The sequence below is a fragment of the Pseudoclavibacter sp. 13-3 genome, from assembly GCF_021168475.1.
Lineage (GTDB): Bacteria > Actinomycetota > Actinomycetes > Actinomycetales > Microbacteriaceae > Pseudoclavibacter_A.
Window position 1 is genome coordinate 1 of sequence record NZ_JAJOZT010000003.1, and the last position, 57,671, is coordinate 57,671.

Annotated in this window: 43 protein-coding genes and 3 tRNA genes (1 of these 46 running past the window's edge); 32 read left to right on the top strand and 14 right to left on the bottom strand. The window is 68.2% G+C overall.

Going from position 1 to position 57,671, the window contains the following annotated elements; translation table 11 throughout:
- Positions 1-607: 607 nt before the first annotated feature.
- The 4 genes from LRX77_RS06050 to serS form a co-directional block, all read right to left on the bottom strand.
- Positions 608-1,612 carry a glycosyltransferase gene (locus tag LRX77_RS06050; protein WP_231832026.1) on the bottom strand — a complete coding sequence of 335 codons (1,005 nt, stop codon included), beginning with the start codon at positions 1,610-1,612 and terminating at the stop codon, positions 608-610.
- Positions 1,613-1,639: 27 nt separating this feature from the next.
- A tRNA-Ser gene (locus LRX77_RS06055) sits at positions 1,640-1,727 on the bottom strand.
- 184 nt (positions 1,728-1,911) lie between these two features.
- Positions 1,912-2,802: an HAD family hydrolase gene (locus LRX77_RS06060; protein WP_231832027.1), complete on the bottom strand. Its 891-nt coding sequence runs from the start codon at positions 2,800-2,802 to the stop codon at positions 1,912-1,914.
- Positions 2,803-2,894: 92 nt separating this feature from the next.
- Positions 2,895-4,163, bottom strand: coding sequence for a serine--tRNA ligase (serS, locus tag LRX77_RS06065; RefSeq protein WP_231832028.1), 1,269 nt, complete (start codon positions 4,161-4,163; stop codon positions 2,895-2,897).
- A gap of 80 nt (positions 4,164-4,243) precedes the next feature.
- On the opposite strand from serS, the gene LRX77_RS06070 reads away from it, so the two are divergent.
- Complete coding sequence (locus tag LRX77_RS06070) at positions 4,244-5,239, top strand: diacylglycerol/lipid kinase family protein (RefSeq protein WP_231832029.1); 996 nt, start codon at positions 4,244-4,246, stop codon at positions 5,237-5,239.
- 31 nt (positions 5,240-5,270) lie between these two features.
- Here the strand turns inward: LRX77_RS06070 and LRX77_RS10515 are convergent, their stop codons facing one another.
- Together LRX77_RS10515 and pheA are read right to left on the bottom strand one after the other, a co-directional pair.
- Entirely contained in the window at positions 5,271-6,167 is an 897-nt protein-coding gene (locus tag LRX77_RS10515; RefSeq protein ID WP_231832030.1) for a M15 family metallopeptidase, read from the bottom strand.
- On the bottom strand, positions 6,164-7,096 hold the full coding sequence (gene pheA / locus LRX77_RS06080; RefSeq protein WP_231832031.1) for a prephenate dehydratase: 933 nt from the start codon (positions 7,094-7,096) through the stop codon (positions 6,164-6,166). The genes LRX77_RS10515 and pheA overlap by 4 nt, the downstream gene beginning before the upstream one ends.
- Before the next feature lie 138 nt (positions 7,097-7,234).
- Between pheA and LRX77_RS06085 the strand changes: the two genes are divergently transcribed.
- The gene (locus LRX77_RS06085) at positions 7,235-8,308 is read left to right on the top strand and encodes a substrate-binding domain-containing protein (protein ID WP_231832032.1); all 1,074 of its coding nucleotides are present in this window, start codon (positions 7,235-7,237) and stop codon (positions 8,306-8,308) included.
- Here the strand turns inward: LRX77_RS06085 and LRX77_RS06090 are convergent, their stop codons facing one another.
- Positions 8,309-9,220, bottom strand: coding sequence for a DNA-methyltransferase (locus tag LRX77_RS06090; protein WP_231832286.1), 912 nt, complete (start codon positions 9,218-9,220; stop codon positions 8,309-8,311).
- A 71-nt stretch (positions 9,221-9,291) separates the two neighbouring features.
- Positions 9,292-10,233 (bottom strand): alpha/beta hydrolase, encoded by a 942-nt coding sequence (locus LRX77_RS06095; RefSeq protein ID WP_231832033.1) that lies wholly within the window; start codon positions 10,231-10,233, stop codon positions 9,292-9,294.
- A 61-nt stretch (positions 10,234-10,294) separates the two neighbouring features.
- On the opposite strand from LRX77_RS06095, the gene trhO reads away from it, so the two are divergent.
- The 5 genes from trhO to LRX77_RS06120 all read left to right on the top strand — a co-directional run bounded on the left by trhO (position 10,295) and on the right by LRX77_RS06120 (position 16,331).
- Positions 10,295-11,188, top strand: a complete 894-nt coding sequence (gene trhO / locus LRX77_RS06100) for an oxygen-dependent tRNA uridine(34) hydroxylase TrhO (protein WP_231832034.1) — start codon at positions 10,295-10,297, stop codon at positions 11,186-11,188.
- A 3-nt stretch (positions 11,189-11,191) separates the two neighbouring features.
- Positions 11,192-12,541, top strand: coding sequence for an alpha/beta hydrolase (locus LRX77_RS06105; RefSeq protein ID WP_231832287.1), 1,350 nt, complete (start codon positions 11,192-11,194; stop codon positions 12,539-12,541).
- Between the two features lie 8 nt (positions 12,542-12,549).
- Positions 12,550-15,069: a bifunctional lysylphosphatidylglycerol flippase/synthetase MprF gene (locus LRX77_RS06110; protein WP_231832035.1), complete on the top strand. Its 2,520-nt coding sequence runs from the start codon at positions 12,550-12,552 to the stop codon at positions 15,067-15,069.
- A 109-nt stretch (positions 15,070-15,178) separates the two neighbouring features.
- Positions 15,179-15,439 carry a GlsB/YeaQ/YmgE family stress response membrane protein gene (locus LRX77_RS06115; RefSeq protein ID WP_231832036.1) on the top strand — a complete coding sequence of 87 codons (261 nt, stop codon included), beginning with the start codon at positions 15,179-15,181 and terminating at the stop codon, positions 15,437-15,439.
- 7 nt (positions 15,440-15,446) lie between these two features.
- Positions 15,447-16,331: an alpha/beta fold hydrolase gene (locus tag LRX77_RS06120; protein WP_231832037.1), complete on the top strand. Its 885-nt coding sequence runs from the start codon at positions 15,447-15,449 to the stop codon at positions 16,329-16,331.
- Positions 16,332-16,415: 84 nt separating this feature from the next.
- On the opposite strand, the gene LRX77_RS06125 is transcribed toward LRX77_RS06120, so the two are convergent.
- The gene (locus LRX77_RS06125; protein WP_231832038.1) at positions 16,416-17,807 is read right to left on the bottom strand and encodes an NAD-dependent succinate-semialdehyde dehydrogenase; all 1,392 of its coding nucleotides are present in this window, start codon (positions 17,805-17,807) and stop codon (positions 16,416-16,418) included.
- 281 nt (positions 17,808-18,088) lie between these two features.
- On the opposite strand from LRX77_RS06125, the gene LRX77_RS06130 reads away from it, so the two are divergent.
- Positions 18,089-19,204 carry a lipoate--protein ligase family protein gene (locus LRX77_RS06130; RefSeq protein WP_231832039.1) on the top strand — a complete coding sequence of 372 codons (1,116 nt, stop codon included), beginning with the start codon at positions 18,089-18,091 and terminating at the stop codon, positions 19,202-19,204.
- 34 nt (positions 19,205-19,238) lie between these two features.
- Here LRX77_RS06130 and LRX77_RS06135 read toward each other — a convergent pair whose 3' ends face one another.
- Positions 19,239-19,844 (bottom strand): nitroreductase family protein, encoded by a 606-nt coding sequence (locus LRX77_RS06135; RefSeq protein WP_231832040.1) that lies wholly within the window; start codon positions 19,842-19,844, stop codon positions 19,239-19,241.
- A 90-nt stretch (positions 19,845-19,934) separates the two neighbouring features.
- Here LRX77_RS06135 and LRX77_RS06140 point away from each other — a divergent pair, with 90 nt between their 5' ends.
- The 3 genes from LRX77_RS06140 to LRX77_RS06150 are packed head-to-tail and all read left to right on the top strand — an operon-like array spanning position 19,935 to position 22,458.
- On the top strand, positions 19,935-20,582 hold the full coding sequence (locus LRX77_RS06140) for an EndoU domain-containing protein (RefSeq protein ID WP_231832041.1): 648 nt from the start codon (positions 19,935-19,937) through the stop codon (positions 20,580-20,582).
- Positions 20,579-21,088 (top strand): hypothetical protein, encoded by a 510-nt coding sequence (locus LRX77_RS06145; protein ID WP_231832042.1) that lies wholly within the window; start codon positions 20,579-20,581, stop codon positions 21,086-21,088. Before LRX77_RS06140 ends, LRX77_RS06145 begins: the two co-directional genes overlap by 4 nt.
- Complete coding sequence (locus LRX77_RS06150; RefSeq protein WP_231832043.1) at positions 21,085-22,458, top strand: D-alanyl-D-alanine carboxypeptidase family protein; 1,374 nt, start codon at positions 21,085-21,087, stop codon at positions 22,456-22,458. The genes LRX77_RS06145 and LRX77_RS06150 overlap by 4 nt, the downstream gene beginning before the upstream one ends.
- A gap of 26 nt (positions 22,459-22,484) precedes the next feature.
- Here LRX77_RS06150 and LRX77_RS06155 read toward each other — a convergent pair whose 3' ends face one another.
- Positions 22,485-24,593 (bottom strand): M13 family metallopeptidase, encoded by a 2,109-nt coding sequence (locus LRX77_RS06155; RefSeq protein ID WP_231832044.1) that lies wholly within the window; start codon positions 24,591-24,593, stop codon positions 22,485-22,487.
- A 98-nt stretch (positions 24,594-24,691) separates the two neighbouring features.
- Between LRX77_RS06155 and LRX77_RS06160 the strand changes: the two genes are divergently transcribed.
- Positions 24,692-25,216: a YbhB/YbcL family Raf kinase inhibitor-like protein gene (locus LRX77_RS06160; protein WP_231832045.1), complete on the top strand. Its 525-nt coding sequence runs from the start codon at positions 24,692-24,694 to the stop codon at positions 25,214-25,216.
- Positions 25,217-25,287: 71 nt separating this feature from the next.
- Positions 25,288-26,721: an MATE family efflux transporter gene (locus LRX77_RS06165; protein WP_231832046.1), complete on the top strand. Its 1,434-nt coding sequence runs from the start codon at positions 25,288-25,290 to the stop codon at positions 26,719-26,721.
- On the opposite strand, the gene nucS is transcribed toward LRX77_RS06165, so the two are convergent.
- Positions 26,718-27,413, bottom strand: a complete 696-nt coding sequence (nucS, locus tag LRX77_RS06170; protein ID WP_231832047.1) for an endonuclease NucS — start codon at positions 27,411-27,413, stop codon at positions 26,718-26,720. The genes LRX77_RS06165 and nucS overlap by 4 nt on opposite strands.
- Before the next feature lie 95 nt (positions 27,414-27,508).
- Here nucS and LRX77_RS06175 point away from each other — a divergent pair, with 95 nt between their 5' ends.
- The 4 genes from LRX77_RS06175 to LRX77_RS06190 all read left to right on the top strand — a co-directional run bounded on the left by LRX77_RS06175 (position 27,509) and on the right by LRX77_RS06190 (position 29,881).
- Positions 27,509-28,837 (top strand): LCP family protein, encoded by a 1,329-nt coding sequence (locus LRX77_RS06175; RefSeq protein WP_231832048.1) that lies wholly within the window; start codon positions 27,509-27,511, stop codon positions 28,835-28,837.
- A 71-nt stretch (positions 28,838-28,908) separates the two neighbouring features.
- Positions 28,909-28,998: transfer RNA gene (locus LRX77_RS06180), tRNA-Ser, on the top strand.
- A 209-nt stretch (positions 28,999-29,207) separates the two neighbouring features.
- On the top strand, positions 29,208-29,522 hold the full coding sequence (locus LRX77_RS06185; protein WP_231832049.1) for a DMT family transporter: 315 nt from the start codon (positions 29,208-29,210) through the stop codon (positions 29,520-29,522).
- A complete protein-coding gene (locus LRX77_RS06190; protein WP_231832050.1) occupies positions 29,522-29,881 on the top strand; it encodes a DMT family transporter in 360 nt (119 codons plus the stop codon). Before LRX77_RS06185 ends, LRX77_RS06190 begins: the two co-directional genes overlap by 1 nt.
- Here the strand turns inward: LRX77_RS06190 and LRX77_RS06195 are convergent.
- Positions 29,871-30,215, bottom strand: coding sequence for a hypothetical protein (locus tag LRX77_RS06195; RefSeq protein WP_231832051.1), 345 nt, complete (start codon positions 30,213-30,215; stop codon positions 29,871-29,873). The two genes, LRX77_RS06190 and LRX77_RS06195, sit on opposite strands and share 11 nt — an antisense overlap.
- 286 nt (positions 30,216-30,501) lie before the next feature.
- Between LRX77_RS06195 and LRX77_RS06200 the strand changes: the two genes are divergently transcribed.
- The 15 genes from LRX77_RS06200 (at position 30,502) to LRX77_RS06270 (ending at position 55,702) form a co-directional block, all read left to right on the top strand.
- Positions 30,502-32,265 carry an HNH endonuclease gene (locus tag LRX77_RS06200; protein WP_231832052.1) on the top strand — a complete coding sequence of 588 codons (1,764 nt, stop codon included), beginning with the start codon at positions 30,502-30,504 and terminating at the stop codon, positions 32,263-32,265.
- A gap of 80 nt (positions 32,266-32,345) precedes the next feature.
- Positions 32,346-33,038, top strand: coding sequence for a TetR/AcrR family transcriptional regulator (locus LRX77_RS06205; protein ID WP_231832053.1), 693 nt, complete (start codon positions 32,346-32,348; stop codon positions 33,036-33,038).
- A 162-nt stretch (positions 33,039-33,200) separates the two neighbouring features.
- Entirely contained in the window at positions 33,201-35,777 is a 2,577-nt protein-coding gene (locus LRX77_RS06210; protein ID WP_231832054.1) for an MMPL family transporter, read from the top strand.
- Positions 35,778-35,920: 143 nt separating this feature from the next.
- Complete coding sequence (locus LRX77_RS06215) at positions 35,921-36,574, top strand: DUF4234 domain-containing protein (RefSeq protein WP_231832055.1); 654 nt, start codon at positions 35,921-35,923, stop codon at positions 36,572-36,574.
- Between the two features lie 270 nt (positions 36,575-36,844).
- Positions 36,845-38,578, top strand: coding sequence for an ABC transporter ATP-binding protein (locus LRX77_RS06220; RefSeq protein WP_231832056.1), 1,734 nt, complete (start codon positions 36,845-36,847; stop codon positions 38,576-38,578).
- On the top strand, positions 38,578-40,581 hold the full coding sequence (locus LRX77_RS06225) for an ABC transporter ATP-binding protein (protein ID WP_442961614.1): 2,004 nt from the start codon (positions 38,578-38,580) through the stop codon (positions 40,579-40,581). Before LRX77_RS06220 ends, LRX77_RS06225 begins: the two co-directional genes overlap by 1 nt.
- Positions 40,582-40,608: 27 nt before the next feature.
- Complete coding sequence (locus LRX77_RS06230) at positions 40,609-41,850, top strand: PP2C family protein-serine/threonine phosphatase (RefSeq protein ID WP_231832057.1); 1,242 nt, start codon at positions 40,609-40,611, stop codon at positions 41,848-41,850.
- 61 nt (positions 41,851-41,911) lie between these two features.
- A complete protein-coding gene (locus LRX77_RS06235) occupies positions 41,912-43,036 on the top strand; it encodes a serine/threonine-protein kinase (RefSeq protein ID WP_231832058.1) in 1,125 nt (374 codons plus the stop codon).
- The gene (locus tag LRX77_RS06240) at positions 43,033-48,957 is read left to right on the top strand and encodes an Ig-like domain-containing protein (protein ID WP_231832059.1); all 5,925 of its coding nucleotides are present in this window, start codon (positions 43,033-43,035) and stop codon (positions 48,955-48,957) included. The genes LRX77_RS06235 and LRX77_RS06240 overlap by 4 nt, the downstream gene beginning before the upstream one ends.
- Before the next feature lie 63 nt (positions 48,958-49,020).
- Positions 49,021-49,995 (top strand): AAA family ATPase, encoded by a 975-nt coding sequence (locus tag LRX77_RS06245; protein ID WP_231832060.1) that lies wholly within the window; start codon positions 49,021-49,023, stop codon positions 49,993-49,995.
- Positions 49,992-51,353 (top strand): DUF58 domain-containing protein, encoded by a 1,362-nt coding sequence (locus tag LRX77_RS06250; RefSeq protein ID WP_231832061.1) that lies wholly within the window; start codon positions 49,992-49,994, stop codon positions 51,351-51,353. Before LRX77_RS06245 ends, LRX77_RS06250 begins: the two co-directional genes overlap by 4 nt.
- Positions 51,350-53,866: a transglutaminase-like domain-containing protein gene (locus LRX77_RS06255; RefSeq protein WP_231832062.1), complete on the top strand. Its 2,517-nt coding sequence runs from the start codon at positions 51,350-51,352 to the stop codon at positions 53,864-53,866. Before LRX77_RS06250 ends, LRX77_RS06255 begins: the two co-directional genes overlap by 4 nt.
- Complete coding sequence (locus LRX77_RS06260) at positions 53,863-54,885, top strand: FHA domain-containing protein (RefSeq protein ID WP_231832063.1); 1,023 nt, start codon at positions 53,863-53,865, stop codon at positions 54,883-54,885. Before LRX77_RS06255 ends, LRX77_RS06260 begins: the two co-directional genes overlap by 4 nt.
- Before the next feature lie 85 nt (positions 54,886-54,970).
- A tRNA-Arg gene (locus LRX77_RS06265) sits at positions 54,971-55,047 on the top strand.
- Positions 55,048-55,183: 136 nt separating this feature from the next.
- Complete coding sequence (locus tag LRX77_RS06270) at positions 55,184-55,702, top strand: hypothetical protein (protein WP_231832064.1); 519 nt, start codon at positions 55,184-55,186, stop codon at positions 55,700-55,702.
- A gap of 10 nt (positions 55,703-55,712) precedes the next feature.
- On the opposite strand, the gene LRX77_RS06275 is transcribed toward LRX77_RS06270, so the two are convergent.
- Positions 55,713-57,671, bottom strand: the 3' portion of a protein-coding gene (locus LRX77_RS06275) for an ATP-binding cassette domain-containing protein (RefSeq protein WP_231832065.1). 594 nt of this gene lie beyond the right edge of the window; 1,959 of the gene's 2,553 nt are visible here — the last part of the coding sequence; its start codon lies beyond the right edge, outside the window — the gene reads right to left on this strand; it ends in the stop codon at positions 55,713-55,715.

Sequence of the window (57,671 nt, forward strand, 5' to 3'; positions counted from 1 at the left end):
GATCAACAGATCACCGAAATGCAGGACCTCCTCAACACCAGACCACGCAAAACACTTGACTGGGACACCCCGGCCCAGAGAATAGAACCACTACTAACAACCGTTGCACTCACCACCTGAAACCGCCATGCGAGAATCGGATTTCTGTGCAGCCTCGATGTGAGAAGCCGGTGGTTCGGCAACCACGATGTGCGCAGCGAGGGATTCAGCAATCTCGGCGGCGCAGTGGGCGACGATTTGGCAGGCTTGCGACCGGCTGTTCGGTTCATCCCGTCTTTGCACAGCATGTTGCCCGGGCTGACGCATACCTCGGTGTCGGGCAGGCATAGGTTGTTGTTGCTGTGCGTTGGTATTTGCGGTTATAGCGTCTGTTGGCCACGAATTATGCTGCACAGCTGCACAGCTGTACATGCACACACGGGCGCGTGGAGTGCGGCCGCACAGCAGACATGACTGTGCAGCAGATAGTGTGGCGAACGGGCTCGATGCCCACAAAAAGTGCTGCGCGGCTGCGCAGTGGGTGACAACCTGGCAGACTCTCAGACGGCAGTCCGCTCCGTGCCGATCGCCGCAGGCGGCTGCATGAAGGGCCGGCCCACCATCACGCTCAGTCGAGCGGCGGCATCGGCTTCCACGAGCGGTCGCGGTAGATCTCGCGCGCCCCACGCATCCCCGTGAAGAGAGCGGCGACACCGGTCTTGAACGAGTGGTCGACCGTCACGATGCGAATCAGCTCTTTGGCCAGCGTCAGCAGCGTGCCGAAGCCGAAGACGAACCGGTTGTAGTCGCCGTGCAGCCGAAAGTAGCGGGCCATGTAGCCGCGGTTGCGCATGATGTGAAAGCGCACCATGTCGCTGGTGCCGTTGAGCTTGCGGGTGCCGAGGTCGAGCCGCTTGATCTCGCGGGTGCGCCGCAGAATGAACGTGTTGACCAGGGCCGGCGTGCACACCTTCGAGGCGAGATAGCCGTAGACCGTATCGTCCCAATAGATGAAGAACCGCGGATCGGGCAGCCCGACCTGCCGCACGACGTCGCGGTGAAAGAGCCCGCCTTCGAAGCAGACCGTGTTCATCGGCAGCCAGCCGTCTGCGCCGAAGTCGTCTTTGGCCACCGGGTTCGGAATGCCCAGCGGCACGTTGAAGTCGAACTGCCAGTAGAACGGCGAGCCGTCGTAGTTGTAGCGACGCCCCTGAATGACCTGGAACCGTTTCGTCCACGGGGTCAGCCGGTCGATCGCCTCGGGCAGCACGGCCACGTCGTCGTCCATCAGCCACAGCCACTCGGCGCCCAGATCGTAGGCGATCTTCGTGCCGGCGCTGAAGCCTCCGGCGCCGCCGGTGTTGTCTTCTTGGGGCGCGTAGACGAGGCGATCACGGCCGTCGGCGCGCTTGCCCAGGCGCTCGCGGTACGATTCGACGATCTCGCCGGTGTCGTCGTGCGAGGCGTTGTCGACGATCACGATCCACGAGGGCGCAGTCTTGAGCTCTGTGAAGCTGTCGAGCAGCACGCGCAGCAGCTTGGTGCGCTTGTACGTGACGACGACGATGGCGACATCGAGCGGATGCTGTGGCGCGAGATCGCCGTCGGCTCGCGGCTGCGATTCAGCGCTCACGTCGGTTCGACTCCCGTTCACAGTTCATGGCGGTGGGCCTGGGATTCGAACCCAGGGAGAGTTGCCCCTCACTTGTTTTCAAGACAAGCTCCTTCGGCCGCTCGGACAGCCCACCATGTCGGCCTCGCTGCGCGGCTCGATCAGTGGAGATCCAAGCGTGAGAGCAGGAGACAACTCGTTCATCATACAAGAGTTGCCCGGGCCGCACCGAACGGGCTGTCGGCGAGGGCCTGAGACTCCCACAGGCGGCCCGAATGGGGAGTCGCGCGCGAGAGCAGCCGAACCACACCAGCTGTTCGTCAGGAGTCGAGCACGAGCCCGATGGCCTCGGCCACGCCGTCACCCTCCAGGTCGGCCACCACACGGTTGCCCGTTGCCTGCACCACGGGCAGTGCGTGCCCCATGGCCGCGCCGATGCCCTCTTCGGCTGCCCAGGCGAGCATCTCGCGGTCGTTGAGCCCGTCGCCGACAGCCATCACACGAGAGCGCGAGATGCCGAGCCGGCGGCGCACTTTCTCAAGAGCAGTGGCCTTGTTCACGCCGTAGGGCGCGATGTCGAGCCAGGCGGTCCAGCCCATCGAGTAGCTCACCTGATGCAGACCGATGGAGTGCACCACTCGCTGGAAATCAGCGGTGTCGTGCCCGGGCGAGACCACGACCACGCGGGTGACCGGGCGGGAGCGAAGGCTCTCGACGCTCACCTTGCGCGTGGGCGAGCCGAAGGTGCCCACATTGAACGGCCGGTCGAAGCGGTAGCCCTCATCAGCATCTTCGACGGCGTACATGGCGTCGGGCAGTGCCGGGGCGATCACGTCGATCACCGGTGCCGGATCGAACATCGTCATGTCGACGATGCGGTAGTCGCGTGTGTCGTCGGTGCGCATGCCGCACACCATCGCGCCGTTCGAGACCACGCTGTAGTCGGCCGAGAGCCCGAGCTCCTGATAGATGCCCAAGGCTCCGGCGATCGGGCGCCCGGTGGCGATCATCACGACGTGGCCTGCGGCCTGCGCCTGGTCGATCGCGCGCTGCACTGCCGGGCTCGGTCGGTTGTCTGCGTCGACGGTGGTGCCGTCGAGGTCGAGGGCGATCAGCCAGCGGTCGTCGGTCACCCGGGGCAGGGGGATGCTGCCGGTCTCGGGGAACGCACCTTTGCCAGGAGCCTGCCATGGGAGGACGTTGCCTGACATTGGTTCCTTTCGTCGCCCACGAGTGTGGTGGAGTGACATGAAGCCTTGGTGAACGACCGGGATGCTGGGTGCCGCGCCCCGGCTCCTGCAGCCTATGACTCGGGTGTGATCGCCTCGATGCCGCCCAGGTACGGGCGCAGTGCCGCGGGCACGCGCACCGATCCGTCGGCCTGCTGGTGGTTCTCGAGAATCGCCACCAGCCAGCGGGTGGTTGCGAGCGTGCCGTTCAGGGTGGCGACCGGGGCGGTCTTGCCGCCCTCTTCGGGGCGGTATCGGATGCCCAGGCGGCGGGCCTGATAGGTGGTGCAGTTCGAGGTGCTGGTCAGCTCGCGGTAGGTCTGCTGTGTGGGTATCCACGCTTCGGTGTCGAACTTCTGGGCGGCAGAGGAGCCCAGATCGCCGGCGGCCGTGTTGATCACCCGGTAGGGCAGCTCGACCTTCTGCAGCATCTGCTCTTCCCAGCCCAGCAGTCGCTGGTGCTCGGCGAGGGCCTGCTCGGGCGTCGTGTAGACGAACATCTCGAGCTTGTTGAACTGGTGCACACGAAGAATGCCGCGGGTGTCTTTGCCGTGCGAACCGGCCTCGCGACGGTAGCAGGTCGACCAGCCGGCGTAGCGCTTCGGCCCTGCCGTGAGGTCGATGATCTCGTCGGAGTGATAGCCGGCCAGGGCGACCTCGCTGGTGCCGGTGAGGTACTGGTCGTCGGCATCGAGGTGGTAGATCTCGTCGGAGTGCTGATCGAGAAAGCCGGTGCCCTGCATGATCTCGGGGTTGACGATCGTGGGGGTGATCATCGGCGTGAAGCCGCCTGCGATCGCCTGGTCGAGGGCAAGGTTCAGCAGGGCGAGCTCGAGTCGAGCGCCCCAGCCGGTGAGGTAGTAGAAACGCGCACCGGAGACCTTCGCGCCACGCTCCAGATCGAACAGCCCGAGGTGCTCGCCGATCGCCACGTGGTCTTTGGGCTCGAAGTCGAATCGCGGGTGCTCACCGACCTCGCGCTCGACGGTGAAGTCGTCTTCGCCGCCCTCGGGCACTCCCTCGAGCACCAGGTTCTGGATGCCGCGGACGGCCACCGAGAACTGCTCTTCGGCGGTGCGGGCGCGCCCCTCGGCCTGCTTCACCTGGTCGGCCAGCTCTCTGACCTGGGCCACCAGGGCGGCCTTCTCGTCTTTCGGCGCCCTGGCGACCTGTTTGCCGAACGCGTTCTGCTGAGCACGCAGGGTCTCGAACTCGGTCAGCGACACACGACGCGAGGCGTCGGCCTCGAGCGCCTGGTCGACAGCGGTGACATCGCCTCCGCGGGCGCGCTGGCTCTCGCGGAAGAGATCTGGGTTGGTGCGCAGCAGTTCGACGTCAATCACCCCACCAGCGTAAACCACACGGGCAGCAGACGCAGGGCAGGCACAGCAGGCATTCAGAAAGCCCGGTTAAGATTGGTGACATGGTCAGAGCCCCGGGCGCGAAGCGTCGTCGAGCCGCCGTGGTCTACAACCCGGTGAAACTCGACCGTGTGCGCCTGAACCCGATCGTCGAGCGCCAGGCCGAGCGCCATGGCTGGGGCTCCACGCTGTGGCTCGAGACCTCGGCCGACGACTCCGGCGCCGCCGCCGCTCGCACCGCGCTCGACCGTGGCGCGGAGCTCATCCTCGTCGCCGGCGGCGACGGCACCGTGCGAGCGGTGGCTGAAGAGGTCGCCGACTCCGGCGTGCCTGTCGCTCTGATCCCCGCCGGCACCGGCAACGTGCTCGCGCGCAACCTCGAGCTGCGCCTCGCGAACGTCGAAGACGCGATCGAGGTCGCCTTCACCGGTCAGCCGCGAGCCGTCGACGTCGGCCATGCCCGCATCCGCCGCGTCGACGGCCAGATCGAGACCAAGGCGTTCGTCGTGATGGCCGGGCTCGGCCTCGACGCCGAGATCATGGTCAGCACCAGCTCGCGCGGCAAACGACTCTTCGGGTGGATCGCCTACGTGACCGGTGCGCTGCGCGCCGTCAACCGGGCCGAGCGCTTCCGGGCCCGCATCACCGCCGATCGACGCCGCGAGATGCGCACGCGCTCGCACACGGTGCTGGTCTGCAACTGCGGCATGCTGCCCGGCAATCTGCTGCTGGTGCCCGATGCCTCGATCGACGACGGCGAGCTCGACGTGCTCGCGATCTCTCCTCGCAGGTTCAGCGACTGGTTCGGGCTCTGGCGCCGCATCGTGGTCGAACACCAGCTGACCCGCTCGCGCACCGGCCAGCGCCTGGTCGAGCTCGGCGGCACGCACCGGCTCACCACGCTCTCGCACACGGTGGGCAAGACCATCGATGTGAGCGTCGAACGGGTGGTGCCGTGCGAGCTCGACGGTGACGTGTTCGGCGAGGCGATCGGTCTCGAAGCCCGGATCAGGCGCGGTGCGCTGCTGGTGCAGGTGCCCGCCGAACTCGCCGACTGACCCGCATCGGCGCCGCTGGGCGCGCGCCCGCTCAGGGGTTCGTGTAGTCGGGCGCGTCGGGCAGCCCGAACACCTTCTCGAGCGTGTGCACGTCGTGCTGCCGCATCCAGCTGGCCAGGGGCACGCCCACGTAGCGGTAGTGCCAGGCCTCTTCCATGTAGCCGGTGGTCTGCTCCTGGCCGGTCTCGTACCGCTGCACGAAGCCGAAGCGCCAGGAGTTCTGCTGCAGCCACGTGCCGAGCCCGCTCTGGGCGAACTCGTTGCACAGCTCGCACGGAGGCTGGGTCTCGGCGATGTCGCAGGCCAGGCCCGTCTGGTGCTCGCTGTGGCCGGGACGCGATGAGTAGCGGTCTGCGGCGGCCTGCCCGTCCCGCCGTTCGTAGGCTCCGTAGAGGGCCTGCTGACGCTGATAGCTGCGAAACCCGCTGAGGATCTGGATGCCCTGGCCGAGCTCGCGCTGTGCTGCGGCATCCATGTCGTGCAGGGCTGCGGCGGCGTCGCGTCGCATGCGCTCGCCGTCTCCGTTCACCGAGACGGCGACGGTGTCGAGATCGTCGGGCTGCCAGTCGATCGGCGTGAGGGGGCGCGCCTTGTTCACCACGGCCCAGATCGACGACGGATCGTCGGTGGAGTGCAGGGTGAGATCGAGATCGGTGTCGAGCGGGGGGAGCGCTGACGTGTCAGACCAGTCGAGCTGCTCGTGCGGCTCGGCAGACGTCTCGGCGCTCTGAGCCTCGGTGGTCGGGTTGCCGTCGCCGCGCTCGAGCAGCGGGACCAGCGCGATCATCAGCACGGCCAGCAGCGTCATGGCGATGGTCGTCAGGCGGATGCGCAGCTGACGCCGATATTCGGCGATCTGCCGCGGATGCTGCCCCGGTCGCAGCTGCGCTCGGCGGCCGGTCGGGGCAGAGGAACGTCTGTCGATCACCGCAGAAGCGCCTCGTACCATCGTGTGGCGTCTTCGTAGTCGACATTGGTCTGGTGCGGCATTGGCTCGCAGGCCTCACGCGTCGCGCACGGATACGACCCGAGAAAGACGACGTTGGGGCTGAAACGGTGCACCCCGCGCAGCGCCTCGGCGACGCGGGCGTCGAGGGCGTGCCCCTCGAGATCGATGTTGAAGCGGTAGCGGCCGAGTTCGTCGCCGATGGGGCGCGACTCGATGCGGGTCATGTTGATGCCACGGGTGCTGAACTGCTCGAGCAGGCGCAGCAGCGCCCCGGCCTCGTCGACCGGCAGCTCGGCGATCAGGCTGGTCTTGTCTGCACCGGTGGGGGCCGGCAGGCCGTGGTCCGGGCCGAGCAGCACGAAGCGGGTCACGGCGTTGCGGTTGTCGCCGATGTCACGGGCGAGCACCTCGAGATCGTAGTGGTCGAGCACGCGCTCGCCGGCGATGGCGGCGTCGATGTTCTGATCGTGCAGCGCGCTCGCGGCGGCCGCGGCGTTCGACGGCGCCGGCAGAAAATCGTGATCGGCCAGATGCTCGGCCAGCCAGGTGCGGCACTGCGGGTACGACATCGGGTGCGTGGTGAGGTGGCGCACGTCGCGCAGTCTGGTGCCCGGTCGGGCCAGCAGGTGGAAGGTGATCGGCACCAGGCGTTCGCCGACGATGCGCACGCCGGGCATGGTGGCCAAGGCGTCGAGCGTCGCGCTGACGCCGCCTTCGATCGAGTTCTCGATGGGAATCACCGCATGGGTCGATCGGCCGGTTGCGACGTCGTCGATGGCCTGCACCACAGAGGTCACCGGCCGCCACTGTCCGAGATGATCCGGGTCGACCTGGCGCAGCGCGTCTTCAGTGAAGGTGCCCGCCGGGCCCAGGTAGCTGTAGACGTCCTGCGTCGTGGAATCGGTCATGCACTCATCGCTTTCGCCTGGGGCTGTCGCTCGTCTGGGATCGGGCGTCGCTGGTCGGGCTCGAGCAGTGCGGCCTGATCGTCAGCGCTGTTCAGTCTATCGAGGTTTGATCGTCTGACCGCCGGTAGACTCCTCGGTGTGCTCTCACCGCTGTTCTTTCACTCGCAAACCCGTCGGCGCGCTGCCGGTCGTGCAGGTCGCTCGGCCGTCGCCGGTGCATTCGCACTGACACTGGCCGTCATCGCCAGCGGCTGCACCACGCCCACCGCGCAGCAGACCACGACCGGGCCCCTCGAGGTGCGCATCGCCGCCGGGCTGTCGCTGCCAGACGGCGTTGCCGAGCGATTCGAAGAGCAGACCGGTATGGCGCTGTCGGTCGACGACTCGCACAGCGCAGACGAGCTGGCCGCGCATCTGCACGACGCCGATGCCGACGTCGTGCTCGGCGTGAGCGCCGCGAACGCGTCTGGCATCGACGGCGACGCCGGTCTGGTCTCGTACATCTCGCCTCGTGCGGGTGACGGCGCGGCCGACTTCGCCTTGGACCGCAGCGATCGCCTCACCGCGGTCAGCTACGACCTGGTCTGTGCGCTGGTCGATCGTTCGGCGGCCGCCGCGAGCGGAACGCCGGTGCCCACCTCGCTGCACGACGTCGTCGCGCAGCCCGATCGGCTGGTGATGCCCGACCCGACCGCCGACAGCTCGGGCCTGGTGGCGCTCGCCGCCGTCGACCGGCAGAGCAGCGGCACTGATCAGCTCACCGACTCCCTGCGCCAGCTGAGCGAGGCGCAGATCGAGCCGACGGACGCGCAGGCGCTCCAGGCCTCGTCACTGGGCGGGGGCGATCGCCCGGTGGTGTTCGCCTCGGCCATGCGCGCCGTCGATATATTCCCTCAGCGGAATATTGATGCGGTGACCTCGACCTGCACCCCGCGGGTGCGCTATGCCGCGATCGTGGCGGGTTCCGCCCACGTCAACGAGTCGCGCAAGCTCATCGATCTGCTGCTCGATGACGACGTGCAGGCTGACATCGCCCGCTCGTGGAGCGCATTGCCGGTGCAGCGCGACGCCACGGTGCCGCAGCCGTACCAGCGGTTCGTCGACGGCTACGCGGCCACGGCATCCGGCGCCGACCTCGCAGTGCTGCAGCAGCAGCTGCCGGCGCTGCTCGACGCCTGGCGCGAGCAGGCTTCGGCGGCAGACGCCCGCTGATCAGATCGTGGTGACCCGATCGCCCAGTCGTGCCGCGGTCACGTCGACGGCGTCGGGATTGCGGTCGATCAGCACGAAGCGTCGATCGAGCTGGGCGGCGACTGCTCCGGTGGTGCCAGATCCGCAGAAGAAGTCGAGCACGAGATCGCCCGGTCGACTCGAGGCCTGCACGATGCGGCGCAGCACGCCTTCGGGCTTCTGCGTGGGGTATCCGGTGCGCTCCGATCCGCTGGTGGGCACGATGGTGTGCCACCAGACATCGGTCGGCAGCTTGCCTCGCGCGGCCTTCTCTGGGGTGACCAGCCCCGGTGCCATGTAGGGCTCACGGTCGACGCCGGCCGAGTCGAAGAAGTAGCGATCCGGTCGTTTCACGTAGACCAGGATCGTGTCGTGCTTCGCCGGCCAGCGTCGCCGCGACTTGCCCCCGAAGTCATATGCCCAGATCAGCTCGTTGAGAAAGCAGTCGCGGCCGAAGACGGCGTCGAGCATCACCTTGGCGTAGTGCGCCTCGCGATAGTCGAGATGCACGTAGAGCGTGCCGGTCTCGTCGAGCAGTCGCCAGGCCTCGAGCAGCAGCGGTTCGAGAAATCCCCAGTAGTCGTCGAAGCGGTCGTCGTACTCGCGCAGCCGCCCCCGCACGGCGCGGTACGAGGCACCCTGAAAGCCGGTGCGCAGCCTTCCGCGCGGGGTCGCCGCGGATGCGCTGGTCGCGCCGGCGTGGGATGCCGCGGGGCCGGATGCGTCGCCATCAGCAGGCTCTTGGACGTCTGCCGCGGCGGTCACTCGTCGCGCAGACATGCGCTGCGCCGTCTGCCGCCGCCCGGTGTTGAACGGCGGATCGATGTAGATGAGCTGGCAGCAGCCGTCGTCGAGCAGGGGCAGCACGCGTCCGCTCTCGCCCGCGACGAGCAGGCCGTGCCCCGAGGCCAGATCGCGTATCGACTCGCTCAGCTCGGCGGCCGTCGGATCGGTCGTCCTGTCGGTCACAGCTGCCGCTCGATCCACGCGATGATGTCGCCGACCACCTGATCTCCGTCGATCTCGTTGAAGATCTCATGTCGCATGCCCTCGTAGAGCCGCACGTCGACGTGCTGCAGGCCGACGTCTCGATAGGCCTGTGCGAGTCGCTCGATCGACTTCGGGGTGCCGACCGGGTCATCGGTGCCGTTGGCGATGAGCAGCGGGATGTCGCTGCGGATGCGCGGCGTCGGCCGGGTGAACAGCCGAAGAGCGTCCCAGAACCCGTGGCTGGAGAGCACGGTGCGGTCAGTGGTCAGCGGATCCGCCGCAAAGGCGCGACCGACTTCGGAACGGCTGCTGAGCCATTCGTAGCCGCTGGCGCCCGGGGCGTCCCAGCGGCGGTTGAAGCGGCTGGAGGCCACCCACCCGGGCTGGCAGTAGGCGGTGCCGGTGAGTACGGCGGCGGCATAGGTCTGCGAACGGATGTTCAGCAGATGCTGGGTGATGAACGACCCCCAGCTGTGCCCGAAGATGACCGGTGCCCGACCGTCGCCGAGCTCGGCGGCGGCGCGAGACACCGCCCGCACGGCGAGGATGGTGGCCTCGAGACCGCCTTTGCCCAGCCGCCCCATCGCCCTGCGCGTGTCGATCGGGGCGGCGACAGCGGGGTCGTCTGCCGAAGCGGTGAGCAGCGCCGCCGCCCCGGTCGCCCCGTGGCCGCGATGATCGTCGGCGATGACGTCGAAACCCGCCCCGGTGAGCCGGCTCGCGATCGGGATGTAACGGCCGGCGTGTTCGCCGATGCCGTGCACCAGCTGCACCACGCCGCGTGACCGGTCGGTCGCTGCACGCCACACATAGTGGTAGTTCGCGACGCCCCAGCGGTCGATCATGGTGTGCACCTCGGCACCGGATCGCCGCAGGCGATCGAGGTGCTGTTCGAGCACCTGTGCAGTCCCTGTCATGAGGTTCACTGTAGCGGCATCGCCGTTCCGCACCGATCTGAACCAGATAGGCTGTGAGATCATGCGCAAGGTCTTGCTCTACTACCTGTTCACCCCGATCGCCGACCCCGAGGCCGTGCGACTCTGGCAGATCGCACTGTGCGAGGGGCTCGATCTGCGCGGCCGCATCATCGTCTCGGAGCACGGCATCAACGGCACGGTCTGCGGCGACATCGAGTCGTGCCGCGCCTACGTTCGGCGCACGCGTGAGTATCAGCCGTTCCACGACCTCGAGGTGAAGTGGTCGTCGGCCGACGAACAGGTCTTTCCTCGACTTCGGGTCAAGGTGCGCCCTGAGCTGGTCTCGTTCGGCGCCCCCGGCGAGTTCCGGGTAGACGAGCACGGCGTGGTGGGCGGCGGTCGACATCTGAGCCCGGCGCAGGTCGATCAGCTGGTCGCCGAACGCGGCGACGAGGTGGTGTTCTTCGACGGACGAAACGCCTTCGAAGCCGAGGTCGGGCGCTTCGCAGGCGCCGTCGTGCCCCCAGTCGAGCACACCCGAGACTTCGTCGACGTGCTCGACCGCGGCGACTACGACGACCTCAAGCACCGGCCGATCGTGACCTACTGCACCGGAGGCATCCGCTGTGAAGTGCTCTCGGCGCTGATGCGCGCTCGTGGCTTCGACGAGGTCTATCAGATCGACGGCGGCATCGTCAGGTACGGCGAGCAGCGCGGCGACGACGGCCTCTGGCAGGGGTCGCTCTACGTCTTCGACGACCGCAAGACGATCACGTTCAGCGACCACGCAGCACAGGTGGGCCGCTGTGCGCTGACCGGTGCCCCCACCACGACCTACTACGACCTCGATCGTCTGCCAGACGAGCTCGTCACCGCCCTCGGGCATGCGCCCGGCGACGCGGGGCAGGTGCTCCTGTGCGACGATGTCGTCGCCCGCTACACGAAGGCCCGGTAGGTGATGCTGAACTGGCTGCCTGACGTCAATCTGGTCGACGGCACACTCGTCTCGACCCTGCGCATCGTGGTGTTCGCCGGCATCATCGCGCTGCTCGGGTCGCTGTGGCGCCGCTGGCGAACGCTGCTCGTCGTGATCGGCGTCGCCGTGGCGAGCGGTGGCCTGGGGTGGCTGGGCGCCTGGCTGGTCTCTGACGTGTTCGACGTGTTCGGCGTCAGCATCGGCGCGGTCGCCATGCGTCGGGTCGGGCTGGGGTTCGCCGAGCTCGGGGCGCTGATCTCTGTGGTCGTCGTCGCAGGCAGCTGGCGCAGCTGGCGGCGTTGGGCCGCTCTGGTGGTGGCGGTCGCCTCGCTGTGCTTCACGGCTCTGCAGGTGAACTCGACCTTCGGGCAGTACCCGACGCTGCACGCCGCACTGGGCATCTCGAAGTTCGGGCCGGCGAACGGTTCGCTGCTGCGCACCTCTGACCTCTCACTCGGCGACTGGCGCGGTCGGAATCATGATCTGCCCGACCACGGCACCGTCGTGTCGGTGACGATTCCCGCGCAGACCTCTGACTTCCACGCCCGCGCCGGGGTGGTCTACCTGCCGCCCGCCGCGGTCGCCGACGACCCGCCGCAGCTGCCGGTCATCGTGGCGATGACCGGGCAGCCCGGGTCGCCTGACGACATGTTCACCGCCGGTCAGCTGCAGCCGATGCTCGATGCCTACGCCGCACAGCACGACGGCGTCGCCCCCATCGTGGTCGTTCCCGATCAGCTCGGCAACGCCTACCAGAACCCCATCTGCGTCGATTCGCAGCAGATGGGGCAGGTCGAGACCTACCTCATGCACGACGTGCCTGACTGGATCTCGCACCACCTGCCCGTGAGCACCGAGTCGAGTCAGTGGACACTCGGCGGATTCAGCCAGGGCGCCACCTGCACGATGCAGATGGGGCCGGCGAACGCGGCGCTCTTCGGGCATCTCTTCGCGATCTCGAGTGAGATGCAGCCCAACAACGCGACCGAGTCCGAGATGATCGATCAGTACTTCGGCGGCGACCGCAGCGCATTCGTCGCGAAGACTCCGCTCGGGGCGCTCGCACAGCATCCGGCCACGGGCCAGACCCTGCTGCTCGCCGCCGGCAGCAACGACGCCGACGCTCAGAGCGCGATCGCCAAGTTCGTCCCGGTCGCGCAGCAGACAGGGCGCGAGGTGCAGACCTTCATCTCACAGGGCACCGGTCATGACTGGTACACCGTGCGTGCGGTGCTGCCGTCGATCATCGACGTGCTCGGGGTTCAGGTCGGCCTGGCCGATCAGGAGGAGCCCGCCCAGACCTGGCCCGACGTCGTGCGGGCAACGCCATGATCGACGAGATGAGGCGCCTGCTCGCTGCCGTGCCGCGCTGGCTGCGTGCCCGACCGCTCACCGTCACCGTGGTGATCCTGCTGATCGTCGCCAACGTGCTGGTGCGAGTGCTCGACGCGGTGCTGGGCACATCGCTGCGCACCGACCTGTCGAGCGTCAGCGTCATGCAGACGGCGGCCGGGCACTCCCTGTTCGTCCCGGTCTCGATGCTGATCGGCGAGCGGTGGATGCTGGTGGCGGTGCACGTGCTCCTCACGCTGGTGCTGCTGGGCGTCGCGGAGCGCCGGCTGGGCTGGGCGCGCGCGCTGATCGGCCTCGTGGTCGCCGGCCTCGGCGGCACGGTGATCGGCATGCTGCTGCTGCTCGCCGGACTGCACATCAACGAGCTGTGGTCGCTGAGCCTGGCCACCCAGTCGAGCACCACGGTCTGGGCGCCGCTGACCGGCGTGCTGCTGGCGTCGACCGGCATGATGAACGTGTTCTGGCGTCGTCGGGTGCGCACAGTCGGCTACTCGGTGCTGGTCGCGCTGCTGCTCTTCGGCGCGACGCCCGGTCACCTCTATGCGCTGCTGGCCGCGGTCATCGGGCAGGTGCTGGGCATGTGGTGGGGCCGAGACCGCCACGTGCATGTGGTCGGCCGCAGCTCACACCACGAGGCCCGCGTGCTGCTGGCGACGATGGTCGCGGTGCTGGGCGTCGGCCCGGTGCTCACGGTGTTCTCGGCGGTGCCGCTCGGGCCGCTGGCGCCGCTCGGCCTGCTGCTCAGCGAGGGCGACATCGACATCAGCGGGTCGGGGCCGATCTCCGACCAGCTGGCGAGGTGCCTCGACAGCGACCAGCTCGCCGGGTGTCTGCACGAGTTCTCGGTGGCACGCGTCTCGACGATCAGCGGCATCGTGGTGACCATTCTGCCCACGTTGCTGCTGCTCGTGAGCGCGTATGGCATCCTTCGCGGCCGCCGCGTGGCGGCCTGGATGGCCATCGGCATCAACCTCGCCTACTCGCTGCTCTCGCTCTGGTACTTCTTGATCGGGCCGTTCCTGATCGGCGGGCTGTCGCTCAACCACCATCACGGCGTCGGCGAGATCACCTTCGTGCTGCTGGCCTCAGCGCTCGCTCCGCTCGTCGTCTCGGCGCTGCTCGTGGGCGGGTTGAGGCACCTGCAGCTGCGACCGTCTCGTCGACGTCTGATCTGTGCGGTCACCGCCAGTCTCGGCACCTTCGCCGTGCTCTCGGCGCTGTACCTCGTCGTCGGCGTCGTGCGACCCGACGACTTCACGCCGCAGGCGTCGTTCGCAGACCTGCTCGTCGACCTGCCCGAGCGCTTTCTGCCGGCCGGGTTCTTGGGCCTGACCCGACCCGGGTTTCTGCCCGCGGGCGCGCTCGCAGGCATGATCTATCACTGGATGGGTCCGCTGACCTGGCTGGTGGTCATCGTGAGCTCGATCTCGCTGCTGCAGGTCGTGCCGCCGCGCTCGGAGCGCGCGGCGCGGGCGAAGGTCGACGATCTGCTGCTCCAGGGCGGTCGGTCGCTCTCGTTCATGGCCACCTGGCCGCACAACACGTACTGGTTCTCGTCGACCGGGCGCGTCGGCATCGCCTATCGCACGTCGCACGGTGTGGCACTCACCGTGGGGGAGCCGTTCGGCGCCGAGAACGAGAGAGACGCGGCCACGCTCGAGTTCGCTCGATTCTGCGACGATCACGCACTGGTGCCGGTGTTCTACAGCGTGCACGACCATTGCCGCGACCTGCTCGCCGCGCACGGCTGGAGCTCGCAGTCGGTCGGTCTGGAGTCGGTCATCGACCCGGTGCACTGGCAGACGAAGGGCAAGCGCTGGCAGGATGTGCGCACCGCGATCAACCGTGCCAAGCGTGAGGGAGTGAGCGACCGCCTCTCGGCGTTCGCCGACCTCTCGCTGGCCACGCAGCTGCAGATCAAGGCCATCAGCGAAGAGTGGGTCAGCGAGAAGGCACTGCCCGAGATGGGCTTCACACTGGGCGGCGTCGAGCAGCTGCGCGACCGCCGGGTGCGTCTGCTGCTGGCCGAGAACGAAGACGGTCAGGTGCTCGCCGTGACCAGCTGGCTGCCGTTCTGGCGCGACGGTCGCGTCGTCGGATGGACTCTCGACTTCATGCGCCGCCACCCCGACAGCTCGAACGGTGTCATGGAGTTTCTGATCGCACGCATGGCCGAGCGGCTGCAAGAGGAGGGCGAGGCTGAGAGCATGAGTCTCTCGGCTGCACCGCTCGCGGGCCTCGACGAGAACGACGCCTCTGCACTCTCGCGCCTGCTGGCGGCGATCAGCGACGCGTTGGAGCCGGTCTACGGCTTTCGGTCGCTCTTCTTCTTCAAGCGCAAGTTCCAGCCCGAAGAGCAGCAGATCTCGGTGGTCTATCCGGATGCGTCGGCGCTGTCGTCGATCGCGCTCGCGGTCACCGAGGCGTACGTTCCGGGCATGCGCCTCGATCAGCTGGTGACCTCGTTGCGGCGCAGCGAGGCGACAAGCGACGTCTCACCGAGTTAGGCATCTGAACGCCAGGCGGCTACCATGGCCACACACGAGGTCATGCACAGCGGTGCCGTGCCGCGCGACACCGAAGACGGCTGACCTCTCGACAGAGAGGAACGACATCATGAGCTTTCTCGGATTCCTTCTGCTCGGCCTCATCGCCGGCGCCATCGCCAAAGCCATCCTGCCCGGCAAATCAGACGGCGGCTGGATCTCGACCCTGGTGCTCGGCATCATCGGCGCCATGCTCGGCGGCTGGCTGGGCAACGTGCTCTTCGGTGCCGAGATGAGTCGCTTCTTCTCGATCGGCTCGTGGGCGCTCGCGATCGGCGGCTCGTTGATCGTGCTGCTGATCTGGGGTGCGATCACCCGCAAGCGCAGCTGAGCCGGGCGTGACAGAGACTCGGCGCTCGGCACAGGTCGCCTGCACCCGTGTGACCGTCGACGGCGGCGAGATCTCGATGCTGCACCTCGCCGCCCCGACCGTGGCCGGTGCGAGCGCATCTCGGAGCTTCGTCGTGCTGCACGGCATCGGCATGGCGGGCAACACCTTCGTGGGTCTTGCCGAGCGACTGAGCGCAGAAGGCGAGGTCTGGGCGCCCGACATGCCCGGTTTCGGCGATTCGCCAGAGCGTCCCACCCCGTTGAGCATTCCACAGACCGCAGACCTGCTGGCCCGATGGATGCTCGTCGCCGGCGTGCGCACCCCGGTCACGCTGGTCGGGCACTCGATGGGCACCCAGGTGGCGGCCGAGATCTGCGTGCGTCACCCGCAGCTCGTCGACCGTCTGGTGCTGATGGCGCCGACAGTCGACGCATCGGCGCGCTCGGCGACGGCCCAGGCGCTGCGCATGGCCGACGACCTGCGTGACGACAGCCTGCGCGTGCTGGGGCTCGGCCTGGCGAACTACGTGAAGGTGGGCCCGAAGTGGTTCGCCGACAAACTCGGCATCATGCTCGATCATCGCATCGAACAGGTGCTGCCCGACGTGCGCGTGCCGACGCTGGTGCTGCGCGGCAGTGAAGACAGAGTCTGCCCCGACCCCTGGGTGCGGCACTGTGCGCAGCTGACTCCCGGAGCGTCGTTCGTGCAGCTGCCCGGCGTGGGGCACGAGACGATGATCGCGAATCCGGCGCTCGCAGCGCAGGCGATTCTCGACTTTCTGCGCGCGACCGATGCCGCGAATGCTGTGGATGCTGCCGACGCGCGCGGTGCGGCGCCGCTGCACGGAGAGACCGGTCATCAGGTCTCACGGGGCACCGCTTCGGGTCACTGAGAGCAGCGAAGCGCCCCCGCAGGCCGGAGCTTGGCGGGGGCGCTGTGTACGCAAGCGGGGCGCTGGCCCCGGCGAGTGTCGACCTTAGAACGAGCCGTCGATGTCGGTGACGACGACGACCTTCTCGTTCACGAACTCCTTGATGCCGAGGTCGATGAGCTCGTGGCCGTAGCCCGAGTTCTTGACCCCGCCGAACGGGATGTCGGCCTTCACGCCGGTGGGCTGGTTGATGTAGACCATGCCGGTGTCGAGACGACGAGCGACGTCCTGCGCACGGTGGATGTCCTGGCTGAACACCGAACCGCCCAGGCCGAACGGCGAGTCGTTGGCGATGCGCACGGCGTCGTCTTCGTCTTTCGCGCGGTAGAGCTGCGTCACCGGGCCGAAGAACTCGGTGTGGAACGCATCGGTGTCTTCATCGATCTCGGTGAGAATGGTCGGCTGGAAGAACGCGCCCTGAGCCGGCACGTCGGCGGCGAGGGTCTCGGCCTTGGCACCGTCTGCGACGGCCTGCTCGACCTGTGCCTTGAGATCGTCAGCAGCCTTCTGCGACGACAGCGGGGCCAGCGTGCTCTTGGGATCCATCGGATCGCCGGCGACGAGCTTGGCGACGCCCTCGCGGTACCGGGCGACGAACGTGTCGTAGACCGCGTCGACCACGATCAGGCGCTTCGACGACACGCAGACCTGACCGCCGTTCCAGTGACGGCCGAAGACGGCCCAGTCGGCGGCCTTCTCGACGTCGGCATCCTCGAGCACGATGAAGGCGTCGGCGCCGCCGAGCTCCAAGGTGCTCTTCTTGAGGTGCTTCGCGGCCAGCCCGGCCACGATCGAGCCGGCCTTCTCGCTGCCGGTCAGAGCGACGCCGCGCACGCGCGGGTCGGCGATCACACGCTCGGTCTGATCGTGCGGCAGGAAGAGATTGGTCAGCAGGCCCTCGGGCGCCCCCGCCTTGGCGAACAGGTCGACCATGGCCAGTGCCGACTGGGGCACGTTCGAGGCGTGCTTCAGCACGATGACGTTGCCGGCGGTGACCTGCGGGGCCGTGATGCGAATCACCTGGTAGTAGGGGAAGTTCCAGGGCTCGACGGCGAAGATCACGCCCAGCGGGTCGCTGACCAGCTGCACGTCGGTGTCGCCGAAGCCGGCGGCCGGCAGGAAGCGGGGCCTGAGCGCCTCGGCGCCGAACTTCACGTAGTAGTCGAGCATCTGCGCGCAGAGCTCGACCTCGAGCTCTGCCTCGCCGATGAGCTTGCCCATCTCAAGGGTGAGAATCTCTGCGTACTCGCGCTTGTTGTCGCGCAGAATCTGCGCGGCGTTGGCCAGAATCTCGGCACGGTGCTCGAAGCTGGTCTCGCGCCAGCCGAGGAACGTCTCGTGTGCCTGCTCGAGCGCGGCGTCGACCTCCTGCTCGGTGGCGTTCGGGAACTGCTTGACGACCTCACCCGTGAACGGGTTGGTGGTTGCGTATGCCATGAACCTCTTCTTTCTCGATGCGACGACGAAGACCTCTGGTGCCCTGCGGGCATGAGATCGACCGAGTGCAGACCCGGTTTCGTCGTCGCCGTCGTGTGGCGGCCGGGAACGGCCACCAGGATGTCCGAATCATTTTAGTGGCCGGGCCACACGATTCGGCTGCGATAGTCATGAACGTCGAAGAGCGGATTGTATTCCGCCGCGGCGAGAATGCCAATTGCAACGCTCTGCAACCTGATCAGTCGGCTCTGCCGAACCGACCAGTCACTAGACTGCCCAACGTGAGCGCGCACAACGGAACAGCACAGCATCCCGATCAGCCCGGCCGGCACCGACACGGCGAGTACAAGCTTCCCGGCGGCAAGCTGGTCGTCGTCGATCTCGAAGACGTCGACGGCGTCATCCGCGGGTTTCAGCTCTCCGGAGACTTCTTCCTCGAGCCCGACCACGCCCTCGACGCGATCAACGCGGCGGTCGAAGGCCTGCCGACCGAGGCATCCGCCCGCGCGCTGCAGCAGCGCATCGAGTCTGCGCTGAGCCCAGAGGTGCACCTCGTCGGCGTCACCGTGTCGGGCATCGTCACGGCCGTGCGTCGCGCGATCACGCATGCCACGACCTGGCGCGATCACGACTGGCAGCTGGTGCGCACCGATCCGCTGCCCCCGCGAGTGCACCTCGCACTCGACCAGGTGCTCACCGAGGCGGTCGCCGCCGGCGAGCTCAAGCCGACCCTGCGCATCTGGAACTGGAACCGGCCCGCGATCGTCATCGGCTCGTTTCAGTCGGTGCGCAACGAGGTCGATCTCGAGGCTGCAGGCCGCTTCGATGTGCCGGTGGTGCGTCGCATCTCGGGCGGCGGCGCGATGTTCATGGAGGCCGGCAACGTGGTCACTTACTCGCTGTATGCACCGGCCAGCCTCGTCGCCGGGCTGAGCTTCGAAGACTCCTACGCGTTTCTCGACTCGTGGGTGGTCACGGCGCTGCGCGAGCTCGGCATCGATGCCTACTACAAGCCGCTCAACGACATCGCGAGCACCGCGGGCAAGATCGGCGGCGCGGCGCAGAAGCGCATCTCAGGGCGCGGCCGCACCAGCGGCGGCGTGCTGCACCACGTGACCATGAGCTACGACATCGACGCCGACCGCATGGTGCAGGTGCTGCGCATCGGTCGCGAGAAGCTCAGCGACAAGGGCATTCGCTCGGCCAACAAACGGGTCGATCCGCTGAAGTCGCAGACCGGTCTGCCCCGTGAGGCGATCATCGACCACATGTGCGAGGTGTTCGCCAAAGAGCACGGGCTGACTCCCGGCGCACTGTCGCCCGAGCACCTGGCGGCGGCCGAAGAGCTCGCTGCGACGAAGTTCTCGAGCGACGAGTGGCTCTACCGAGTGCCCTGAGCCAGATCACCGCATCGGCCGCCCGAGCGGCCGATCAGTCGCTCAGCAGCACCAGCTCGTCTCTGCTGCGACGTACGCGTGGGGCGACTTCGCGCTCGCGGGTGCCCTCGTCGAGCTGGTCGGGCGAGGCGTGTCGACCGGCGACGGTCACCGTGAAGACCTGCACCTCGTCGGGCAGCTCGAACTCGTCGTGCAGCCCGCCGGCGTCGATGCCCGAGATCTGGTGGGTGTCATAGCCGTCGTACCGCAGCTGCAGCGTCTGGTTCGCGACGGCGAGGCCCAGGTCGTAGGCGGCGGTCGGCAGTGCGCGCCCGTCAGCCTCGACGTATGCCGCATTCACGATGAGCAGCCCGGACCGGTGCGCCCACTGCTGATTGAACGAGCTCAGATGCGGCAGCACGCGCTCGAAGACGGCTTCGCGCTGCCCGTCTTCGCCGCGGCGCCCGATGATGAAGCGCCAGGGCTGGCTGTTGAACGCGGAGGGCGCCCAGCGGGCCGCCTCGATCGCTGCGGCGATCGCCGACTCGTCGACGGTGGCGTGCTCGTCGAATGAGCGCGGGCTCCAGCGGGCGGCGATGGCCGGGGCGAGATCGACGTCGGTGACGGCGTGGCGGTCGGTGGATGCGGCGGTCGATGACATGCGGCTCCTGCGTGTGTGCGTGGTCGGGATGGGTCTACCTGCACAGCGAGTGTATGCCCGGTCGCCGGGCGGCTCCATATACTCCTTATCATGACGTCACGAAGAGGCAGCAGACAGCGCCTCACGCGCAATCTGACCCTGCTGGCCCTCGTGGCGGTGCTCGCGATCTGGGTGTTCGTGCAGCGCGGTCTCGATGCGAACGACACCACCTCTCCCGTTGTGCACGATGCCGGGGCGCGCACCTCGGCATCCGCCACGCCGAGCGCGGCCGCTCCGAAAGACACCTCGCTCGACGCTTCGGGCGCGCACGCCGGCAGCTCGGGAGACATCGTCGGGCTCAGCCGTCTGCAGGGCACCGACCACTTCACCCGCAATGCGCTCACCCACATCTTCTCTGGCGAGATCAGCCGTGCCGGCAAGGCGGTCGGCTACCACTCGCAGGCGTTCACCGGCACGAAGGGGGCCGTGGTGAGCGGCACCGAGACGGCGCCCGACGCACAGGGGGTCTACACCGCACAGGTGACGGTCGACGGGCGGGCCAAAGCGGGCAACCGCGGGTTCTCGACGTTCTACCCGACCACGATGAGCGCACAGCAGGTGGTCGACGCGATCAACGAGGCGTACGACGGCCGAAGCCCCCAGGGCGATGCCTTCGTCGGGCGCGGCGGCGGGCTCACGATACAGATGGCGCTCGACGATCGCGGACGCATCATCACGGCATACCCGGTGCAGCGATGAGCCGCGACGCGCCGATGAACGATGTGCTGCAGCAGTGCGACCTGCGACACGACTGCGCTGAGATCCGCTTCGACGACGGCACGGTGGTGCCTGAGATCCGCTTCGACGACCCACGGGCCCGACTGGTCGGCCGCCTGCTGATGAACGACCTGCAGGGGCGCGACGCACAGGGCGTGCTCGACCTGATCGACCGAGTGCTGGCCGGCCGGCTGCCGGTGGCCGAGATCGCGGGCAACACGACGCGTGCCGTGGTCGGCCCGCAGACCACTCGGCTGTTCGACGATCTCGCCAGGCCGATCGGCGAGGCGAATCGGCCGCAGACAGACGTGGCGACCCCGTCTTTGCGGGCGATCATCGTAGAGTGGTTCGCGTACGCCGCTCGCACGCGCGCGCGGTGCGCACAGGCATTCGCGTCAGATGACGCTGAATCCGGTCGTCCAGACGATTTCGCATCTCGCCGTCGGCCCTCGTGCGATCAACAAGCAGGGGAAGAGCACGAAGCATGACTCGTCGACGCAGTGAGCTGCTCGCCCAAGGGGGAGCCGCAGCGCTGAAGCCCGCGCGCGGCATCGGGTGGCCCATCACGATCGTCGTCGCGTCGATTCTGCTGGCGCTCGCGGCGTGGGTCACCTGGGGGCCGCTGCCGGTGCAGTCGGCGAGCATCGTCTTCGCCGACGCCTCGCTGCAGCAGAACGATGCCGATACCGTCACTGCAGACGCTGCGGCCGACGTGCGATCTGTCGACGCTCAGCTGGTCTGGCCGTCGACCGGAGCCGCAGCGTTCGTGCTGCGCAGCCTCGGCGATCAGCCTGCGGCGAGTCAGGTGAACGTCTCGCTGACGCATGGCGAGCAGAAGGCCTATTCGATCGCGAGCGTGACGAAGCTCGTCACCGCGCTGCGCGTGCTCGACCGGCGGCCGCTGCAGGCTGGCGACCAAGGGCCGTCGATCACGATGACGCAGGCCGACGAAGACCTCATGAAGAGCTACCTGGAGCAGAACGGCTCGGTCGAGCCGGTGACCGTGGGCGCGTCGCTCAGCCAGTTCCAGGTGCTCGAGCTGTCGCTGCTGCCGTCGAGCAACAACTACACCACCACCTTGGCCACCTGGGCGTTCGGCAGCGTCGACGACTACCTGGCGAGCACCCCGGCCTGGCTTGACGCGAACGGTCTGAGTGGCATGACGATCGCCGACCCGACGGGAATCGACGAGCGCAACCAGGCGACCCCGGAGCAGATCGTGCACTTGGGCGAGCTGGCGCTGGCGAACCCGGTGGTGCGTCAGATCGTCTCGACGCCGACGGCTGACATCCCGGGGATCGGCGAGATCAAGAACCACAACTCTCTGCTCGGTCAGCAGGGGGTCGACGGGCTGAAGACCGGCAGTCTGGCCGACGTGTTCAATCTCGCCTACTCGGCGCACTTCAGCGTCGACGGCGTGCCGTTCGAGCTGGTCGGCGCCGCCCTCGGCAGCACCGAAGACCATTCGAAGCTGCAGCCCGAGGTCGGGCAGCTCATCCAGTCGATCAGACAGTCGATCGTCTCGCGCGACGTGCTCGTCGCCGGTGAGTCGGCGGGCACGCTGACCACGTCGTGGGGTGCGTCGGCCAATGCGCAGTCTGCGGCCACGGTGCACGTGCTGAGCTGGCAGGGCACCCCGGTCACCGGCCGATTCGTCGGCGCCTCTGTGCAGGCGGGTGCTCGGGCCGGCTCGCAGGTGGGCACGGTGCTGATCGAGCGCGCAGGCGAACAGGTCGGCTCTGCGCCGCTGCTGATCTCGCAGTCGATCGACGACCCGGGGCTCGGCTGGCGCATCGCCAACATCGGGCTGCTGCCGGGGCCGGCCTGGTCGATGGTCACCGGCCAGACCGGGTCATAGCCCGACAGCGCCCATCGGGCGAGGCGTCACCAGATGCGCACGCGTTCGTCGCTGCCGAGCCAGAGCCGATCGTCTGCGGCGACCGAGAACACCTCGTGAAAGGCGTCCAGGTTGCGCGGAATCTGATTCGCGCGCAGGTCGTTGGGCGAATGCGGGTCGATGGTGAGCAGGCGAACCGCCTCTTCCGGGCGACGCTTCTCTGCCCAGACCTGCGCCCATGAGAGAAAGAACCGCTGCGGGCCGGTGAGCCCGTCGATGACCGCAGCCTGACGGGCGGCCTCGGCCACGGCGTCCGCCGCCGACTGCGCGGGATCGACGCCCAACGACAGCAGATAGGCCTGCCAGGCGATCGAGAGGCCGCTGAGATCGGCGATGTTCTCACCCAGGGTGAGCGCGCCGTTGACGCTGTGGCCGGGAGCGTCGAGCGGCTCGAGCGCGTTGTACTGCGCGACGAGTGCGGCGGTGAGCCTCTCGAAGGCCTCGCGGTCGGTCGCGCTCCACCAGTCGACCAGTCGGCCGTCGCCGTCGTACTTCGACCCCTGGTCGTCGAAGCCGTGACTGATCTCGTGGCCGATCACCGCGCCGATGCCGCCGTAGTTCGCGGCGTCGTCGGCCTCGGCGTTGAAGAAGGGCGGCTGCAGAATCGCGGCCGGGAACACGATCTCGTTGAACCCCGGGTTGTAGTAGGCGTTCACGGTCTGCGGGGTCATGAACCACTCGTCGCGGTCGATCGGGCGGCCGATCTTGCCCAGCTCGCGCGCCTGTTCGTAACGCCCGATCGCGCGCACATTGCCGATCAGGTCGTCGCGGCCGACCTCGAGCGTGGAGTAGTCGCGCCACGTGACCGGGTAGCCGATCTTCGGGGTGAACCTCGCCAGCTTCTCGAGCGCCAGGCGTTTGGTGTCGTCGCCGAGCCAGGTCAGCGAGCCGACCGAGCGGCGGTAGGCCTCGATGAGATTGGCGACGAGCTCGTCCATGCGGTGCTTCGCCGCCGGAGGGAAGTGCTGTGCGACGTACTCGCGCCCGACGGCCTCGCCCAGCCCGCCCTGCACGAGCGAGACGCCGCGCTTCCAGCGGGGGCGCAGCTCGGGGGTGCCGCTCAGGGTGCGGCCGTAGAAGTCGAAGTTGATCTCGACGAAGTCGTGCGAGAGATAGGGTGCGGCGCCTCGGATGACGTTGACGGCCAGCCATGAACGCCAGGCCGGCAGCCGGTCTTCGGTGAGCAGGGCGGCGAGGCCCTCGAGCGCGGAGGGCTGCGCGATGACGACCTCGGCGAGCACCTTCGGGTCGACCTGCGCGGCCTCGAGGTAGGCGCTCCAGTCGATGTTCGGCGTCGACGCGACCAGCTGCTCGAAGGTGCGCAGGTTGTAGGTCTTCTCGATCTCGCGGCTGGCGACGACGTCCCAGTGCACGGCTGCGATGTCGGTCTCGAGCTGCAGCACCTCATGGGCCCGGCTGGCGGCGTCGTCGACGCCGGCGAGCTCGAGCAGCACCTGCAGATAGATCAGGTACTTGCCGCGCACGTCGGCGAACTGCTCTTCGCGGTAGTACGACTCGTCGGGCAGGCCGATGCCGCCCTGCACGATGAAGGGCACGTACCGGTCGGGCTGCCCCGGGTCGTTGTCGACGTAGAGGCCGAAGAACCCGCTCGACCCGCGCTCCTCGGCGCGACCGACGGCCGTCACGAACTCGGCGACGGTCTGCGGCGCCAGCGCGGCGGCGATGTCGTCGGCGATCGGGGCGGCTCCCAGCTGTTCGGCTCGGGCTTCGTCCATGAAGCTCGCATAGAGGTCGCCGATCTTGCGGCGGTCGGCTGTCGAGCGGTCGTCGTCTGTGCTCGCGCCGGTCGAGGCGTCGTCGCGCGGGGCCGCGTGCCTCCCGGCGGGCTCGCTCGCCGCCGTCGCGTCGGCGTCAGCCTCGACGATCGTGCGAATCGCGTCTTCGGCCGCTTCGGCGAGCTGCAGGAACGCACCGTAGCGCGACTTGTCGGCGGGAATCTCGGTGCGTTCGAGCCAGCGTCCGTCGACGTGCAGGTAGAGGTCGTCCTGCGGGCGCACCGCCGGGTCGAGGTCGGTGACGCGGATGCCGGAAGAGGGCTCGGCGGGCTGAGAGTCGCGAGAGGCAGCAGAAGTCATGCCCACAGCATAGTTGTCGGGGTGCCCGTGTCGGTCGGTCCGTGCACCTGCGGTCGATTTTCCTCGCGTTCGGCCGCAGCGTGTGCCTAGCATGGACCATGGTCAATCCTTACGACGAACTGCCACAGGTTCCCTCATTCGCACTCACCAGCGACGACGTCGTCGACGGTCAGACGCTGAAGTCGTCCCAGGTCGGGGTCGGCGCCGGCGGCGAAGGGCGGTCTCCGCAGCTGTCGTGGTCGGGCTTCCCCGTCGGCACGAAGAGCTTCGCGGTCACCGCCTACGATCCCGATGCTCCGACCGCGAGCGGTTACTGGCATTGGGCGGTCTATGACGTTCCCGCCTCGGTGACCTCGCTGGATGCCGGCGCGGGCAACGCCTCGACCGGCGGCGGATCGCTGCCCGCGGGCGCGGTCGCGCTGACCAACGACTCGCTCGGTCGCGACTTCGTCGGCGCCGCGCCGCCCGTCGGGCACAGGCCGCACCACTACTACTTCGTGGTGCACGCCGTCGACGTCGATCACCTCGATCTGCCCGAGAACGCGACGCCGGCGGCGCTGGGCTTCAACCTCTTCTCGCACACGCTCGCTCGCGCGACGCTGGTCGGCGTCTACCAGCGCTGACGCCTCTACCAGCGCTCACTCCATCGAGGCGCCGACCCGGCGACGTCAGACGTCGCCGCTAGAGTGCCTGTATGACTGAACCGCGGCCTCGGGGCGCTCGGCACCGCCTCGATCGGCGCATCGCGGCCCTCGCGGTTCCAGCGCTCGGTGCGCTCGTCGCCGAGCCGGTGTTCACACTGATCGACTCGGCGATGATCGGGCATCTGGGCGCTGCACCGCTGGCCGGGCTCGCGGCCGCGGCGAGCATCCTGCAGACAGCCGTCGGTCTGATGGTCTTTCTCGCCTACGCGGCCACGCCCCTCGTCGCGCGCCGTCTGGGCCAGGGGCGGCCCGCCGAAGCGCTCGCCGCGGGCATCGACGGGCTCTGGCTCGCGCTCGTCACCGGCATCGCGCTCGCGCTCGCGGGGTGGTGGGCGGCCGACCCGCTTGTTGCTGTGCTCACGCCTGACGCGGCGGTGACCGCGCAGGCGCATGCCTATCTGCGCGTCTCACTGTTCGGGCTGCCGGCGATGCTCGTCGTGCTCGCGGCGACCGGCGTGCTGCGCGGGCTGCAAGACACCAAGACGCCCCTGGTCGTGGTCGCGGCTGGCATGGCGGCGAATGTCGCGCTGAACGCGCTCTTCATCTACGGGCTGGGCTGGGGCGTCGCCGGCTCAGCGCTCGGCACCGTCATCGTTCAGTGCTGCATGGGTTTGGTGCTGGCCGGAATCGTGGTGCGACGCGCTCGTGCCGTCGGCGCGGGGCTCGGGCCCGAATGGGCGGGCGTGGGCCGATCGATGCGCGAAGGCGGCTGGCTGTTTCTGCGCACGGCAACGCTGCGTGCGGCACTGCTCGCGACGGTCTGGCTGGCGGCACGTCTCGGCACCGACACCCTCGCCGGCTACCAAGTGCTCTTCTCGCTGTTCAGCGCGTTGGGCATGGCCTTCGACGCGCTCGCCGTCGCCGGGCAGGCGCTGGTGGGGCTCGAACTCGGGGAGCGCGAGCGGCGGCGGCGAGAGCAGGCGCCGGTCGATGCGCCGCCCAGCTCGTCAGCCGATCGGCAGGCGACCCCGTTCGGCGTGCATGCGGTGAGCCGACGTCTGCAGCAGTGGGGGCTTCTGGTCGGAGGAGGGCTGACCATCGTCTTCGTGCTGATCTCGCCATGGGCCGGGCGTGCGTTCACCAGCGAACCGGGTGTGCTGTCGATGCTGACTCCGGGGCTGATCGCCATGGGTGTGACGCTGCCGCTGGCGGGGTACGTGTTCGTGCTCGACGGCATCTTGATCGGCGCCGGCGACGGACGCTACCTCGCGCTGGCCGGGCTGCTCAACCTGGTCGGCATGGCGGTGTGGATGGCCGCGGTGCTCTGGCTGCTCGGCGGCCTCGCGGGTGCGGGCGGCACCATGATCGCCGACCGGTGGAAGCTCGTCGCGGTGTGGTCGTGCTTCGGCGGCGGGCTGATGATCATGCGTGCCCTCACCCTCGGGCTGCGCCTGCGTGGCGACCGCTGGGCGCAGCGCGTCTAGAACAGCCGCTCGTCGGCGTCGTCGGTGCCGCGCATGGCCTCGTAGTCGAGCACAAGACACCGGATGCCGCGATCCTCGGCCAAGGTGCGCGCCTGCGGCTTGATCTCCTGCGCCGCGAAGACGCCCTGCACGGGAGAGAGCAGCGGGTCGCGGTTCAACAGTTCGAGGTAGCGGGTGAGCTGCTCGACGCCGTCGATGTCACCTCGGCGTTTGAGCTCGACGGCGATGTGCTCCCCGTTGACCCCGCGGGCCATGATGTCGACCGGCCCGATCGCGGTGGCGTATTCTCGGCGCACGAGTTCGCATCCTTCGCCGAGCAGCTCGATCTGCGCCGCCAGCAGCTCTTGCAGGTGCGCCTCGACCCCGTCTTTGATCAGCCCGGGATCGGTGCCCAGCTGGTGCGAGGTGTCACTGAGAATCTCGTGGATGCCCACGATCAGCTGGTCTGACGTCTTGCGCTGGGTGACGCGCCAGACCTCGATGACGCCGATCTCGCGCTGGTCGTCGTCGGGCTCTTCGACCGTCAGGCTGCAGGGCGGCGACATCCAGTTCAGCGGCTTGTACGAGCCGCCGTCGGCGTGCACGAGCAGCGAGCCGTCGGCTTTGAGCATGAGCACGCGAGTGCCGAGAGGAAGGTGGGAGGTGAGCCGCCCGGCGTAGTCCACCGTGCAGCGAGCAATGACGAGACGCACATCGGCATTGTAGACGGGCCGACAGGCGTTTCACATGAAACATCGGCACACTAGTAGAGTTTGTAGATCTGACTGACTTGGCGAAAGGGGCCTTGATGGCGCAGTCGCGACGAGAGCGACGTGAGGTTGAACGTCGCCTGGCGAAGGCGTCCAGCTCCGCTGCGAACGACAACCGCTTCACCGCGGTCGCGCGTCATGGCGCGCTCGCACCGGCTGGAGGCGGCCCCAAAGCAGTCTTCAAATGGATCGCCCTCTGTCTGACGATGGCCATCGTCGGGGGTGTCGCTCTGACCGGGCTGATGGTCTGGTCGGTGCAGAAAGACATCGGCTACTTCGACTTCACGAACGCCGACGGCAGCCCGCAGGTCGCCACGGTCGACGGCCCGGTCAACTTCTTGCTGATGGGCTCAGACACGCGCAAAGACCAGGGCGACGGCTTCACCGCCGAAGACAAAGACACCGACCTGGCAGACGTCATCATGCTGCTGCACGTCTCGGCCGATCACCAGACCGCGACTGCGGTGAGCTTTCCGCGCGACCTGATGGTCTCGATGCCGGCGTGCCCGAAGACCGACGGCAGCGGCGGCACCTACCCGGCGCAGAGCCGCGTGCAGATCAACTCGACCATCTCGTACGGTGGCCCGAGCTGCACGGCGCTCACGGTCGAGAAGCTCACCGGCGTCGACATCGGCTTCGTCGGAAAGATCGACTTCAAGGGCGTCATCGAGATGTCGAATGCGATCGGCGGCGTGCCGGTCTGCGTCACGAACGACATCAACGACAACGACTCCGGGCTGCACCTGACCGCCGGCGAGCACACGATCCAGGGCGCAGATGCTCTGGCCTTCCTGCGCAACCGCCACGGCGTCGGTGACGGCAGCGACCTCGGGCGCATCAGTTCGCAGCAGGTCTACCTCTCGTCGCTGGTGCGCACGATCCAGACGCAGGGCGCGCTCACGAATCCGGTGAGGCTCTACGACCTGGCGTCTGCCGCGGCCCGCAACATCGAGTTCTCGTCGAACCTCAAAGACACCGGCATGCTGGTCTCGCTGGGCGCGACGGTGGCCGGCATCTCGCTCGACAACGTCGCCTTCATCCAGGCCCCGGTGACGGAAGATCCTCGTGACCGCAACCGTGTCGTGCTCGACCCGACGCTGTCGACCCCGCTCTTCCAGGCGATCGCCTCGGGTGAGGGCGTGCGACTGAACGAGAACAGCAAGACCGGCATCGGCTCTGAGACGGTGGGCGAAGCCACCGACGCGACCGCCTCGCCGTCTGCGGATGCCGCGCCGTCGGCATCAGCGCAGCCCTCGACCGCCTCGGGGTCGCCTGCGCCTGAGGCCTCGCAGCCGGCGACGGTACTGCCAGAGGGCATCGTCGGGCAGACCGCTCGGGATCAGACCTGCGCGGTGGCGAACAAGTAGGTTTGTGCCTGGCAGGTGGCGCAGCCGTGCGAATCCGCTATGATGACATGGTGCCTTTCGCAGGTGCCTCTGGAGACGTCGCATAGTCTGGCCTAGTGCACCACCCTGCTAAGGTGGAGTCCCGAATTTCGGGACCGAGGGTTCAAATCCCTCCGTCTCCGCACGAAACGAAGGCCCTGCATCCCATGTGTTTTCCGGGATGCGGGGCCTTTGTCGTTTGCACGGCCATGCTCACGGTTCGCAGGGTCGCCTGCGTTCTGCCCACCCTGTCCACGAGCCCTGCTAGCCTGTCACCGAAGCCCGTCTCCGGCCCGCAGACGAGGGCGCTCTACCCACAGACGACAGGGCTGACTCGCAGGAGGGCTGCGGCGTGGCATGGATCATTCTCATCGCATCAGGTCTGCTCGAGGCCGTCTGGGCAGCCGCACTCGCAGCCTCGCGCGGTTTCCGCAGGCTCTGGCCCAGCATCCTCTTCGTCGTCGCGTTCGGCGCGAGCATGGCCGGTCTCGCGTATGCGATGTCGGTGATTCCGACTGGCACGGCCTACGCCGTCTGGGTGGGCATCGGCGCATGTCTGACGGTGATCTGGTCGATGGCGAGCGGGCGGGAACGGGCCTCGGCCGCGCGTGTGCTGCTGCTCGTGCTGCTCGTCGCATCCGTCATCGGTCTGAAGGTGGTGAGCTGATGCCGTGGATCGTCCTCGTCGTGAGCGGTGTGCTCGAAGCGGTCTGGGCGACCGCGCTGGGGCGCTCGGAGGGGCTCACCCGCCCGGTCGAGGTCGTCGTCTTCGCGGTCGCGCTGCTGATCAGCATGGTCGGCCTGAGCCGTGCGGCCCGCACGATCCCGATCGGCACCGCCTACTCGGTGTGGGTGGGCATCGGTGCGGTGCTGACGGTGGTCTTCGCACTGGCCACGGGCGCTGAGCCGTTCTCGTGGCCAAAGGTGTTCTGCATCGGTGGCGTCGTGATCGCGGTGATCGGGCTGAAGCTGGTGCCGTCGGATGCCGCGGTGGCGGAAGACGCGGAATCGTCGCCTAGAGCGTGAACATCAGCGCGTAGAGCGCGGCGAAGACCGCTGCGGGCAGATAGAGCAGGATCACCAGCGCACACGAGACGAACATCTTGGTCGCGCGCGAGCTCCATGAGGCGACCCCGATGACGATGTGCAGCACGATGCCGAGCACGAGCACGACGGGAAAGCCGTAGACGAGCACCACCAAGAAGATCAGCGGGGCGTATGGGCCGGGAGAAGTGACGGCCACCAGGGCGTACCAGATCGACGCGACCGCCAGCGGTAAGAGCGGCAGTGCGATGCTCAGGCGCCGTGCCCACTGCTCTCGGCGGTTGCGCCGGTGTTTCGCGGGGCTCTCAGCAGTCATCTTCAGTCGATTCTATCGGGCAGTCGGGTCAGGCTTATCCCCCTGCGTCTCGGAGGCGCCTGCCGGTCGAACCGAGCGGTGTGCAGGTCGGTTGTTCTGTTGGGTGCTGTGGCGTTCTGTCTGGTTCTGTCCTGTCCCGTGCTGTGAAGAGAACCACGCTGTAGCCGAGCCTGTGCGCAGAGCGTCGGGCAGCATCCATATGAGGCGTACTTCGGTGTCATTCCGGGGCTCGATGGGTGGGTGACTGCAGTCGTCGAATGTCAGTGGGTGGGTGTTGACTCGGGTCATGGAAGCCACATCGCACCTCGCGCAGCCCTCGCAGCCAGATGTGCTGCAGGGTCTGATCGCGCTCGGTCGTGTGGCCGGCGCCGTTGGTGCGCAGGCCGGTAACGCCGATGCAGGTGCCGTTGGCACCGGCGCGGCGGGCTCACTCTGGGGCGGCCTGTCTGGGGCTGCCCTCGTCGCGGCTGTCGAACTCGTCGAGCACGCGGGTCGCGCCATCGATTCGCTGCGTGTGCAGGTGGCCGGTGAAGTGGCACAGCGGTGCACAGCCTGTGACAGCGACGAGCGGCTCTCCACGAGATACGGGCAGCGCAACGCGGTCGAACTCATCGAGTATGTGGCCGGCGTTTCATCCCGCGAGGCACGCCGCCGGGTACGACTCGGCGAGCAGGTGCTCGGGCGCACGGGAGACATCGGGCTGCCGCTGCCGCCGCTCTTCGCGCAGGTCGGTGCGGCGCTTGCTGCTGGCGATCTCGGTCTCGAAGCGGCTGAGGCCATCGTGAGCGAGCTCGGCAAGGCGGCTCCGCGAGCTGACCTCGAGACGCTGGAGGCGGCCGAGTGTGCGCTCGTCGACGGTGCGCGCTCGCTGCGCCATGCTGATCAGGCGGGTTTGGGGTCGTCAAGCGTTGCGCCGTCAAGCGCTGGGCCGTCAGGCGCTGGGCCGTCGAACGCTGCAGGTGACAATGCTGCGGACGACGGCGATCGCGATCTGGGCTACCGGCACTGCGTTCCCGGACTCTCCGCAGATCTTGTGCGAGTACAGGCGGCGGCATGGCGCGAGGCGCTCGACCCCGATGGCGTGCAGCCGCGAGAAGATGAGGCGGTCAATCGACGCGACTTCTGGATCTCGTCGCGTGCCCGAAACGGTCTGCACGCCGTGCGCGGCGCGATTCCCGCTGACGTCGCGGCGCGTGCTCTCGCCGTCTTCGATGCCTGCCTCAGCACGAAGACTCCGCCGCGATTTCTGAGTGACGTCGTCGACGGGACAGGCGCGACGGATTCAGGCTTGATGGGTGCGGAAGAGATCAGCACAGACGGGAGCAGTGCAGGCAAGAGCAGTGCAGACTCTCTCGATCGCGAGACAGCCCGGGCTGAGATGCGCACGCTCGGCCAGCAGCGCGCTGATGTCTTCGCCGCCATGGTCGCCGCGCTGACCGGCAGTCCTGAGTTCCACACGCCGCCCGCCGTGATCGTGACGATACCGGCTGCTGCCTCGGCCGACACCGGCTCTGGTGCTGCCCCGCTTGGTGCTGCCCCGCTTGGTGCTGCCCCGCCTGGTGCTTCCGGGTCTGGCTCTGCTTCTGCCGGCGTTGCCGTCACCGGCAACTGCTGTGGCATCGGAGCGATCGCCGCAGCCGGCAGCATCTCGGGCGTCGACCATCCGGTCGCTGCGCAGACGATCGGTCGCATGGCCTGTGACGGGGGCACCCAGTTCGCCCGGCTCGATGCTCGGGGAGCCCTGATCTCGCTGACGACGACGCAACGGGTGTTCAGCACCCACCAGCGGCGGGCGATCGCTGCTCGAGACGGCCACCAGTGCGCGATTCCGGGCTGCCGCATCCCCGCTCATGCGTGTGAGGCACACCATGTCGTGCCCTGGCAGCACGGTGGTGCGACGCATGTCGACAACGGTGTGCTGCTGTGCTGGTGGCACCACCGCCACATCGACAACGGGTCGTGGCAGATCACGATGAACGTCGGCAGGCCACAGGTGCGGCCGCCGATGATCCGTTCGCTGCTGCACCAGACCGCACGTCGGAGGCGATGACGAGACGAAGGCGCCTGCTCACAGCATCCACTCAGCTCATATCATTGCACGACGGGCAAACTTGCACGTAGGGTAATTTCATGTCCGTTTCTTCCTCATTGGGATCAGTGCCAGCCCCAGGCTCTGGCCAGCGCGAGCTGAGTCGACGCGAACTGAATCGGGCGGCCACCCGAGCAGCGATCATCGAGGCTGCGATCAGTCTCGTGCTCGAGCACGGCCGCGATCGCGTGAACGTCGAGCAGATCGCCGAGCGCGCCGCTGTCTCGCGGCGCACGTTCTTCAACTACTTTCCCGGCATCGACGCAGCGCTCAACGCCCCCACCGAAGATCTGCTCGTCGAGGCCCTGCAACAGATCGAGAATCGGCCTGCGGCCGAATCTGTCGTCGAGGCCGTGACGCAGGTCTTCATGAGCAGCGTCACCTCCCGCTATCTGCAGCAGTGCCTCGAACTCGGCGCGGCTCTCGACGGGCACGCCGAGTTCCTGCAGTACGAGCTCATGGCCTGGGACGAGGCTGAAGCGCGATTCGTCACCGCTCTGCAGCAGCGCGCGCCTGTGGGGATGCCGCGCATCCGTCTCGTGGTGTTCGTCGCCTCGGTGCTGGCGAGCTGTCGAGCGGCCATCAACGCCTGGCTCGCCGAACGGCATCAGCCCGCAGACGGAATCGATGCCGCGCCCGAGAGCGCTGCACTCACCGACGCCGATCTCACCGACCTCAAACGCCAGCTGCTCAACGCGGTCGTGACGGTGCGTGACGGGTTCGCCGATCTCTGAGCCGGCGCATCTCTGACCACCTGCATCCATGCGATCAGCAGAGTTCCCAGACCACACGACACCCATCACGCCCCACGCCCCCACACCCACCCGCCCACGAACCACCTCGACTGTGCACACCAGCGGTCGCAACCTCCACACAACACGAAGGAGCCACTCCCCATGGCATCACTGCTCTACCGACTGGGCCGTTTCAGCGCGGTGCATCGTCGGCTCATCATCGCGATCTGGCTGGTGATCATGATCGCCGTCGGCGGCGCGGTCGCAGCCTTCGCCGGCACGACGAGCAATAACTTCTCCATCCCGGGCACGCAGTCGCAGTCGCTGATCGATCGTCTCAAGGATCGCATCCCCGCTGCCTCGGGCGGCACCGGCACCATCGCCTTCGACGCTGGAGAGGGCAACCGGTTCACCGACGAGCAGAAGACAGCGGTGAGCAGGGCCCTGGCCGACATCGACGACCAGAACGCCATCGCCAGCGTCGTCGATCCCTTCCAGACGCAGCGTGACCTCGACTCCGCGCGTCAACAGGTCGATCAGGGCAGGCCGCAGATCGAGGCGGCACGCGCCCAGCTCGATGCCGGGCAGCAGCAGCTTGATGCGGCGAAGGCTCAGCTCACGCAGCTCGAGCAGGCTCGTGACGCGGCCCAGCAGGGCGGGGCATCCGCCCAGGCCGCCGCGCTCAGCGCACAGCTCGAGGCGGGGCAGGCGCAGCTCGCGCAGCAGCAGACCACGGTCGATGCCGGGCGCACGCAGCTCGACGAGCAGCAGGCGGAGCTCACCCGAGCCGAGCGCACGATTGACGCCAGCTCTGCGATCAAGTTCGTCTCTGACAACGGACGAGTCGCCCAGGCACAGGTGACCTTCACCACGGCGGCCGAGAACGTCTCTGCAGAAGACAAGAACGCCGTGGTGAGCGCGACGAACGCTGCGCTCGAGGGCACCGGCGTGACCGCTCAGTACAGCACCGAGATCGTCTCAGACATCTCCGGGCTCTTCGGGCCGGGAGAGGTCATCGGTCTCGTCGTCGCGGGCATCGTGCTGGTGATCATGCTCGGCACGCTCATCGGCGCCGGCCTGCCGCTGCTGATGGCGATCGTCGGCGTCGGCGTCGGCGTCGGCACCACCTTCGCCCTCACCGGTGTGATCGAGATGACCTCGGTGTCACCGATGCTCGCCATGATGCTCGGCCTCGCCGTCGGCATCGACTACTCCCTGTTCATCGTGAACCGCCATCGCACCCAGCTCAAAGAGGGCATGAGCCTCGAGGAGTCCATTCCGCACGCGGCCGGCACCTCGGGCAACGCCGTGCTGTTCGCCGGCCTCACCGTCGTGATCGCCCTGGCCGCGCTCGCGGTGCCCGGGCTGCCGTTCCTGACCGTGATGGGCCTCGCCGGGGCGGGCACCATCATCGTGGCCGTGATCGTCGCGCTCACGCTGACACCGGCCATGCTCGGGTTCATCGGGATGCGCATCCTCAGTCGCAAGGAGCGTCGCGCGTTGGCGGCGCGCGAGGCGGACGCCCCGGCTGTCGAGCCGGCTGCGCCGAGTGCGGCGTCACCGGCATCGCCCCGGCGTCGCTTCGACTGGGGGCGCATCGTCACGGCGCACCCGTGGGTGTCGCTCATCGCAGGCGTCATCATCGCCGGCGTGCTCGCACTGCCGGCGAGCGACCTGCGGCTCGGGCTGCCAGACGGCAGTTCCGAGGAGCCCAGCACGACAGCGTACAAGTCGTACCAGCTCATCGCCGACAACTTCGGCGCCGGGGTGAACGGCCCCCTCGTCGTCGTCGCCGAGCTCCCCGACAGCGTGACCACCCAGGCGCAGCAGGAAGACGCCTCGCTTGCCCTGGCCGACCGACTGCGCGATATCGACGGCGTGGCCGCGGCCGTGCCGGGCGGCGCCAGCGAAGATCACCGCACCGCTGTGCTGCAGGTGGTCTCGCAGAACGGCCCGTCGACGGTCGAGACCGAGCAGCTGGTCAAGCAGATTCGTGCCGATGCCGACGACATCAAGACGCAGACCGGCGTCGAGATCGGCGTGACCGGCCTCACCGCGGTCAACATCGACGTCTCGCAGAAGCTCGGCGACGCACTGCCGCCCTATCTGGCGATCGTGATCGGGCTGTCGCTGCTGCTGCTGATCCTCGTGTTCCGCTCGATCGTGCTGCCGTTGCTCGCGACGCTGGGATTCCTGCTCTCGCTGGCCGCGAGTCTCGGGTCGGTCGTCGCGATCTACCAGTGGGGCTGGCTGGGGTCGGTGTTCGGCGTGCACGACCCGGCTGCGGTGCTGAGCTTCCTGCCGATCATCCTGATCGGCGTGCTCTTCGGCCTCGCCATGGACTACCAGATGTTCCTCGGCTCTGGCATGCGCGAGAGCTTCGCGCACGGGGCAACGCCGCGACAGGCGGTCATGCACGGCTTCACGGTCGGCGCACGCGTCGTCACCGCTGCCGCGATCATCATGGTCAGCGTGTTCGCCGGGTTCGTCTTCTCGGAGCTGACGATGATTCGCCCGATCGGCTTCGCGCTCGCCTTCGGCGTGCTCGTCGACGCCTTCCTGGTGCGCATGACGATCGTGCCCGCGGCGCTGTATCTGCTGCGGCGGTCGGCCTGGTGGATTCCCAAGTGGCTCGACCGCATCCTGCCCGATGTGGACGTCGAGGGTGCGAAGCTCGACGCGCTGAAGTCCGCGAAGACGGATGCGCCGAATGGGTCGGGTGCACGCGAGGAGTCGTAGCACGACCATGGCGCGCGGTCGGGAGTGCGGCGTACGATAGCTGTCGGGCGCTGCGCGCTCAGGGGGGCGGTGCTCTGGCACCCTCTTCAGCCATCGAACAGACACGGTGTCACGCGATTCGCGGCGCCTGATGAGAGGGAGTCATGTCCAATCCGAATCCGTCTGGCCCACCGCCGCGTCTCCCGATGCCAGACCACGCGCCACAGTCGGCCCAGCCCCCAGCGTCGGCCGTTCCCCCCGTGCCGTATGTTCCGGTCGCTCAGCTGCCGCCCGCACCGCAGGGCGGCGAGCTGCCGCCGATTCCGCCGGCAGGGCAGTTCCCGCCGGCGCCGCCGACACCGCCGGTGACGACCAGCGCCCCGAACGGGTTCGGCGGGCAGTCGGGCGCGGCGAGCCCCATGCGTCAGCTGCCGACGAATCGGGGGCTGCTGGTCTTCATCCTGCTGTCGATCGTCACTCTGGGCATCTACAGCATCGTCGTCATGACGAAGATCGGCGGTGAGATCAATACCGTCGCCTCACGGCATGACGGGCGCCGCACCATCAACTTTCTGCTGGTGCTGTTCCTGCTCGGCTGGCTCACCGGGGGAATCTTCACGCTCATCTGGTACCACCTGCTCAGTGAGCGCATCGGAGTTGAGCTCCGGCGGCGCGGGCTCGCGCGGCAGTTCGGCGCGTCAGACTTCTGGCTGTGGAACGTGCTCGGCAGCCTGATCATCGTCGGACCATACGTCTACATGTACCAGCTGCTGCATGCGATGAACGACCTCAACGCCGACTACAACCAGCGCGGTTGAGTGTCGCAGTGATACGGGAGGGCCCCACCCACGGTGGGGCCCTCTTCTGCGTGAGCGAACCTCACCGGCCACGACCACGAAACCGAGGTTGAGCCTGCCCCCCTGCGTCTGGCATACTGATGCAGCTGCGCTGTCATCCCTCCCGAGCACCACATGCCTTCTTCCCGAACCCCGACGACGACGCGCCCCATCGAGCCGTGAGCGCTCGGAGAGCGCAGGGCAGATGCGCTTCGCGGGATCCTGACGAGTCCGCGCAGCAGAGAGACGCTCATGACTCTGCTCCGACTGCTGACCGCATTTACCAAACGCTACTGGCCGTGGCTCGTGGCGGTCTTCGTGCTCCAGCTCGTCTCGACGCTGGCGGCGCTGTACCTGCCCAGTCTCAACGCCGAGATCATCGACGACGGCGTGAGCCAGGGCGACACCGACCTGATCTGGTCGATCGGCGCGCGGATGCTGCTGGTCTGTCTCGTTCAGGTGGTCACCGCTGTCGGCGGCATCTGGTTCGGCGCCCGCACCGCGATGGCCGTGGGCCGCGACCTGCGCGCGGGGGTCTTCGACACCGTCACGTCGATGAGCGCCCAGCAGGTCGGCGACTTCGGCGCTGCGACGCTGATCACCCGAGGCACGAACGACGTGCAGCAGGTGCAGATGCTGCTGCTCATGACGCTCAACTTCATGGTATCGACACCGATCATGTGCATCGGCGGCATCGTCATGGCCGTGCGCGAAGACGTCGGTCTGTCGTGGCTGGTCTGGGTGTCGGTGCCGCTGCTGCTGATCGTCGTGGGGTTCTTGGTGGCGAAGCTGATGCCGCTCTTCCGCGGCATGCAGGATCGCATCGATGACATCAACGGCGTGCTGCGCGAGCAGATCATCGGCATCCGCGTGGTGCGGGCCTTCGTGCGCGAGCCGCATGAGACTCAGCGGTTCGCGGGTGCGAATGCTCGGCTGACCGACGTGTCACTGCGCGTGGGGGCGATCTTCGTGCTCATGTTCCCGGCGATCATGATGCTGCTGCACCTCGCGACGGCGGCCGTACTCTGGTTCGGCGGTCAGCGCGTAGACGCCGGCGAGATGCAGGTCGGCTCCCTCACGGCGTTCCTGCAGTACCTGCTGCAGATTCTGATGGCCGTCATGATGGGCACGTTCATGGCCATGATGATTCCGCGCGCGGTGGTGTGCGCCGAGCGCATCGACGGTGTGCTGAGCACTGAACCCGACCAGAGCGAGCCGGAGCACGAGCGCGAGGTGCCGCGCACCGGCATCGTCGAGTTCGCCGCAGCGGGATTCCGCTATCCGGGAGCCGAGCAGCCGGTGCTCGCCGACCTGACCTTCACCGCGCGCCCCGGCGAGACGGTCGCGATCATCGGCTCGACCGGGTCGGGCAAGACGACGCTGCTGAGCCTGATTCCGCGGCTGATGGAGGCCACCTCGGGCGAGGTGCGCGTCGATGGCGTCTCGGTGGGCGAGCTGTCACGGCGACAGCTCGCCGAGCGGGTCAGTCTGGTCACCCAGCGCCCGTTCCTGTTCTCGGGCACCGTCGCGAGCAACCTGCGGTTCGGCCGTGAGGATGCGACGGACGCCGAGCTCTGGCACGCGCTGGAAGTCGCCCAGGCGGCCGATTTCGTGCGCGAGCATCCGGATGGGCTCGAACGACGAATCTCACAGGGCGGCACCAACGTGTCAGGCGGGCAGCGGCAGCGGCTGTGCATCGCGCGCACCCTGGTGGCCCGGCCGGACGTCTACCTGTTCGACGACTCGTTCTCTGCGCTCGACGTCACGACCGATGCGCGCCTGCGACGCGCGCTCGAGCCCGAGCTGGCGGATGCCACGGCGATCATCGTGGCGCAGCGCGTTGCGACCATTCGCGACGCGGATCGCATCCTGGTGCTCGACGACGGCCGCATCGTCGGGCAGGGCACCCACGACGAGCTGCTCGAGACGAATGAGACCTACCAGCAGATCGTCGAATCCCAGCTGTCGGCCGAGGAGGTGGCGTGATGAGCGCACGCGAGACAGACGCAGTGAACACCCCTGGCACGCCTGGCACGCAGCACGATCATGACGAGCACGACGACGACTTCATGCCGACGGCTGGCGACGGCGACATGTTCGGCGATGCGCCTGCGGTGCGCAAGGCCGAGAACTTCTGGCCGTCGGTGCGGCGCCTCTTCGGCCTCCTGGCGCCGCACAAGCTGGCCCTGACCCTGGTGCTGGCCTTCGTGGCCGCCTCGGTCGTGCTCAGCGTGCTCGCACCCAAGGTGCTGGGTCAGGCCATGGACGCCATCTTCAACGGCGTCGTGGGCGCGCAGCTGCCGCAGGGCGTCAGCAAGGATCAGCTGATCGATCAGCTGCGGGCGCAGGGAAACGATCAGATGGCCGACATGCTCGCCGGCATGAACGTCGTGCCGGGAGAGGGCATCGACTTCGCCCGGCTCGGCATGATCATCCTGGTCGTGCTCGGCATGTACGTCATCGCCTCGGCGTTCATGTGGGCCCAGGGCGCGGTGCTCAACCGCATCACCATGAGTGCGGTCAGCGACCTGCGCTCGCGCGTCGAGGCCAAGCTGAATGCCCTGCCGCTGAGCTACTTCGACACCCGCAAGCGCGGTGATCTGCTCTCACGCGTCACCAACGACGTCGACAACGTGCAGAACGCTCTGCAGCAGGCCTTCGCCCAGCTGGTGCAGTCGGCGCTGAGCGTGATCGGCATCACCGTGATGATGTTCGTCGTCTCCTGGCAGCTGGCGCTCGTGGCACTGCTCGCACTGCCTCTGGCCGCGGTGGTCACCGGTGTGATCGGCGTGCGCTCGCAGAAGCTCTTCGCCGCGCAGTGGAAGGAGACCGGGCAGCTCAACGGCACGATCGAGGAGTCGTTCTCGGGGCACGACCTCGTCACGATCTTCGGGCGCAGCGACCGCATGGAGGCGAGCTTCCGCGAGCAGAACGCCCGGCTCTATCAGGCATCCGCGGGCGCGCAGTTCGTCTCCGGCATGATCATGCCGGTCATGCAGTTCGTCTCGTACCTCTCATATGTGGGCATCGCCGTGCTCGGCGGCCTCAAAGTGGCCTCGGGCACGATGACCCTCGGTGACGCCACCGCGTTCATCCAGTACTCGCGCGAGTTCACCCAGCCGCTCTCGCAGATGGCCGGCATGGCCAACATGCTGCAGTCGGGCGTCGCCTCGGCCGAGCGCATCTTCGAGCTGCTCGACGCCGACGAACAGGATCCCGACACCGTCAGCGAGAAGCTGCCCGAGCATCCGGCCGGCCGCGTCACCTTCGACGACGTGAGCTTCAGCTACGAGCCCGACGAACCGCTCATCGAGCACCTCTCGTTCGAGGCACGGCCCGGCCAGACGGTCGCGATCGTCGGCCCGACCGGCGCGGGCAAGACCACCCTGGTCAACCTCGTGATGCGCTTCTACGAGCTCACCGGCGGGCGCATCCTGCTCGACGGTGTCGACATCACCGAGATCTCGCGCGCCGACCTGCGTTCGCAGACCGGCATGGTGCTGCAGGACACCTGGCTGTTCAAGGGCACGATCCTCGACAACATCCGCTATGGACGCCTCGACGCGACCGACGACGAAGTGGTCGCCGCCGCCCGAGCCACCTTCGTCGACCGGTTCGTGCGTCAGCTGCCCGAGGGGTACGACACCGTGATCGACGAGGAGGGCGGCAGCATCTCGGCCGGCGAACGCCAGCTGATCACCATCGCGCGCGCGTTCCTCGCCCGGCCGACGCTGCTGATTCTCGATGAGGCGACCTCGGCGGTCGACACCCGCACCGAGGCGCTGGTGCAGCACGCGATGGCGGCTCTGCGCAGCGATCGCACCTCCTTCGTGATCGCGCACCGGCTCTCGACGATTCGCGATGCCGACACCATCCTGGTCATGGAACACGGCAGCATCGTCGAGCAGGGCAGTCACGACGAGCTGCTCGAACGCCACGGGGCCTATCGTCGGCTCTACGAGAGTCAGTTCAGCGGCACGACCGAGTGAAAGGCGCTCGACGGGCCGCAGGGTAACGTGGAGGCGAGCAACGACGTCGACCTCGAGGAGCCCAGCACTGTGAACGCCCTGCAGATCAAAGCCGCCCTGGCCACCGACGTCGGTCTGCGACGCAAGCTGAACGAAGACTCCGGCATTGCCGAGCGACCGGTCTATGCGGTCGCCGACGGCATGGGCGGGCACGACTCGGGCGAGATCGCGAGCGGGCTGGTGATCGAGCGGCTGCGTGCCCTGGTGGCGGCCGCGACGGGTGGCGTGGTGTCGGCGGATGCGGTGGCCGAGGCCCTGCAGCAGGCCCAGCTCGAGGTGGCCGAGCTCTCCGCGAGCCGTCCGCACGGGGCCGGGTCGACCGTCAGCGGCGTGGCGCTGATCGAGTCGGCGGGTGAGCCGCACTGGCTGGTCTTCAACGTGGGCGACTCCCGCGTCTACCGGTCGCGCAACGGGTCTCTGGTGCAGTGGACACATGACCACTCGCTGCTGCAGCAGTGGCTCGACGACGGGCGCATCACGCCCGAGCAGGCCGCCGAGAGCTCGCGCAGCAACGAGATCACGAAGGCGGTCGGGTCTGACGACTCCGATCCCGACTTCTTCCTGGCGCCGGTCGTCAACGGCGAGCGGCTGCTTATCTGCTCTGACGGACTGCACGGTCTGGTCGGCGCCGAGGCGCTGCGGGCCTCGCTCGTGATGGGCGGCACTCCTCAGACGACGGCTGATTCCCTGGTGGAGCGCGCGCTGGTCGCCGGAGGCACCGACAACGTCACGGTGGTCGTGGTCGACGTGGTGTCGGGCGGGGCGCTGCGAGATCCGGAGTCGCCCAGCGAGAGCCTCGCCTCGCTGGCCGATGTGGCCGCGGTGCACGGGCGGCGTGATCACGAGAGGCAGCGCGACGTCGAGCACTCCGCCGAGACCGACGACACCCGCTACGTCTCGCGTGCGAGCCGACGAGCGCGCATGCACACCGCGGCCGATGAGACTGTGCTGATCCCGCACAGCGAGTTCGCCGAGCCGGCCATTCCCGAGCCGGTCGTCCAGCAGCCGGTCGTCGATGCCGACCTCGACGAAGACACCGTCGTGATCAGACGCGAGCCGGTCGTCACCCGCTCAGCGCCGGCCGTCGCCGCCTGCGTCGACGTCATCGAGCACCTCGACGACACGGTGTTCGACGACACGGTGCTCGTCGGCCGGTTCGAAGACGACGATGACACCCGGCCGATCCGTCGCGGACGAGGCGAGCGAGCATCCGCCGACCGATCGCTATGACCTGGTGATGCGAGGCCGCCCGCATTTGCCTTAGAATCGCTAGAGACTTCGGGGAGGGCACATGGGCAAGCGACTGCCGTCGGCTCCTCCTGCGCTCTCGGGCTGCACCTATGTGCGCCCGCTGGGCACCGGCGGCTTCGCCGACGTCTTTCTCTTCGAACAGGACATGCCCCGCCGCCCGGTCGCGGTGAAGGTGCTGCTCTCAGACGTCGTCGACGAAGACGTCGTGCGCATGTTCAACGCCGAGGCCGACGTCATGGCGCGGCTCAGCTCCCACCCGGCGATCCTCAACGTCTATCAGGCGAGCATCGCGCCCGACGGGCGGCCCTACCTGGTGATGGAATACTGCCCGACGGGAGTCTCTCCGGCCTATCGCGAGCAGGTGCTGTCGCTGCAGACGGTGCTCGACATCGCCGTGCGCATGGGCAGCGCGCTCGAGACCGCACACCGGGCGGGCGTGCTGCATCGCGACATCAAGCCCTCGAACATCCTCTTCACCTCGTTCGGCACGCCGGTGCTCGCCGACTTCGGCATCGCGACCTCGCTCTCGGGCCGTCACGCGACCGATCTGTTCGCCATGTCGGTGCCGTGGAGTGCGCCGGAGGTCGTGCGCGAGCAGACCAGAGGCACGATCGCCACCGAGGTGTACTCGCTGGCGGCGACCGTCTACACGCTGCTCGCCGGGCACTCGCCCTTCGAGATCCCGGGCTCCGGGCGCAACTCGGCCGACAAGCTCAAAGCTCGCATCGTCAAAGGCCGCGTCACACCGATCGGTCGTGATGACGTGCCGACCACGCTGCAGCGGCTGCTGATGCGATCGCTGTCGCCGAATCCCTCCGAGCGGCCGGCCACCGCGCTCGAGTTCGCCCGTGAGATCCAGCAGGTTCAACAGCAGATCGGCGTCGTGCCCACGCAGCTCGAAGTGGCCTCGTCAGAGTGGGCGGGCGCCGGCTCGGTGCTCGGGTTCGACGACGCCGGCCTGCGCGGGCCGAAGCGCGCGGCGGTGCCGGTGACCTCAGAGCGGCGACGGCACAGTCGCAGCGTGCGAGAGCTGGCGACGCAGGCAGAGGTCGTCGAAGACGCCCAGGGCTCTTCGGGGCGACGAGGCCTGTGGATCTGGGCCGGCGTGACCGCCGCGCTCGTCGTGATCGCGGTGGCCGTCACCGTCTGGGTGGTCGGGCGGTGAGCCCGACGGGGGGCGGCCACAGCGGCGTCGCGGCTGTCAGTCTGCAGCGCCTGCTGCGCAGCCGGTGGACGCGATGGATCGCGCTGCTGATGATCGTCGCGCTGGCCGCGGTGGGCGTCGTCGTCTGGCGCGGCGTGCCCACGCAGCAGACCGACTTGGGGAGCCCGACGGTGTGGTCGGTCAACGGCCGTGGCCCGCTTTACGGGCAGGTCAACACCGACATCACCGAGCTGGGCGCGATTCACGCGGGTGACCCGAGCGCGTTCAAGATCAGCGGTGTGCTGCAGAGCGGCGCCGACGTCGTGCTCTACAGCGACCAGCAGAAGCTGAAGACGGTCGATCCCACGAGACCGGTGAGCATCGATGACCCGCAGGACGTCGCCTCAGCGCCGTTCGACGCTGACGTGATCGTGCCCTCCGGAGGCTATGTCGCCTTTCTGAACCGGAAGACCGGCGCGTTGGGCGCCGAGTCGATCGGCGATCTCGCGCGAGGCGACTCACCCTCGCCGATCAACCAGCGCAAAGGCGACGAGACCGAACGCTTCGTCGCAGGCGCCGTCACCGACCGTGGGCGTCTCTACGGGCTGAGCAGCGCGGGCGACCTCGTCGAGTTCGACGTCACGAGCGGCAAAGAGGTCGAGCGGCGGTCGACCGACGGGCCGACGTCTGGCGACAAGGTCGACCTGACGGTGTTCGGCGAGCACTGGGCGGCCCTCGACCGCAGCGACAGCGGCGCCACACTGTGGATCGACGGCGTTCAGGCCGGGGCCGCGCTCGATGCCAAGGCGCGCCTGGCCGTCGCCGTCGCCGACGCCGGGCAGCTCGCGGTGGCCGACGAATCGGGGCTGCACACCTTCGATGCACACGGCGGCGACGGCGGCATCGACGTCGATGCGCAGGGAACGCCGGCGGCCCCGGTCTGGGAGGCCGGCTGCCTGCACGCCGCGTGGGGGTCGGGCAGCGCGATGTCCGTGTCGGACTGCGGCGGCGACGCACAGGCGATTGACACTCCGGCCCAGGCCGCGGTGAGCTCGAGCCAGCCGGTGTTCCGCCGCAACAACGGCGGCTTCGTGCTCAACGATGTGGCCTCTGGGCTGATCTGGCAGCGCTCGGGCGACGACTGGACGCTGGTGCCGTCGTCGGTCGCGTGGCAGCGTGATGACGACCAGGAAGAGACCACCGACGCGCAGCAGAACCAGGACGCCCGGCAGAACGAGTGCCCGATTCCGGCCAGCGGCGCCAACGCCGAGTTCGGCGTGCGGCCCGGGCAGCTCACCACGGTGCCCGTGCTGGTCTCAGCACTCGATCCGAACCCGCAGGACACGATCTCGATCGTGCCGTCTGCCGACAGCCCGAAGTGGAACGCGGGCGGTCTCGGCGATCTGTCGGCGGTCAACGACGACCAGGCCGTCGCGCTCTCGCCGACGGGCGCCGAGGGCAGCGGCACGGTCGGCTTCGTCATCACCGACGGCTCCGACTGCCGGGTGAACGCCGAGGCCAAGGTCACCGTGCACCCGATGAGCGAGAACAGCGCGCCTGAGTATCGCGCGGTCAACGACCAGTCGCTGGCCAACCTGCAGGTGAGCCCCGGCGGCTCACTGCGGTTCAACGGGCTGAACGGATGGGTCGATCCCGACGGCGACCCGGTCTACGTGACGCAGGCCACCGCATCCGTCGGCACCGCCGCGGCCACGCCGTCGGGCATGATCGCCTACAAGGCCGACGACGACCAGCCCGCGGGGCGCATCGTGATCACCGTCGAGGTCTCTGACGGCCGCGGCGGGGTCGCGACGCGAGACGTGCCGGTGACCGTCGCCGACTCTCCGCTGCTCAAGGCACGCTCGTTCTCGCGCACGGTCACCGTCGGCACATCGCCGTCGATCGACCTCAGCGAGTTCGTCAGCGGCGTCTCGGGCGGTGGTGTCGAAGACAGCCGCGTCGAGCTCAGCCGTGCCACCGTCGATGAGAGCCTGCAGTCGAAGGTGCGCGTGCAGCCGAGCAGTGACTCGCTCTCGGTGAGCGTCACGGCGAGCGAGGCCGGGGTCTACCCGGTGACGTATGAGGTGAAGTCGGGGTCGAGTCAGGCGACCGCGACGCTGCTGATCACGGCCAGTGCCGCCGAGAACAAGATGAGCACCCCGCCGATCAGCGTGTTCCTGCGGCCCGACGAAGACGTCACCGTCGACCCGCTGCAGCCGGTGAGCAACCCCGGCGGGCGAGTGCTGATGGTCGGCGACGGTCAGCAGTACGCCCTGGATGACCCGAGATCGTCACTCAACGCGGCGGCCGTCGGCGGCAGTTCGCTGCGGGTCAGCGGGCAGACTCCAGACAGACGTCCCGGCCGCATCGGCACGTTCACCTACGCGGTGACTGACGGGGTGCAGACGATCACCGGGCAGGCGACGGTCTTCCAGCTGGACGAGAGCCAGTCGACGAAGCCGGTCGCCGTCGCCGATCAGGTCACCGTGCGCGCGGGCGATCAGATCGACATCCCGGTGCTCGACAACGACGTCGCCCCGGCGGGCGGCACACTGATGCTCGACCCGCGGCAGACCACCGACGACCTGCCGGGGCTCGCCTTTCCCTCCGGCTCGGTGTTGCGCTATCTGGCGAGCGACACCCCGGGCAGCTACACGATCGACTACCGAGCCTATTCGGCCGGGCACCCGGGCGAGGGCTCGCTCGGTCGGGTCAACGTGCGGGTGACCGCAGACGACGGCAATCAGCCGCCGACGCCCAAGAACATCGACGCTCGCGTCGAGGCGCGCAGCAGCACGATGATCAGCGTGCCGAGCTTCGGCGTGGATGCCGACGGCGACGACGTCAGCGTGGTCTCGGTCACGCAGCCGGGCCAGGGCGGGGCGGCGCAGGTGCTCGCGGACGGCCGCGTGCAGGTCAGCAGCACCGATGACGCCGGGCCGATCGAGTTCGACTACACCGTCGCCGATTCGCGCGGGGCAACCGGCACCGCGCATATGCGGGTCGGCGTCATCACGAACACCTCGTTGGCCCCCATCGCCTACAACGACTACGTCGAGGCCGCCCCTGGCACCGACGCCGTGACGATCGCCCCGACGCTCAACGACACCCGCGTCGGCGACGAGAAACTCGAGCTGCAGTCGGCCGACGAAGTGGTGTCGGCAGCGGCAGACGGCGACGCGGCACGGACGCCGGTCGAGGTCTCTGACAACACGGTCACACTGCACCCCGGTCGGGCCGTGGGCAAGACCGTCTTCACCTACACGGTGCAGAGCGCAGGCGGCAGCACCGCCACCGGAAGCATCGTGCTGAACGTCACCAACGACGCTCTGCCGCAGTACCCGGTGCTGGTCGACACCGTGATCGGCGCCGGCGAGATCGACGGCGACTCGTTCAGCGCCGACGTCATCGCCAACAAACTGGTCTGGTCGGGCCCCGCTCTCTCAGTCGAGCTGCGCGGATCGCCCGAGGGCATGCGCCTCGACGGCGATCGGGTGCAGGGCTCGCTGCGCGATCAGCGGCAGATCGTGCCGATCTCGGTCACGGCGTCCAAGGACGACTCCGGGCAGACCCCGCAGACATGGGCGTTCGTGCGCGTGCCGAAGAAAGACGCCCTGCGGCCGCAGCTCAAAGACCCCACCAAGGTGTACGAGGTGCACGAGCAGCAGCAGGTCTCGGTGAACCTCGTCGATGAGATCGGAAGGGTCAGCGGCCGCACGCTGCAGGTCAACGCAGCCCGAGCATCCGGCGCACGCTCGCAGGCGAGCTGCTCGGTCTCGGGCACCACGGTCAGCTATGCGGCCGGCGGCGACAGTCAGGTCGAACGCGACACGTGCAGCGTCGAGGTGCAGTGGGCCGGCGACGACGACACGCGCAGCTCTGTCGCGCTGCCGATGAAGATCACGCTCGACAACCCGCCGCCCGAGATGCGTGCACAGCAGATCGCCGTCGTCGCGCCGGCGGAGTCGAAGACCGTCTCGCTGACCGATTCGGTGCAGTGGACCGACGACAAGAGCAAACTCGGATTCCAGTGCGGGCCGGCATCTGGCGCGGCCGGCGTCACGGTGACCTGCAACGGGTCGTCGGCGACGATCACGGTCGCCGCCGATGCGCAGCAGGGGTCAGTGGCCGGTTTCGACGCCAAGATCGTGTCGCCGTCGTTCACCCCGCAGCCCGGCGCACGACTCAGCGTGCAGGTCGGCACGCTGCCGCCGCAGACGCTGGAGGCGGCGGGGCTTTCGGTCGACGTCTCGGAGGGCGATGGCGGCTCGGCCTCGGGCAGCGTCGACGCGATGGCTGCGAACGGCTCGATCAGCAGGTATCGCCCGGTCGAGCTGACCGGGGTGAGCTTCGCCGGCTCGGCCGGAGTGACCGGGTCTGTCAGCGGCTCGAACATCTCGGTGCAGGTCGCCGCGAACACCGCTGGCGGTGTGAAGAGCGGCACGTACCAGGTCAGAGACGCGCAGGGCAACACGGGTCAGGGGCGCATCGAGGTCAACTACAAGGCTCGGCCGAACAAGCCGACCGCCACCCTCGACACGGTCGGCGACGGCACGGTCACGCTGGCGATCGCACAGAACGAGACGCTGAGCGTGCCGGCGGTGACCGGATTCACCGTGACCTCTGGCGGCGGCTCGAAGAGCTGTGCGGTCGGGGGCACCTGCACGATCAGTGGCCTCAAGAACTTCGAGAACCAGACCTTCACCGTCGCGGCGGTCAACGACGTCGGGTCGTCGCGTGAGACCGCGTCAGTGTCGGGCTTCGCGTACAAGGCGCCGTCGACACCGAAGATCGGCACGGTCGCCCCGTCAGGCGACGGGCTGGCCACCGTCGAAGTCACCATGCCAGACGACACCGCTGCGACCGTCACCGTCACCAGCTCGAGCGGCGGCTCCGCAAGCCTCGGCGGCTCCGGCGGCAACGCCACCATCGCCGTGAACAACGCACCCACCGGCATCACCGTTACGGCAGCCGCGCGAGACGTTCCGACGGGGCTTCGCCAGGCGCCTGCGACGACTGCGGGCACTGCAACGACATCTGCGTACGGCGTCGGCAAACCGGGCATCTCCGGAGTCTCCGCGTCGGCGCAGAACGGATCGATCTCGGTCACCGGCGAGATCAGCCCGCAGGGCGGGAAGGTCAAATACTGCTGGATCGTCAACGGCGAGTGCAGGCGCGAGGGAACCGGTGGCAGCGCTGCGACGACGTTCTCGTCGGGCGAACTGCAGCAGAACAAGGTGAATACCTTCGTGCTGCAGGCCGAGGGGCTCGACGCTGGGGGCAGTGGCGTGGCATGGGAGACGACTGCGCTGTCGAACAGCGTCTCTGCGACGCCGATCACCTTCCCCTCCGGGGCCGGCGACGTCAAGTACCGGGTGAACTCCGACGGCTCGTTCGGCGGATTGGTCAAGAGTTCAGACGGCGACTTCACCGCGGTGGGTGAAGGAGACAAACCCAGTGCCTCGAACCAGAAGTACACGATCAGATGGCGATTCTCCGACGGCACGACCGACAGCCAGCCGCACACTGTCGGCCCGGAGGGCACACCCAGGTACCCCTTCTCCATCGGGGAGTCGAGCGGGTGGCATGACAACATCGTCGAGCACACCTTCGCCAGCACGTCCGACTGGACCTTCACTCTTCCGGCGAAGCCGACCGTCGACGCTGACAGCAATGACTACACGATCTCACTGCAGTACTGCAAGACCGGCGGAGGGTGTCAGACCCTGGGCGAGAACGCGACCTCGGTCTCGCTTCCCGAGGGCGCGGCGACGTACACGTTCACCTGGAAGGTGCAGTTCACGGGGCAGCTGTCAGAGGGCACCGCACCCCCGCGGCAGTTCACGCTCAAGACGCAGGCCTATGAGGCGCCCGCTCCCGAACCCGACCCCGATCCGGGAGGCGGCTCGGGCGGCGGCTCCGGCACCGGCGCCACGCCCTGACACCAGCCCTGAGCGCTCCTCGGGGCAGAGCGCAATTCAGCATCCATCGAAACAGGAGAACGCATGAGCAGCAGCATCACCGCCGAGCAGTCGGCGTGGTTCGGCGACACCTTCGGGCGCCTCGTCGACAACGTCGAGCAGGCGATCGTGGGCAAGCGCCACGTCATCGAACTCGCCTTCACGGCGCTGCTCACCCGGGGGCATCTGCTGCTTGAAGACGTTCCGGGCACCGGCAAGACAGCGCTCGCTCGGGCGCTCTCGCGCACCGTGCAGGGCACCTCGTCACGTGTGCAGTTCACGCCTGATCTGCTGCCCGGCGACATCACCGGCATCAGCATCTACGACCAGAAGCGCGGCGAGTTCGAGTTTCACAACGGCCCGATCTTCGCGAACATCGTGCTCGCCGACGAGATCAACCGCGCCTCGCCGAAGACGCAGTCGGCGCTGCTCGAGGTGATGGAAGAGGGACAGGTCACGGTCGACGGCGTCACTCGGGCGCTCGACAAGCCGTTCATGGTGATCGCGACGCAGAACCCGATCGAGCAGGCCGGCACCTACCGACTGCCCGAGGCGCAGCTCGACCGCTTTCTGATGAAGACCTCATTGGGGTATCCCGACTCGGCGTCGACCCGCCGCATCCTCGAGGGCGCCGCCGTCAGCACCGACCAGATTCCCGGCATTATCCTGCCGAAGGCCGTCAACGACATGATCGCGCTCACCGCCGACGTGTTCATCGAACCCGTGATCGTCGACTACATCGTGCGGCTGGTCGAGGCGACGCGCGACGCGGCGCAGACCCGACTGGGCGCCAGTGTGCGCGGAGCTCTCGCCCTGGCCAATGTGTCGCGCACCTGGGCGCTCGCGCATGGTCGCAACTTCGTCACACCGGATGACATCAAGGCGCTCGCGCTGCCGGTGCTCGGCCATCGCATCATCCTCGATCCCGAGGCCGAGTTCGACGGCGTCACCCCTGACCGGGTGATCGGTCAGATCCTGCTCGACACGGCTCCGCCCACGCAGGGGGCTGCTCAGCAGTGACCTTCGACCCCAGCACCCGCACCTCGACGCGCACCTCGACCCGCACCGAGACTGTGACCAGCTTCGCGCAGGGCGGCGTCTCGACGCGTGCCCGTGCACGGCTGAGCCTGTTCGGCGCGCGCTCTGTGCGCATCGTGCGACGGTGGATGCGGCACGCCGCCCGGTGGCTCGGAGAGACCGTGACCGCGGCGGGGTGGGTCGCCGTCGCGGTGGCCGTGCTGGCGACGGTGCTGGGGCTGAGCTTGGGCATCGTCGAATGGCTGGTCGCCGGGCTCGCTGCGCTCGTGCTGCTGCTGATCGGGTCGGTGTTCCTCTTCGGGGCGAACGCCTACCATGTCGACCTCGGGGTGCTCGAGGATCATGTCGTCGCCGGTGACGAGGTGACGGGCGACATCACCGTCACGAACGTCTCGAAGCGGCCTGCGCTGCCGGGGCGACTCGAGATTCCCATCGGGGCGGCACTGGCCGAGACGCACGTGCCCCTGCTGCTGGCGGGGGCCACGCATGCCCAGCGCATCAGCATCCCCGCACAGCGTCGCGGCATCGTCGACGTCGGGCCGGTGCGCTCGGTGCGGGCCGACCCCATCGGGCTGCTGCACCGCGACATCCAGTGGACCAAGCGGCACACGCTCTACGTGCACCCGAAGACGGTGTCGCTGCCGACGACGGCCAGCGGTTTCGTGCGCGACCTCGAGGGCACGCCCTCGTCGGTGCTGGTCAGCGACGACATCTCGTTTCACGCCGTGCGCGAGTACATGCCGGGAGACGCGCCGCGCAACATCCACTGGAAGTCGACGGCCAAGACCGGCACGCTCATGGTGCGCCAGTACGAAGAGACGCGACGCTCGAAGGTCGGCATCGTGCTCGGCATGTCGGCCGCCGACTTCGCGGCCGACGACGAGTTCGAACTCGCCGTGAGCGCTGCCGCGTCGATCGGCGTGCGACTCATCCGCGACCGCCGCGACCTCGACGTGGTGGTGAGCGAAGAGGTGCCCGAGTCGGCCCGTCGCGTCATCCGATCAGCGCGCCGGCTCAGCACGTTCACGCCGGTCACGCTGCTCAACGACTTCAGCGGGGTCGACCGCAGCGCGCAGATGATGCGACTCGGCGAAGTCGCCACGCTGGCGGCTCAGCAGATCGACGGGCTGTCGCTGGTGTTCATGGTGTGCGGCTCATCGCTTTCTCTGCACGATCTGCAGACGGCCGCGCACCGATTCGACATCGACACCACGGTGGTCGTCGTGCGCGTCGACCTCGACGAAGAGCCGGGGGTGCGGCGCATCGGCGACCTCACCGTCTTCACGCTGGGCATGCTCGACGATCTGCGACATCTGATGGCGAGGGCGGTGCAGTCATGAGCGACACCCGTCAGACGCAGGCCGTCTCCCGCGCACAGCTGGTCGCCACACTCGCGTTCACGAGCGCCGTGCTGGCCCTCGTGATCATCGGCTCGTGGCCGATCTATCGCAAGCCCACGCTCTTCGTGGCCGGCGGGGCAGCGCTCGTCGCGGGCCTGGCGGTCGGCCTCGTGATCGTGCGGCGGCGCCTGCGGCCGCTGCCGGCGATCACGCTCGCCGTGGCGGCCTACGCCGTCGTGGGGTTGCTGGCCGCCGTGCCGTCGACCTGGTCGGCGCTGCCGGCGACACTGGGCGACGGCGCCCTCGAAGTGCTCTCCGCCCCGGTCACCGGCTGGAAGAATCTGCTCACGATCACGCTCCCGGTCGGCGACTTCCAGGGCATGCAGCTGCCGCTCTTCCTGGTCGTCTACGTCGCGGCTCTGCTCTCTGTGCTCTTCTCGCTGCGTCTGACGCGGGGCTGGGGGCTCGCGCTCCCGGTGCTCGGCGCGGCCCTGCTCTTTCCGACCTTCTTCGGCGCACGCGGTGCGGCCGAGACGGTGTCGCTGCCCGGCCTGCGCGCACCGGTGCACCTGGTCTGCGGGCTGCTGGGGCTGGGCCTGCTGCTGGCCTGGCCGATCGTTCGGCAGCGGCGGGCGCGTCTGGCCGCTCGCGTGGCCTATGCCGGTGATGTGACCGGGCAGGCCGAGGGCGAGGCCGCTCGAAAGCCGGCGGATGCCGTGGAGGTCGCCATCGCATCCCCCGGCCGGCGCGGCGCACGCCTGCGACGGGTCGCGCTGGCCGTCGGCATGGCCGTCGTCGCTGTGGTCGTGGCCGGCGCGGCGAGCGGGCCGCTGCTCGGCGACCGCGATCGCGTCGTGGGGCGCAGCGTCGTCGAGCCCGAGACACAGGTGCCGCCGCTGAACAGCCCGTTGGCCGCGTTCCGACGCAACTTCACCGCGGCGCATCTGAATCAGACCCTGCTGACCGTCAGCGGCGACGCTCCGCAGCGACTGCGATTCGCGACGCTCGGCGAGTACGACGGCGATGTCTTCCGCACGGCAGATCCAGAGCAGCGCAGCAGCGCCGACACCGCCTTTCGGCGCGTGCCGTTCGTGCTCGACACCACCGGCGAGACACGCGACGCGACGGTCACGGTCGGTGACTACCAGTCGGTCTGGGTGCCGCTCGGCGAGCAGTTGGGGCAGCTGCGGTTCGACGGCGGTGAGCAGCGTTCGCTCGGCAGTCGATTCTTCTTCAGCGACCGTCTGCAGTCCGGCATCCAGCTCGCCGATCGGGCAGGGCAGCAGGGTCTGCGCGCGGGCGACGAGTACACGTTCTCGTTCGCGCCCGACGACGATCAGCCGTCGTCTGACCTGGGCCCCGGGAGCGGCTCGGTCGACGGCGTCAGCGCCGATCTGATGCCCGAGCTCAACGAGTGGGTCGCTCAGAAGCGCGAGGGCGGGGCCACGCTCGGCGAGGTGCAGCGGCTGAACCGCCTGCTCATCCAGCGCAGCTACCTGGGGCACAGCAAAGACGACCCCGGGCAGGGCGAGAACAGCTGGCTGCCTCGCGACTACCAGTTTCGCGGCAGCGATGCCGGGCATACGCGCGCCCGCATCGACGGGCTGTTCGGCTCGATGCTCGACAACCGCTATCTCGACTGCTCGAGCACGGTGTCGCAGTGTGCGGCCACCGTCGGCGACCAGGAGCAGTACGCGACAGCGACTGCGCTCATCGCGCGAGTGGTGGGCTTTCCCTCTCGGGTCGTCTACGGGGCCAAGGTCGAAGAAGACGGCCGCGTGCAGGGGCGGGATGTCACGGCGTGGGCCGAGGTGCTCACCAGCGACGGCCGGTGGGTCGCCGTCGACGCCGATCCGCGCACCGACAACCGCTTCGTCGAGAACCCCGACCAGAACGCGTTCAAGCGCTACAGCCCGACGACGGCTCAGCAGAACGCGGGGCAGGTGCCGCCGCCAGACAAAGATCCGTCTGGGGGCGACCTCGGCTCGGATGTCGCCAGCAGCAGTCAGGTGCTCGCCCGGGTGCTCGCGATCGTGCGCGGCACCACGACGGTGCTCTTCTGGGCGGCGCTGATCACGCTGCCGCTGTGGGGTGTGCTGCTGGTCAAATTGCTGCGGCGACGTCGTCGTCGCACCCGAGGCAGCTCAGATCAGCGCATCGTCGCCGGCTGGGACGAGCACGTCGACAACATCGTCGACGCTGGTGGCAGCGTGCCGATTCGGGCCACGCGACGCGAGATCGCCGAGCCGCTGGGCAGCGAGAGTCGACGGCTTGCCGACCTCGCCGACTGGGCGGCGTTCTCGGGGGTCGGGCTCAGCGCCGAGCAGGCTGCCGAGTACTGGCGGCTCGTCGACGCCGAACGCGTTCGAATGGTGGCCGACAAGACCGGCTGGCAGCGGTGGAAGGCGCGTTTGTCGCCCAAATCGCTGACAGGATATGTTAGACGCGTGCGCATTCTCGCACAGGTTCCCCAGCGTCTGCGCTTGGGGCTGGGAAGAGGAAAGACAAGATGACGAATCCGCAGTTTCCCTCATACGGATCCAACGACTGGACCGATGGCGCACATCTCGCCCAGCAGGCGGCCGACCCGGCCACCTCACCAGAGCAGATGCGGGTCATCATCCAGCAGGATCCATCGCTCTCAGCGGTCGTCGCAGTGAACCCGAGCATCGATGACGCGCTGCGCACCTGGCTCTGGGAGTATGGCGGCGACGACGTGCGGCAGGCCATGAACGACCAGTACGAGCAAGCCCTCCAGGCGCAGCAGCTGCAGCAGGCGCAGCAGCTGCAGGCGCCGGTCGATGACGGCTCGGGTGCGCAGGGCGGCTTCGCTGCGCAGGGCGGGTTCGTCGAACAGGTCGCGCCGATGCCGGAGCAGCAGACACCGGCTCACTCCTGGTACCAGGAGTCGGCGCCGGTGATCGACTCAGTGCCCGGTTTCTCGCCTGCGGAGCCTGCAGACGATGCCCCTTTCGGCACGTCGGAGGCTGCAGCGCCGGCAGTCGGTTCAGACCCGCAGTCGTCTCCTGCCACGCCCCAGCATGCGCGCGAACCGCAGACGGCCGCACCGCAGGAATCCGCAGTCTTCCCGGGCGCGGCAGACTTCGGTGACTCGGCAGACCTCGGGGGTGCCGAGAGCTTCGGCGCCAGCGCCGACATCGAAGATGACGATGCTGAGAAGACGGTGCTGGTGCGTCGCAACCATCGCCCGACCAGCCACCTGCTGCTCGAGTCCGGTGACAGCGTCGAGATCGAGGCCGATGTGGCGATTCTGGGACGCAACCCGCGCGGCGAGTTCAGCCGACGCGATCAGATCGTGCGCATCCCTGATTCGCACAAGACGATCTCGAAGACGCACGCCAAGCTGGAGTGGGTCGACGGGGGCTGGTTCATCACCGATCTCGAGTCGACCAACGGCGTGACTCTGGGCACGGCTGATGACGAAGTCGAGATCACCCCGAACAGCGCGACCCCGCTTGACGGGCCGTTCGCGCTCGGACTCTACCGCATGGAGCTCAGGGTCGATCGCTGATCACCGGTCTGCGCGCGCCGCTGGGTGAGCGCCGATCACATCTTGTGCATCAGGTGCGAAGTGTGTATAGTGATTCTTCGGACATGCGCCCGTAGCTCAGCTGGATAGAGCGTCTGACTACGGATCAGAAGGCCGGGGGTTCGAATCCCTTCGGGCGCACCATGAGAAAAGGCCCCGCATTCGCGGGGCCTTTTTCATACCCAGACACCTGTGCGATGCTGGGCTCGATGAGCACAGACGTGGTGTGAACATGCATGGGTGCGAAATGAATGCGGGTGTGAATGAACGTGGTCGTGCAGTGAACACCAAGCAGCTGCAACAGGTGCGTGAGCTGCTTGGGCAGGCGGTCGGGTCGCTGCGCGAGGCAGGTTCGCGCGACGAGGCGCTCGCCCGCTATGTGCCGCCGCAGAGGCGATGGGTGTTCACCCGTCGCGCCCGTCTCGAACCCGTCTGCAGAGTCTGGCGCATCGGTATGCTGCTGGCCAACGAGGCCGGTGACGCCTGGATCGTCGGCACGACGACTCGAGTGCTGGAACCGGCCTGGCCGCGCAACACGGCGCTTGCGATCGAAGAACGACGGAGGCTCCAGGAGCTCGCCTGGAACGGCCCCTTCGAGCGTGGCGACACGGTCAACTTCGAGGCGGTCCCGATCGACCTGAGCAGCGGCGGTCACGGTGAGACCGAGGCGTGCCCCTTCGTCGATGTCGACGGCGAGATCATGGTGCGGTGGGATCCGCACACCACGGGCACCCAGCTGCAGCCCTTCGCCGAATACGTCGCCGAGCAGATCCGCCTGCGCATCGATCCGTTCCTCTAGGTCGGCGTCGTCAGCCGCGAGTGCGGCGCAGGCGTGCCCAGGCCCCGGCCAGCGAGACCGCACTCATCGCGATGACGATGCCGAGGCTGCTCCACCAGCGCCACAGCTCGTGCTCCCACAGCGGATCGGTCGCGGGCATGCTCGACTGTGCGACCTGTCGCTCGGCCTCGTCCGAGATTTCGAGCAGGTGCGGCAGATCGGTGCTGATCGCCGCCATCGCCATCGTCCAACGCGCCGGAACGGCGCGCGAGATTCCGTCGAGCACCTGGTTGTCGGTCAGGGGGATGAACCCGCCGATCATCACCAGCTGCACCAGGAAGACGACGATGATGACCGGCATCACCTGGCTCTGCGAAGTCACCAACGCCGAGAGCAGCAGGCCGAGCATCAGACAGACGGTCACGGTGACGCCCATCGCGAGCACCAGCTCGGTGCGGGCGCCGAGGCCGAGAATGCCGTCGCCCTCCGGTGGCGGCTTCACCACACCCGCCATGAAGACCATGACGATGGCGCCGATCCACCCCAAGATCCCGTAGACGATCACCTTCGACAGTAGATAGCACCAGATCGAGAGGTTCACCGCACGTTCGCGCAGAAAGATCGAGCGCTCGCTGACCAGGTCGCGAATGGTCATCGCCACGCCCATGAACGCGGCGCCGATGGTGAGCAGCGCCAGGATCAGCTGCGGCTCAGTCGCATGCTTGGCGCCGGCCACCTGCGTCAGGCCGGTGTCGCCGGGCACGACCAGTGGCAGCAGGCCGACCAGGAACGGCACCGCGAGCAGAAAGACGCTGTATCCGCGGTCGGCGAGCAGCAGCGCGATCTGACGCCTGATCAGGGTCAGCAGCTGCCGCGGTCGAGCCGAGGAATCCGTCGTCGCGGTCGACTGCTCGGCACGTGGCTCGTGCCGGTGCTGCGGCTGAGGTGCGTGACGCTGCCAGCGTTCACGGCATCCGTCGGGGTCGCTCTTCAGCCGGTCGAAGATCGTCGACCAGTCGGCGGTGCCGAAGTAGCTGACGGCCTGCACCGGCGACCCGATGAACGCGGGCGCGCCCCCGGGCACGAGCACGACGATCTGATCGCAGAGGGTCAGACAGGCGACCGAGTGCGTGATGACCAGAACCGTGCGGTCGCCGTCGGCCAGTGAGCGGAACTCATGCATCAGCTGACGGTCGAGGGCCGGGTCGAGGCCCGAGGTCGGCTCGTCGAGAATCAGAAATGACGGCTCGGTGAGCAGCTCCATTGCCACCGACGCCCGCTTGCGCTGGCCACCGGAGAGCTTGTCGATGCGCGTGTCGAGATGTGCGCGCAGGTCGAGCTGCTGCACCGCCTTGTCGATCTGGGCGTTGCGCTCCTGGGCTGAGACGTCGGCGCCGAGGCGAAGACGAGCCGCGTACTTGAGCGCCTGATGCAGCTTGAGATGACGGTGGATGACGTCGTCCTGCGGAACCATGCCGATGCGTTTCTTGGCGATCGCATACTGCCGATGGATGTCGAACCCGTCGAAGCTGGCTCGCCCCTCGCTCACGCGATTGAGCCCCGAGATCGCCTTCACAAGGGTCGACTTGCCGGCTCCTGACGGGCCGATCACGGCGGTGAGCGTGCCGCGCGGCGCCGAGAAGTCGACGTGGTCGAGCAGCTTGCGACCATTGCCGAGTGTGAAGCTGACCTGGTCGACTTCGAGGCCTCCGCGGTCGGGAAAGGCCACGCTGGCCGGCACGAGGCGCTGGCGGCGAAGGGTGAAGTCGGTCGCCCCCGACGTGAGGATGTCGCCCTCGCGCATGTGCGCGGTGGTCACGGGGCTGCCGTTCAGGTAGACGCCGTCGCGAGGTCGGCTCTGCACCAGCAGGCCGTCTCGTTGCCCCTGCAGGCGGGCACTCTGCAGCGGCGAATGCAGATCTGGAAGCACCACGTCGCTGGCGGTCGACCGTCCCATGATCATGTGCTGGTTCGGCGCGATGCTCCAGCC

Coding starts and splice junctions, on each gene's coding strand:
- LRX77_RS06060 (WP_231832027.1), bottom strand. CDS start 2,802: ATGTCAGGCAACGTCCTCCCATGGCAGGCTCCTGGCAAAGGTGCGTTC.
- LRX77_RS06070 (WP_231832029.1), top strand. CDS start 4,244: ATGGTCAGAGCCCCGGGCGCGAAGCGTCGTCGAGCCGCCGTGGTCTAC.
- pheA (WP_231832031.1), bottom strand. CDS start 7,096: ATGACCGATTCCACGACGCAGGACGTCTACAGCTACCTGGGCCCGGCG.
- LRX77_RS06095 (WP_231832033.1), bottom strand. CDS start 10,233: ATGACAGGGACTGCACAGGTGCTCGAACAGCACCTCGATCGCCTGCGG.
- trhO (WP_231832034.1), top strand. CDS start 10,295: ATGCGCAAGGTCTTGCTCTACTACCTGTTCACCCCGATCGCCGACCCC.
- LRX77_RS06105 (WP_231832287.1), top strand. CDS start 11,192: ATGCTGAACTGGCTGCCTGACGTCAATCTGGTCGACGGCACACTCGTC.
- LRX77_RS06110 (WP_231832035.1), top strand. CDS start 12,550: ATGAGGCGCCTGCTCGCTGCCGTGCCGCGCTGGCTGCGTGCCCGACCG.
- LRX77_RS06115 (WP_231832036.1), top strand. CDS start 15,179: ATGAGCTTTCTCGGATTCCTTCTGCTCGGCCTCATCGCCGGCGCCATC.
- LRX77_RS06125 (WP_231832038.1), bottom strand. CDS start 17,807: ATGGCATACGCAACCACCAACCCGTTCACGGGTGAGGTCGTCAAGCAG.
- LRX77_RS06135 (WP_231832040.1), bottom strand. CDS start 19,844: ATGTCATCGACCGCCGCATCCACCGACCGCCACGCCGTCACCGACGTC.
- LRX77_RS06140 (WP_231832041.1), top strand. CDS start 19,935: ATGACGTCACGAAGAGGCAGCAGACAGCGCCTCACGCGCAATCTGACC.
- LRX77_RS06145 (WP_231832042.1), top strand. CDS start 20,579: ATGAGCCGCGACGCGCCGATGAACGATGTGCTGCAGCAGTGCGACCTG.
- LRX77_RS06150 (WP_231832043.1), top strand. CDS start 21,085: ATGACTCGTCGACGCAGTGAGCTGCTCGCCCAAGGGGGAGCCGCAGCG.
- LRX77_RS06155 (WP_231832044.1), bottom strand. CDS start 24,593: ATGACTTCTGCTGCCTCTCGCGACTCTCAGCCCGCCGAGCCCTCTTCC.
- LRX77_RS06160 (WP_231832045.1), top strand. CDS start 24,692: ATGGTCAATCCTTACGACGAACTGCCACAGGTTCCCTCATTCGCACTC.
- LRX77_RS06165 (WP_231832046.1), top strand. CDS start 25,288: ATGACTGAACCGCGGCCTCGGGGCGCTCGGCACCGCCTCGATCGGCGC.
- LRX77_RS06175 (WP_231832048.1), top strand. CDS start 27,509: ATGGCGCAGTCGCGACGAGAGCGACGTGAGGTTGAACGTCGCCTGGCG.
- LRX77_RS06190 (WP_231832050.1), top strand. CDS start 29,522: ATGCCGTGGATCGTCCTCGTCGTGAGCGGTGTGCTCGAAGCGGTCTGG.
- LRX77_RS06195 (WP_231832051.1), bottom strand. CDS start 30,215: ATGACTGCTGAGAGCCCCGCGAAACACCGGCGCAACCGCCGAGAGCAG.
- LRX77_RS06200 (WP_231832052.1), top strand. CDS start 30,502: ATGGAAGCCACATCGCACCTCGCGCAGCCCTCGCAGCCAGATGTGCTG.
- LRX77_RS06205 (WP_231832053.1), top strand. CDS start 32,346: ATGTCCGTTTCTTCCTCATTGGGATCAGTGCCAGCCCCAGGCTCTGGC.
- LRX77_RS06210 (WP_231832054.1), top strand. CDS start 33,201: ATGGCATCACTGCTCTACCGACTGGGCCGTTTCAGCGCGGTGCATCGT.
- LRX77_RS06215 (WP_231832055.1), top strand. CDS start 35,921: ATGTCCAATCCGAATCCGTCTGGCCCACCGCCGCGTCTCCCGATGCCA.
- LRX77_RS06220 (WP_231832056.1), top strand. CDS start 36,845: ATGACTCTGCTCCGACTGCTGACCGCATTTACCAAACGCTACTGGCCG.
- LRX77_RS06225 (WP_442961614.1), top strand. CDS start 38,578: ATGAGCGCACGCGAGACAGACGCAGTGAACACCCCTGGCACGCCTGGC.
- LRX77_RS06235 (WP_231832058.1), top strand. CDS start 41,912: ATGGGCAAGCGACTGCCGTCGGCTCCTCCTGCGCTCTCGGGCTGCACC.
- LRX77_RS06245 (WP_231832060.1), top strand. CDS start 49,021: ATGAGCAGCAGCATCACCGCCGAGCAGTCGGCGTGGTTCGGCGACACC.
- LRX77_RS06255 (WP_231832062.1), top strand. CDS start 51,350: ATGAGCGACACCCGTCAGACGCAGGCCGTCTCCCGCGCACAGCTGGTC.
- LRX77_RS06260 (WP_231832063.1), top strand. CDS start 53,863: ATGACGAATCCGCAGTTTCCCTCATACGGATCCAACGACTGGACCGAT.